The following is a 55,352-nucleotide window of genomic DNA, read 5'->3' on the forward strand; positions in this document are numbered from 1 at the left end:
AAGCTTTTCTTTAACAAAGGGTATTGCCAGTTCAGCGATACCACTATAATCAATTTCATCAACCACAATTTTTATTTCTATCATCTCTATGCTTCTTTCTTTTGTCCCTCGTTTTCAGTTACATATAGGGTAGAACAAACAATCCGAACTCGCCTCAAAGTGTAATCTTTCGGTGCTTTTCACCTAATTTATTCTTGCAAGGCGCAAGCCTTGCTTCGCCTAAATTCGTCAAAAATCCCTCGAAATCTTTTCCCTTTGAGGTCAAAGATTTTAAAAAGAGAGGATTTTTGGTAAGACAAGGCAAAAACGGAGTTAATCCTCAATGGATTAACGAGTATTTTAACGTAGGATGAGCGAAAATCCGCCTTTTAAAACGGGTTCGGATTATTCGTTCTACCCTAAGCACGATACTTCACAGTGGCTTCGCCGCTGCTTCACTTGGGCGTAGCCCAAACTTCACCAAATGTTGCTTGTTGCAGGCACTTGTGATATAATACTGCCGAAAGAAGTGTTTTTTTCAATGATATCCGTTCCTGCCGGAACGGGTGATATATCTTCGATATGATATCGCTCTGTGAGCGATGATATATGCCTTCGGCACATGAAGGAACGGATATTATATCATATTTGCGAAGCAAGTATATCATACGGCAACGCCGTATATCATATCGCATCAGCGATACATCGTTGAAAAAAGTATAGATACGTTGCTTTACAACGCTATGAATTGCAAGCAATTTATAAAAAAAGGCTGTAAAAAACTTTTTTTGTTTTTTTACAGCCTTATTTTTATTGAGATAGGGAAAATTTCATAGAATTTTCAAACTTTACCGAAGGGTTACCCGACGGCGTACAAAGGTACGCCAAGGGTAAAGTTTGGGAATTTTAACATTTCCTAAGATATATCAGCAAGGTCTATATATTTGTATCCGTTCTCGGCTATAAAGTCTTTTCTGCCCTGCAGATTGTCGCCTAAGAGCAGGTCGAAATATTTTGAAGTCTGCTCCGCTTCGTCGGGCATAACCTTTATAAGCCTTCTCGTTTCGGGGTTCATTGTAGTTTTCCACATCATTTCAGGCTCGTTTTCACCAAGTCCCTTTGAACGCTGAAGGGTGTATCTTGTGTCCCCTAATTTAGCAGTAAGCTCTTCCTTTTCCTTGTCGGAATAAGCAAAAAGAGTTTCCTTTTTGGTGGTGATTTCATATAGAGGAGTTTCTGCTATATACACCTTTCCCTCGTCAATAAGAGTGGGGGTAAGTCTATAAAGCATTGTCAGAATAAGCGTTCTTATCTGGAAACCGTCAACATCGGCATCGGTGCAGATTATTATCTTATTCCATCTGAGCATATTTATATCAAAGGTGGATAAATCCTTATTTGCCTTTGCTTTAACCTCTACGCCACAGCCCATAACTTTTAACAGGTCAGTTATAATTTCGCTTTTAAAAATCTTGTCGAAATCAGCCTTTAAGCAGTTGAGTATTTTACCTCTGACGGGCATTATTGCCTGAAACTCGGAATCTCTTCCCAATTTTACAGAGCCTAAAGCCGAATCACCCTCAACTATATAAAGCTCTCTTATGCTTGTATCTTTAGTACGGCAATCCACAAATTTCTGCACACGGTTTGCCATATCTATATTGCCTGTCAGCTTCTTTTTTATGTTTATTCTTGCTTTTTCAGCGTTTTCACGGCTTCTCTTATTTATAAGAAGCTGGTCAGCTATTTTGTCGGCTTCGGTTTTGTTCTCCTTAAAATAAATTTCAAGGTTCTGTCTTAAAAATGAGGTCATAGCCTCTTGAATAAATTTGTTTGTTATAGCCTTCTTAGTCTGATTTTCGTAAGAGGTCTGAGTTGAAAAGGAGTTGCTTACCAGAACAAGACAGTCCTGAACGTCCTGAAATGTTATCTTGCTCTCGTTTTTAGTGTATTTTCCTATTTCCTTTATATATTTGTCAAATTCATATACAAAAGCATTTTTAACAGCCTTTTCGGGAGAGCCGCCGTGCTCAAGAAAGCTTGAGTTGTGATAGTATTCAAGCATCTGAGAGGTATTGGAAAAGCAAAATGCAACCTGCATTTTAACCTTGTAATCCGCCATATCCTCTCTGTCACGGCCCTTGTCCTGAGCTTCCCAGCACTGTATTGCGGAAAGAGCCTTATCCGAAGCCTTTTCCTGCACATAGTCTACAATTCCGTTTTCGTATAAGAAGTTTTCGGTAGAAAAGCTTCCCTTTTCATTTTGCTCTTTAAATACAAATTTTATACCCTTGTTTACTATTGCCTGACGCTTTAAAATATCTCTGATATACTCTCCGCCGATATTTATATCGGTAAATACGTCAAGGTCGGGCTTCCAGTGGGTTTTTGTACCTGTCTGCTTTCTGTCGGCAGGTTCTTTTTTAAGACCGCCGACATTTTCACCCTTTTCAAAATGGAGAGAGTATTTAAAGCCGTCACGGTAAACGGTAACGTCCATATACTCAGAGGAATACTGAGTTGCACAGGCCCCCAGGCCGTTAAGACCTAAGGAATACTCATAGTTCTCTCCGTCGGCATTGTTATATTTACCGCCGGCATAAAGCTCGCAGTAAACAAGCTCCCAGTTATAGCGTCCCTCTTTTTCGTTGAAGTCTACAGGACAGCCTCGTCCGAAGTCCTCAACCTCGACAGACATATCGTTGTAAAGGGTAACATATATTTTATTGCCGTGACCCTCTCTTGCCTCGTCAATGGAGTTGGAGAGAATTTCAAAGGCAGAATGACGGCAGCCGTCAATTCCGTCAGAGCCGAAAATAACGCCCGGTCTTTTTCTTACTCTGTCTGCACCCTTTAATGCAGAAATACTTTCATTTGTATATTTTTTAGTAGCCAAAAAGCTCAATCCTATCTATTAAATATTCAAGGCTGTATAAACAGCATCTCTTATGTCATAATGTATTTTGTCAAAGGCATAGGTACAGTTGTGAATATTCTGGAAATATACTATACCAAGCTCATTTTTAATATCCATAAGGTTAAAGGCACCGCCTGCGCTGTCCCAACCAAATTCGCCGATGGGACTTTTTGATGCTTCCTTATCTACAAGAGTACGCACGCCGAAGCCGTAGCTGTAGCCCTTTTTATTGATAAGGTCAAAATCCTTCTTACAGCTTTCAGAAAGCCAATCCTTACTCATAAATTCAACGCTTTCTTTTTTTAGTATGGGATTTTCGGGGCTTGACATAGCCGTTACAAATTTCAAATAGTCATCAGTAGTGGAATAAAGTCCTGCGCCGCCGCTTTCAAAGCCTTCGCTTAAAATAAAGGCGTTTGTACATTCAATAACAGAGGATTTCTGTTCCTCGGGGATATACCAATACTGTGAGGACATATTGTCAGGCCTCTTTGAATTTGGAGCAAAGCCTGTATTATTCATTCTCAAAGGCTCAAAAATATTCTTTTTGAAATACTCGCCTAAGCTCATTCCCGAAACGACCTCGATTACAGCGCCCATAACGTCAAGACAAAGGCTGTAATTGAATTTTTCAGAGGGCTCAAACAAAAGAGGCTGTTTTGCTAAAGCATCTATCATTTCTCTTGTTGATGCAAGGGGATTTTTCTCCCTTGCCTTTACAATGGCTTCTGCCGTAAGGTCATAGGAAAAGCCTGCAGTCATTGTCAGCAAATCTTTGATTTTAATTTTATTCTTAGCGGGTACGATTTCCTGACCGTTAAAAACAGACATTTTTTCATATGCGGGTAAATATTTGCAAAGCTCATCGTCAATACTGATTTTACCCTTTTCGATAAGCTGCATACTTGCCGCTGCAGTAATAGGCTTTGTGGAGGAATATATCCAGTATTTATCCTTATTACTTACGGGTGTCTTTTTTTCAATATCAGAAAAGCCTGCGCTTTTTCTGAAAACTGTTTTGCCTTTATAGGAAACTGCCAGATCGCAAGCCACTATTCCCTTTGAATAAAGAGAGTCTATATATTTCTCAAGTGCATCAAAATTCATTTTATCCCCTCCAAAGATAAATTTTATCATTTTGCGCTCCTCTTGTCAATTGATTATCATTTTTTCCTTGTTTTTATTAAAAACATAAGTTATAATGGTTATAGTTAGTCGAAACATATGTGTTTCGACACAAAATCTTTGATTTTGGGACAATTTTTCTTTAAAAAATTGCCAATAACCATTGCAATGAATGTCGTGTGCAATTGAATAGTATTAAAATTCAATTGCACAAAGCCGAAAAACGGCTTGTCGAAACGCTGAAAAGCGTTTCGACAAATAACAATCATTATAATTAAAGCATTAACAAACAGGAGATTTTTATGAACTGTATTTTTATAGGCGATGTTGTGGGCAATTCGGGCTGTCTTTGCCTTGAAAAGAAACTGCCCTTACTTAAAAAGAAATATAATGCGGATTTTGTCTGTGTAAACGGTGAAAATTCCTCAAAGCCAAACGGCATAAGCAAGGAGAGCGCACAGCGTATCTTTTCTGCAGGGGCAGACGTTATAACTACGGGAAATCACGTTTGGTTCAAGCACGAAATGACAGAGTATTTAGACGAATGTGAATTTATAATCCGCCCTGCCAACTACCCCGAGGGCACTCCCGGAAAAAGCTACTGTATTTTCGATATGGGTAAATACAGCGTGGCAGTTATAAATCTTTTGGGCTGTGTCTATATGGAAAGCCTTGCCTCCCCCTTTGAAACGGCAGACAAAATCTTAAAAGAAATTGAGGGACAGGCAAAATATATTTTTGTGGATTTTCACGCAGAGGCAACAAGTGAAAAAATAGCCTTGGGCTATTATCTTGACGGCAGAGTTTCTGGTGTTTTCGGTACACATACCCACGTACAGACTGCCGATTTACGCATTTTGGAAAAAGGCACTGCCTACATCACCGATTTGGGAATGACAGGCGTAGAAAATTCCGTTTTGGGAGTTAAAACGGAAATAGTTCTTAAAAAGTTTCTCACCAAACGCCCCGTAACCTTTGTTCAGGAAGAGGGCGAGGGCAAGGTCCACGGCGTCTTTGTAGAAACAGACAATAACGGAAAAGCAATAAAAACAGAATTAATAGAGATGTAAAAAAGTGGAATTTGCGAAATTGCAAATTCCACTTTTAAATTATTTAATCTCTTGCTCTAAATTTTTGAAAATTTCAGCGTCAAAAAATTCCGTTATTGTAATATCAAGCCCATCGCATAGCTTCTTAATAGTGGAAATACCGGGGTTTTGACTTTGATTATATAATATTGATTTTACAGTTGTATACGGTACGCCCGAAAGAGTTGCCAATTTGCAGAAATTCAAATCCTTTTTATAGCATAATTCTTCAAATCTTGCTTTAACAGCTTGCGTAATATTCACGAGTATCACTCCTAACGAAAATATTTTATAATTTTCATTAGGAATTTTTGGACTATATATTGTGCTATCGTATTATATATAGTCCTTTTTCAACAGTTTTGCAACCGTTTCGACAAATTCTTTTGCAGAAAGCTCTAAGCCTGCTAAATTAAGAGCTTTTTGTATTTCTTTTTCTGCTTCTTCTACAGAAATGTTTTCTTTTTTTGCCAACTGCTTTAAAATGTTATCATAATTCATTTTCTCACCGCCTTTTTTATGATTATACTATATATAGTCTATCAAAAAAGGTCGGATTTTGTCGACTTACATTATTTATTTGAAAAATTTTTACAGCCTTTTTTATGAATTGCAATCTTGCGATTGCATGAATTGAAAGTGAATACTTTCATGAATTGCCTACGGCATGAATTGTGCCTTCGGCACATTAAAAAGCAAGAACGTTTTAGTTCTTGTTTTTTTGTTGGCAAAAAAATTTTTTGCACATACTATATAATAGTTAGTAAAAAAGGAGCGAAAGAATGAAAAATCTATCCGCTATTGAAATAAAGTGTCAATCGGTAACCTATGCCATAAAGGCAAAAAATTTTCTCAATAAAAACAGATATAAGGTAAAGGTAAAGCGCATAAACGATGCCGTTAAGGGCTGTAGCTATCTTCTTTATGTCTACACCGACCAGAGCGCAGAATATATACTGAGCCTTTTGCAGCACAACGGAATAAACGCATCGTTGTAATGAATTGCTACGCAATTTGTTACAACAATGTGCCGAAGGCACAATTCATGCCGTAGGCAATTCATGAAAGTATTCACTTTCAATTCATGCAATCGAAAGATTGCATTTCATAAAGGACATAGAAAATTTACATTCTCTGTCCTTTTTTTGGCGATATGTTTGCTTTGCAAACGCGATATATTTTCGCTTACGCTCAAATGCGATATAATCGCCCTTTCAGGTCGATTGCGATATGATATAAATCCTATTTCACGCCCGCAAGGGCATATCGCGCTTTTGAAAAAAGCATATCGCACGCATCAGCGTATATCGCAAATCCCGTAAGGGCTTTATATCGCTGCGTTGCTTTGCAACGCTGTAACAAACGAAAGGAAAATTTTATGATATATTTCGACAACGGGGCAAGCTCTTTTCCTAAGCCTGCTTCGGTTTCTAAGGCTATGAGCAGAGCTGTCAGCGAATACGGGGCAAATCCGGGCAGAAGCGGGCACAAGCTATGCGCAAGGGCTGCTCTTAAAGTATATTCCTGTCGAAGCCTGCTTGCCGAAATGTTTAATGCTGAGGAGCAAAATATAGTTTTTACACTCAATGCCACAATGTCTGTAAATACCGTTATCAAGGGCATTGTGGAAAAGGGCGACGAGGTAATAGTTTCAGATTTAGAGCATAACTCCGTAATACGTCCTTTAAAGGCTATCGGCGCAAGGATAAGTGTTGCAGAGGTCTGCCTTGATGACGATAAAAAAACTGTGGAAAACTTCAAAAATACAATTTCGCCCTATACCAAAATGATTTTTTGCACCCACGCATCAAATGTATTGGGTAAAATTTTACCGATAAGAGAAATAGGCCTTGCGGCAAAAAGCAGAAATATCCCTTTCGGTGTAGATGCTTCCCAATCGGCAGGGGTAGTGGATATAGATGTGATGCGGGACAATATTGATTTTTTATGTCTTGCAGGGCATAAAGGTCTTTATGGGCCACAGGGCATAGGCGTTATAGTTTTAAATTGTCCTATTATGCTCAAAACTCTCGTAGAGGGCGGAACCGGTGTCAATTCAGCTGAGCTGTTTCAGCCCGAAAATGCCCCCGAGCGTTACGAAAGCGGTACTTTGCCTACTCCCTGTATTGCAGGACTTGAAGAGGGCGTGCGCTTTATTAAGCAAAGAGGCCTTGATAATATTTTCAAGCAGGAAAACGAGCTTTTAGCCTTTGCCTATAAAGAGCTTTCAAAAATAAAAAGCGTTATTCTTTATACCCCTTTTCCCGACAACACCTATACAGGAGTTCTCTCCTTTAATATAAAGGGCAAAACTGCCGACGAGGTGGCTGAAATTCTCAACAGTCAAAACATCTTTGTAAGAAGCGGTCTGCATTGCGCCCCCTTTGCCCACAAAAAAATCGGCACTCTGAACGAGGGCGGCACCGTCAGAATAAGCTTCGGCGCATTCAATTCATATACCGAAATAAAGACTTTTTTAGCCATAATTCAAAAACATTGTGTATAATTGAACTTAATTATACTTTTTGTTTTATCAAAAGATACAAAAAAGTATCGCACCAAAAATGCGTAATATTAGTTAGAACATCATTTAATGAATTGCTTTGCAATTCAATTCATGGAGCAAAGCGAGAATTCATGGCATCAGCCAATTCATGATGCAAAGCATCAATTCATTTATTTTATGAATTGCAATCTTGCGATTGCATGAATTGAAAGTAAAGACTTTCATGAATTACCTACGGCATGAATTGTGCCGTTGGCACATTAAAATAGGCTGTAAAAAACGAAAGTTTTTTACAGCCCCTTTTTCTTACCTGAATAAATCAGAATGGCTACCTACACGATAAAGCATTAAAACCAATACATCATCAATCACTTCATACACAAGCAACCAATCGGGTTCTATATGACATTCCCGACAGCCTTTATAGTTACCGCTTAAATCGTGGTCACGATATTTTTCTTCCAATGGCTCACCGTTTGCCAGCTTATCAATAACGGTAAACAGTTTCTCAATATCCTTGCCTTGCTTTTTGGCAAGCTTCAAATCCTTTTTGAATTGGGTAGTAAACCGAATCTCGTACTTCATTCTTCCAACGCCGCCCTTAAATCAGACATAGAGGAAAAGCCTGTCGCGTTTTTGTCATACGCCAAAGCTCTTCCCTCTGCGATAGCGGCGGCAGTGGTTTCGTTGGGGATATTCAGCTTGACCTCAAAAGGAATACCGTTCTCACGGATCGCCTGTCTTAAAAAGATATTAACAGCAGTGGTCATATTAAGTCCCAAAGCATCAAAAATCTTTTCAGCCTGCATTTTCACTTCTTTATCGGTACGGATATTCAAGTTTGTAGACTCCATAATAGCACCTCCACTTTTATTCTATGCACATTATAGCATATTATGTGCATGCCGTCAACACAATGCACGAATTTTATCTTATTAAGCTCTTGTTTTTACACATAAAAAAGTACCGCACCAAAAATGCGATACTTTTTTCTCTGCTTTTATAGGAAAATTTAACATTCCTTAAGGGATAGGGAAAATTTCATAGAATTTTCAAACTTCACCGTAGGGTTACCCGCCGACGTACAGAAAGTTATAACACTTCAAGGGATAGGGAAAATTTTTCAGAATTTTTAAATTTCGGTAAAGCCTTGCCCATTAAGAAACAGGAAATTTTTTCAGAATTTTTAAGTAAGTTTCAAGGGATAGGGAAAATTTCATAGAATTTTCAAACTTCACCGTAGGGTTACCCGCCGACGTACAGTGGTACGTCAAGGGTGAAGTTTGGGAATTATATGGAATTTTAACATCCCTTATTTATACTGGGCTTCTAAGCGGCGGTTTAACTCTTCCGCTGCTTTGTAGCCTAATCTCTTCTGTCTTAGGTTCATAGCCGCAACCTCGATAATAACGGCTAAGTTTCGACCCGGCTTTACGGGGATTTTCAGAGAGGGGAGCTTGATGCCGAGAATATCGGTAAACTGGTCATCAAGACCAAGTCTGTCGTATTGCTTTGTTTCGTCCCAAGGCTCCATTTCTATAACAAGATTGAGCTTTTCTGTTTCCTTTACGGCACCGATACCGAAAAGACGGCGCACGTCTACAATTCCGATACCTCTGAGCTCAATGAAATATTTTATTATTTCGGGGGCAGAGCCTACAAGAGTTTTATTGGAAACTCTGCGGATTTCCACGGCATCGTCAGCAATAAGTCTGTGGCCTCTTTTTAAAAGCTCTATTGCGGTTTCGCTTTTTCCGACGCCGCTGTCACCTGTGAGGAAAATACCCTCACCGTAAACCTCTACGAGAACGCCGTGTCTTGTAATACAAGGCGCCAAGGCTGTACTTAAGTAGTAAATCAAAGAGGACATAAGTCCCGATGTAGTGTCATTGCTTCTCAAAAGAGCAACTCCGTGGTTTTTAACAGCTTCAATAAGCTCGGGGGGGATTTCCATACTTCTTGCAACTATTATAGCAGGAATTTTAGTCTGGCAAAGCTTTTCGAAAATGACAGGTCTTTGCGCCTTATCCATTTCTTCGATATAGGCAAGCTCAGCCTTTCCCAAAACCTGAATTCTGTTATTGTCAAAGTGTTCAAAATATCCTACAAGCTGTAAGGCAGGACGGTTTATGTCGTTGGCGTAAATATGAATGTTTTCCGGCTCTTTTGCTGTAAAAATAATTTCAAGAAAATTATCGTCAATTATTTTTTTTAGAGTTACGAACTTTTTATCCATAATAAAACCTCCCTAATTTATAATCCCTATCGGAATGTCTACAGCGCTTAAAGCCTTAAGAAGAATAATTGTAAGCTCTACGCCTACTGCAAAGCCCAAAAATAAAATAGTGCCGAAAAGAACCTTTTCCTTTACGGTGTACTTTCTTGTATTTCTGGAAATTAACACTCTGCGCTTTTTTCTCACCTTAACTCTGACTCTTCTTCGATTCATCGGCGCATTAGTGCCTTTTTTGCTTTTATATTCTTTATAGCTTATGCTGTCGGGATGCTCTTTTTGTTCTTCTATTTTTCTATCAATATCCATATTGCCCTCCGCCTAAAAAACATACAACTCTATTATACATACTTTTTTTATTTTTTCAACTCTCAAAATTCGACAATTTTCCCGTAACAAATTCCGTTTTCGAGCTTTTCTATTTTTGTCAAAGCAATAATGTTTGTAAGCTCTTTTTCACATTTAACATAAACAGGAACGTAGTTTTCTGCATAGCCTTCAAAAAACTCACCTTTTCTTTGCTCAAAAAGCACTTTATGCTCTTTTCCAATCTGAGTTTTTAAAAAGTCCTCTCTGCTTTTGTTGGTTATCTCGCTTAAAGCCTTGACTCTTTTTGCTTTTTCACTTTCGGGCACTTGATTTTCAAGCTTTGCCGCAACAGTACCCTCTCTTATGGAATAAGGGAATATATGCGCCTGTGCAAAGCCTACTTTTTTTATAAACTCTGCACCCTCCTTGAAATCCTCCTCGCTCTCGTTGGGAAAGCCTGTAAGTATATCCGTAGTGATTGCAGGATTGTCAAAATATTTTCTCAAAAGAATAACGCTCTCATAAAATCTCTCTGAGGTATACTTTCTGTTCATTTCTTTTAAGGTTTTGTCGCAGCCGCTTTGCATGGACAAATGAAAATGGGGACAAAGCTCCTTTATTTTCGAAAGCCTTTTCGCCGTTTCTTCTGTTATATAGGTCGGCTCAAGAGAGCCTAAGCGTATTCTTTCAACCCCGTCTGTTTTTGCAATCTGCTCAATTAAAGAGGTAAGCTCGTATTTTCCGCTTTCCTTTCCGTAGGAAGCAAGATGTATTCCTGTTATGACAAATTCGCAGTAGCCTTTTTTTACAAGACCCTCTATTTCATTTATAACAGCTAAAGGCTCTTTTGAACGCACACGGCCTCTGACGTAAGGGATAATACAGTAGGAGCAAAAATTGTTACAGCCGTCCTCAACCTTTACAGTCGCCCTTGTTCTTTCTCCGCCTTTAACTGTCAACGGTTCAATTTCGGGATATTGCGTTACTTTTTTATCAAAAATATAGCCTTGTCTGTTTTTTATAAATTGGCATAGCTTTTCGGGGATTTTACCCTTGTCAGCACTGCCGAAAACAATATCGGCACCGCAGGACAGCGCCGCCTTTCCCCCGTCCTTTTCTGAAAAACAGCCGCATACTGCAACTGAAGCCACGGGGTTTTTCTTTTTGGCTCTGCGTATCATATTTCTTGACTTTTTTTCACCCTCTGCCGTAACACAGCAGGTATTTATAATATAAACGTCTGCATACTCTTCAAAGCTGACACTTTCAAAGCCTAAGGCTTCCATCTCGTTTTGTATGCACACTGTTTCATATTGATTGACTTTACAGCCTAAAGTGGCATAAGCAGCCTTCATATGCAGACCCCCTTTATTTTTTAATTAACTCATATTCCTGACTTTTTAACAGCTCTATTAAATCAGTGTTGTCTTTTATAAGCTTTTCCGTAACAATTCCGCCTATGGCGATATCCTCAGGCTGATGGAAATCAGAGCCTGATACAGTTTTTAAGGAAAATTTCTTTGCCCACTCCTTTGCAATTTCGTTTCTGGAATCGTGGCGGGGATTTCCGTTGTAGCTCTCTATTCCGTCAAGCAGCTGCGGAGGTGTAATTTTCATATGGTTTCTGAATGGATGCGCCTGATATATGAGAGTGTTTTCGGGCTTGTATTTCAAAAACTCAGAAAAGCTGACATTTAACTTATCTGCTATAAATTCTATAAAATCACAATCCAATCCGTATAAAAGATAGTCGTTATTACTATCTGTAAACGAAAGCTCGCATCCAAGCAGAACTTTTAGCCCGATTTTGTCCCCCTCTTCTTTTGCGTTCTCATAAGCGCAAATAAAGTTCTCAGCCGTTTTGTGAGGGCTGTTTTCATAAAAAGGGAACTGATAAATATTGTAATGGTTTGTAAGAACTATGCCGTCATAGCCGGCATCTTTATACATCTGTACTGTTTCTTTTGCATCTACACAAGCGCAAAGACTTGCTTGTGAGGTGTGAACGTGCATATCTATTTTCATTAAAAATCACCTTAATTGAGAAAAATATTTGCGGTCAAGGCTACGGTAAACTATAGCCTCCGATACGTGAGAGGCGTTTATGCTTTCTTCCCCTTCCAAATCGGCTATTGTTCGGGAAACCTTTAAAATTCTGTCATAAGCTCTTGCAGAAAGGGACAGCTTATTAAATACAAGCTTTAAAAAGGTTTCTGTATCCTTATCTATTTTGCAAAACTCTTTCATAAGTGCAGAGGGAAGCTGTGCGTTGTTGTGAAGCTTATACTCTTTATATCTCTTTCGCTGAATTTCTCTCGCTTTTTCTACTCTTTCACGTATTTGTGCCGAGGTTTCGGCTTTTTCGTCCTTTTTGTTGAGCTCTTCAAACTCAACGGGCGGAACTTCTATATGTAAATCTATTCTGTCCAAAAGAGGTCCCGATATTTTAGAAAGATATTGGGTCACCGAGCTTTGAGAGCAACGACATTCCTTTGTAGGATGACCGTAATATCCGCAACGGCAAGGGTTCATAGCGCAGACGAGCATTATGGAGCAGGGAAAGGTAAGAGTTGAATTTATTCTTGAAATAGTTACCTTGTTGTCCTCTAAGGGCTGACGCATAACCTCCATAATACTTTTGGGGAATTCGGGAAGCTCGTCCAAAAACAAAACGCCGTTATGGGCAAGGGAGATTTCTCCCGGCTTGGGTGTTTTGCCGCCGCCCGAAAGACCGACCTTAGAAGCGGTATGATGCGGCGCTCTGAAGGGTCTGTCCAACAAAAGAGAGGTTTCCTTTGGCATAAGACCCGCCACAGAATAGATTTTTGTAGTTTCAATGGCTTCCTCTATTGACATCGGAGGTAAAATAGAGGGCAATCTTTTTGCCAGCATACTTTTACCTGCGCCGGGGCTTCCTATAAGCAAAATATTATGAGCGCCTGCGGCAGCTATTTCCAAGGCTCTTTTTGCCTGCTCCTGTCCGCATACGTCGGCAAAATCCAAAAGCTCAGAGCTATGCTCTTTTTGTATATTCTCCAAGGAACAGGGCGCAGAAGAAATAAGCTCTCTGCCTGAGAGATGCTCAAGAAGCTGTACCACATCAAAAACGGGATAAATATCCACATTTTCCACAACCGCCGCTTCCTGTACATTGGAAACGGGCACGAAAATCTTTTTAAAGCCTGCCTCTTTAGCGGCAAGAACAGTTGGCAAAATACCTGTTGTAGCTCTTATTTTACCGTCAAGAGAAAGCTCGCCTGCAAAAATACAGCCGCTTAAATCAACGTTTATACAGCCTGCCGCCTTAAGCACACAAAGTAAAATAGGAAGGTCAAAAACAGAGCCTTCCTTTTTAGTGTCAGCAGGGGCAAGGTTAACGGTTATTCTGTCATTAGGAAGCTCGAAGCCGCAGTTTTTAGCGGCAGCACGCACTCTTTCCTTTGCCTCTTTTACCGCATTGTCGGGCAAGCCTACAATATCAAATACGGGAAGTCCGGTAGAAACGTCTGCCTCTACCTCAACAACAAAGCCGTCTATTCCCGAAAGTCCGATACTGCTTACTTTAGAAACCACCGTAACACTTCCTTATTTATTGATTGTAATGTGCTTATTTAGCTCTTTTGCGTTACGCAGTAACGCATTACAAATGTGCTTTAGCACAATTCATGCCATTGGCAATTCATGAAAGTATTTACTTTCAATTCATGCAATCGCAAGATTGCAATTCATAAAAATAAATGAATTGATGCTTTGCATCATGAATTGGTTTTCACCATGAATTCTCGCTTCGCTCCGTGAATTGAATTACGCAGTAATTCATTAAAAACGCTGATTTACAGCTTTTCAAATCTTTCAACGTTGAGCACAAAAACAGTTGCGCCGCCTACACTTACCTCAGTAGGCATTCCTACAGAGCCGTATTCGGTAGGCACAGAAACGGGAGCGTTTCTCTTTTTTGAAAAACGGGAAAAAATACTCATAACTCTTTCAACGTCAATATCGTCCACACCTACTATATAGGTGGTATTACCGCTGGAAAGAAAGCCGCCTGTTGTAGCAAGCTTTGTTGCGGCAAAGCCCGATTTTGTAAGCTCCTTTTGCACCATTGAGCTGTCGTCATTATTAACTATTGCCATTATAAGTTTCATTGTCACAATTCTCCTCTATAATGCTTATTGTAGTAATATCGGTATTTTCAGTAATAAAATCAATAATTTCCTTTGTTATAAGCTCTCCTGCTGCCACTATGGGTATACAGGGCGGGCATATATTTATATGGCTTGCGCAGATTTTTCCCTCTGCCTCCTTAAGCTCTGTTTCCCGTGTCTGAGCAAAAAGAGTCTGATATGGCTCCATAAGTGCCTGTGCGCAAGGTATTTGCCTTAAAAGAGGCTTTGGTTTTCCAATTTTTTCCTTTTTAAGCTGACACAAAGCATTAAACAGCTTTTCTAAATCCTCGTCGCTGTCAAAGGGGGACATAATCAAAACAAGGTTATCTCTGTCAGCCATTTCACAGGCTATATTGTAACGCTCTAAAAGCTGCCTGTTAATCTCTCTTGCATCAAGCTGATTTTGGCAAAGCTTAAGAGTTATTCTCATAGGCTCGCTCTCTAAAATGAAAAAGCCTTCATTTTTCAGCCTTATTTTAAAATCAGCTACCCTTTTTGCCGCTAAGTCAAATAAATTCTCGTTTTGTCGGCACATTTCAAGGGCACAGTCAATAGAGTTTAAAACAAGATACGAGGGGCTTGTGGAAGCAAAAAGAGAAATTGCCCTTTTTATCTGCGCTCTTGTAAAATCTGCGTTAGAGTGTAAAATTGCGCCCCCTGTCAAAACAGGTAAGGTTTTGTGGACAGAGTCTATAACCAAATCAGCACCCAAGGCAAGCGGATGATTTTTTCCGCCGTCAATAAATCTCAAATGAGCGCCGTGGGAATTATCTACAATTAAAATAACTCCGTATTTTTTGCAAGCTTTTGCTATTCCCTCTATATCCGCTGTTACTCCGTAATAGTTGGGGCTTGTTATAAAGAGAGCTTCAAATTTCTTTTTTTCAAGCTTTTTTTCTATCTCATAAGGGGTCGGAGGCATTGAAACTCCGCCGTTTAGCTCGGGGTAAAGGTACTCAACTTTACAGCGGCACAAGGCGGCGCCGTCAAAGAAGCTCATATGGGAGCCTCTCATAGCTAAAACATTTTTATTTTTACAGGCAAGATAAAGACTTGCTTTTACAAGAGGAGTTGCACCGCAAGCGCTGTAAGCGCTTATTTTGCTTTTAAAAAGCTCCGCCGCCTTCTCCTCTGATAGCTTAATTATACCTTCGGGAGCAAAGAGATTATCCGTAGGCTCTATTTCAGTAAAATCGTATTTATTTACGCTGTCAAAAATGCTTCCTGTATTTTTACCTTTATGTCCGGGCATACAAAACCGAATTAAATCCGACTCCCCTAAGCTTTTTAACTGCTTATACATTATTTTATGCAGTCAACGCCCATATAGGGAACTAAAACCTCAGGAATTGTAACAGTTCCGTCTTGGTTCTGGAAGTTTTCCAGAATTGCCGCAACAGTTCTGCCTATTGCAACACCTGAGCCGTTAAGAGTATGAACAAGCTTTGCCTTGTCCTTAATATCGTTTTTAAAGCGGATTCCTGCTCTTCTTGCCTGGAAATCTTCAAAGTTAGAACAGCTTGAAATCTCTACATATCTGTTATAGGAAGGCATCCAAACCTCAATATCATAGGTCTTTGCAGAGGAGAAGCCCATATCCCCTGAGCATAAAAGCACTACTCTGTAGGGAAGTCCCAGCTGCTGTAAAACATATTCTGCATCATTTGTCAGCTTTTCAAGCTCATCGTAGGAGTTTTCGGGGTCTGCAAACTTAACAAGCTCAACCTTATTGAACTGATGCTGACGGATAAGTCCTCTTGTATCTCTGCCTGCGCTTCCTGCCTCTGCTCTGAAGCAAGCGGAATAAGCGCAATATTTATAGGGAAGCTGTGAGCCCTCTAAAATTTCCTGAGCGTGCATATTGGTAACAGGCACTTCCGCTGTGGGAATTAAGAAATAGTCTGTATTAGCTACTTTGAAAGCATCTTCCTCGAATTTGGGAAGCTGTCCTGTACCTGTCATAGATGTTCTGTTTACCATAAAGGGCGGAAAAATCTCGGTATAGCCTCTCTTGGTGTGAGTGTCAAGATAAAAGCTTATAACTGCTCTCTCAAGTCTTGCGCCTAAGCCCTTGTAGATATGGAAACGAGCGCCTGTAATCTTTCCTGCTCTTTCGGGGTCAAGTATTCCCAAGTTTTTGCCGATATCCCAATGAGCCTTAGGCTCAAAATCAAATTTTCTGGGTTCTCCGAAACGGCGCTGTTCTACGTTGTCGCTGTCGTCCTTTCCGAAAGGTACGCTTGCGTGAGGCACGTTGGGAAGTGTTAAAAGCTCTGCGTTTAAATTATCTGTAATTTCTTTTAGTTGTGCATCTATTTCCTTGATTTCATCGGAAAGCTGCTTCATTTTTGCAAAAACTTCGCTTGTATCCTTTCCCTCCTTCTTTAGCATAGGAATTTCCTTTGTAGCCTTGTTTTGCTCAGCCTTTTTTGTTTCTGTAAGGCTGATAAGCTCTCTTCTTTTATCATCAAGAGCTATAAGAGCGTCTATATCCACATCTTTGTTTCGGCTCTCCATTCCTTTCTTTACAAGCTCTGCATTTTCTCTTATAAATTTGATGTCCAACATTTTTAAAAAGTCCCTTCAAAATAAATTTTTATCTTAATCTTTTTTTAACGGTCTGATATAATTCAACTAAATCCTCTAAAACCTCTTCCTCGGGAAGCTCCTTAAGCTTTTGCTTGCCGTCCCAGTATTTTCCCGAATAGTAAAGGTTCTGAGCCTCTATAATCAATGACATTTGCTCTATTTTTTTCTCTAAAACACTTATATCGTATTGAGCAGAAGCAATATCACCCTTAGCCTCGGCAAGCTGTTCATTGAGCTGAGCCACTTGGCTTGAAAGCTCCTTGTTAAGCTGTTGTACCGTCTGCAAGGCTGAAACCTTGTTTTGTCCCTCTTGCTCCTCAATCTGTAATGATGACTGTACCTGCTTTAACTCCTGAGTCTGCAAATACTGTCCAATCATCATAAGCGCCAAAGCAAAGGAAAACAAAATAAGTGCATAGAGCCAAAAATGTCTCACCGTTCCGCCGGGTGGCGCATCCTGTGATTTCTTAAAAAAATTAAATTTCATAATGCCTCTAATCCTTTAATATATTTCCCCTGCAAGCTTTGAAATAAGGGAATTTAAGTCCTCACTGCCGTAAAATTCAATTTCTACCTTACCCTTATTTGCGCCTATATTTATTTTAACCTTTCTTCCCAGGGCTTCCTCTATCTGTTTTTTCAAAATGAGTAAATCTCCCTTTGAAATAAGCTCGTTTTTCTCCTCTTGCTTTTGTGAGGGCTTTGCCTTAGCTAAATTCTCTACCTGTCTTACAGTAAGCTCTTCCTTCACAATACGGCGTGCCACGTTTTCAGCTTCCTCCGCATTTTCAAAGGACAACAACGCTCTTGCGTGTCCCGCTGTAATCTCGTCGCTTTCAAGCATTCCCAAAATAGCGCCGGGAAGATTTAAAAGTCTCAGCGCATTGGCAATAACAGGTCTGCTCTTTCCCACCTTTGCGGCAATTTGCTCCTGTGTAAGCTTGTAGCTGTCCATCAAAGACTTATATCCGTTTGCCTCTTCTACTGGATTTAAGTCCTCTCTTTGCAGATTTTCTATAAGCGCAACCTCTCTGACCTTTTGCTCGTCATAATCACGCACAATTACAGGCACTTCCTCAAGCCCTGCAAGCCTTGCGGCTCTCCAACGGCGCTCACCTGCAATTATACAAAGTCTGCCGTTTTCAAGGCGGTGCACTATTATCGGCTGAATTATGCCGTGCTCTTTTATAGATTCTGCAAGCTCGTTGAGCTTTTCCTCATCGAAATTTTTTCTTGGCTGATTTTTGTCCGGCTCTACCTGTGTAATTCTGACAAATTCTGTCATTTCTCGGCTTTGCGCTAACGATAAATCAAGCTCGTTATCGTCAAAAAGTGAGCCAAGTCCACGTCCTAAACCTTTTTTCATTTGTCAAACCGTTCCTTTTTATTTTTTTTGATTATTTCCTTGGCAAGCTCTGTATAAGCAATAGCTCCTTTAGACCTTTTATCGTAATCGGTTATGGGCTGTCCGTAGCTGGGAGCCTCGGAAAGCCTTACGTTACGGGGGATTGCTGTCTTAAAGACTTTGTTTGGGAAGAACTTTTTAACCTCGTTTGCCGCCTGTATAGTAAGGTTAAGTCTTCCGTCATACATAGTCAGAAGCACGCCTTCGATGTCAATATAAGGGTTATATCGCATTTTAACCTGCTTAACAGTATTGGTAAGCTGAGAAAGTCCCTCCAAAGCATAGTATTCGCATTGAATGGGCATAAGCACGCTGTCTGCCGCACAAAGAGCGTTTAAGGTTAAAAGACCCAAGGAGGGAGGACAATCAATGAATATAAAATCGTAATTTCCACGCACCTCCGAAAGTGCCGCCCTTAGCCGTCCTTCACGGTTGGAAAGCTCTACAAGCTCTATCTCCGCCCCTGCCAAAGTCATCTGAGCAGGCAGAATATCAAGGTTTTTACTTGCTGTCTTAACAATGCAATCCTGTGCATAAGCCTCTCCGATAAGACATTCATAGGAGGATTTTTTAATTTCTTTTTTACGCAAACCGCAACCGCTTGTAGCGTTTGCCTGAGGGTCGATGTCCACCAACAAGGCTTTTTTTCCGCAAGCGCCGATAGCCGCCGCAAGATTTACCGCCGTTGTAGTTTTACCCACACCGCCTTTTTGATTTGCTACTGCAATTATTTTCCCCATAATCCACCCCTATATAATGAAATAATTGTAGTTTTTGAAACGCTTAAAAGCCTTTCAAAAAACAGTATGTTTTATGTTATCTGCCTTTTTCTATTCCCTTTGAAGATAAATTTTTACCCGATTATTATATCACAATCAACTCTCTAAGTAAAGCAAAATTTAGTGTTTCACGTGAAACATTTTACCGCTTTTGTTTCACGTGAAACAAAATTCATATTCTTGTAGGCTTTTGCATATACTGATACGAACATTATCCCGTAAGAAAGGACTTGATTTCTTGGATTATACAAATAAAAGCTCTATGGAAAAATATATAAAAGAACTAATGGAAATGCAAAAAAGAAGCACTCTGCCTCAAGAAACCCCTCAGCCCCCTGTCAATGAAGCTCCCCCATCATATAAAACTCCCGCTGTGCCTGACGCTCCTTGCTGTGAAGATGCCGTTGAAGAAAAAGCCATTCCTGTTTTCGAAGCACAGCAAGGCTTGTCCTTTGAACAAATGGACCCCGTAACCGACCAAAGCCTTTACGGAGAACCCCAACAATCTGCTACTCCTCAACAGCCCTTGCAGCAGCAAGACTCTCTCTCCTTTGAGGAAATGGACCCCGTAACCGACCAAAGCCTTTATCAAAGCTCCTGTCCCTTCCCAAGACAGCACGACAACGAACAAATTCTTAAAAGCATAGACGATTACTTAGAAGAACAGCACCAAAAGATGAAAGAAGCTTCCCGTCTTAAAGGAAAAGACTACGAAAAAGCAACTACCGATATTTTCCTGTCTGCGCTTAATTGGGATAAGACTTCCCCCGTTTTTGAAAACCGTCCTTATAGAACAAAACCACAAGATATTGTTAGTGATACAAGGTCAAAACAACAAGATGTTGCTATTCCCCCTATTCCAAATCCTCAAGTGCCATACCCTTCTCCTGCTCCTATGCCAAATCCTGTTTCCCCGACTCCGACACCTTCTCCTATTCCAAATCCCAATTTGAGCAACCCTGCCGAGCTTACTCCCGAGCAAGAGGGTACAGAGCCTCTCTATCCTCTCACTCCCGAAGACGAACAGTCGCAGTTTGCTCCGCAGACAACTGCGCCCCTTGACGATATGGGATATATATATTTCTTTGTAACCTCGGGAAATCAGACTTCTCCTGTAAAAGATGCAGTTGTAACAGTAAGCCGCAGAGAAAACGGAGCGGAGGTTTTCAACAAGGTTGTAACTACCGACATTTCGGGTGTTACCCCGAAAATTCCACTGCCTGCTCCCAACAGAAAGCTAACTGCCTTGCCGAGCGACATTATTCCCTACGAGGTTTATAATGCAAGAATAAGCAAGTCGGGGTACTACGATATTGTAAATATCGGTATGCAGGTATACGGCGGACAGACAGCCTATGTGCCTGTAAATATGATTCCTCTGCCCATAGGGAACAACGGAAAAACAGATTTAGAGTTTATAACTCCCGAAAATCCCCTTACAAACAGCTGAAAGGATTGATTGCAAATGCCACAAGGCTTTCCCTATATTCCCGAAACAATAACGGTGCATTTAGGTCCTCCCGATTCGGATGCGCCAAACGTTACCGTACCCTTTGATGAGTACATTAAAAATGTTGCTTCAAGTGAAATTTATCCCACCTGGCCCGAAAATGCCATCAGAGCCAACATTTTAGCGCAGATTTCCTTTGCACTCAACCGTGTTTATACAGAATATTACCGTTCCCGAGGATATAATTTTGATATAACCAATTCTACCGCCACAGACCAATCCTTTGTAAACGGCAGAGATATATTTGAAAATGTAAGCCGAATAGTCGACGACATTTTCGACAACTTTATAAGACGAGGTAATAATATCGAGCCTCTTTTTGCCCAGTACTGCAACGGCACAACCTCTACCTGTGAGGGACTTTCCCAATGGGGCTCTGTATCTCTTGCAAATGACGGGCTTCTGCCCTATCAGATTTTGCAAAACTATTACGGCAACGATATCGTAATAGAAACAGATGCGCCTGTACGAGCCTCGACGGAAAGCTATCCGGGCAGGCCCTTGCGCTTAGGCGCAATCGGAAACGATGTGCGCACAATTCAGGTACAGCTTAACAGAATATCCGAAAACTACCCTGCAATCCCCAAAATAAGCTCTACAGACGGTGTTTTTGATGAAAGCACAAGCGCTGCCGTTCTTAAATTTCAAGAGATTTTCAATCTTGCCCCCGACGGAATAGTAGGCAAAAACACCTGGTATAAAATCTCCAGTATCTATTCGGGTGTTAAAAGACTTAACGAGCTTGATTCTGAGGGGCTTCAGGTTTCCGACGTTTCAAGCGATTTCCCCGGTGTGCTGAGAGAGGGCGACAGCGGAGACGAAATAAAGCTTATTCAGTATTATCTTGATACTTTATCCTTTTTTTATCCCGATTTACAGCCTGTGCAGATAACAGGCAGCTTTGATGCCTCTACCACAAGCGCAGTCAAAGCTTTTCAGCAGTTTTTTGGTCTTGCTCCCGACGGAATAGTGGGCAGACTTACCTGGAATCAGCTATATGACGCTTTTACGGCAATTCAGCCGCAGATTAAAGAAAATGCCGACACTCCTCCCCTTTTGTTGCCCCCAGGTACATTTTTAGTGCGTGGCAGCAGCGGCGAATATGTACGTCAGCTACAGGAATGGCTTGCAGGAATAGCAAACGTTTATACTGAAATCCCCGCCCCGCCGATAAACAGCTTTTACGGAGTGGAAACGGAAAACTCAGTCATAGCCTTTGAAACGCTGTTTGGACTTAATGCCGACGGAATAGTAGGTCCTATTACCTGGGACCTGATTTACTCAGTCTACTCCGACACCCAAACAGGATAACAGAAAAAAGCAAGAACGAAAACCGTTCTTGCTTTTTGTCTGTTAGGCGATATATTTGCTTTGCAAATGCGATATATTTTCGCTTATGCTCAAATGCGATATAATCGCCCTTTCAGGTCGATTGCGATATGATATAAATCCTATTTCACGCCCGAAGGGCATATCGCGCTTTTGAAAAAAGCATATCGAGTTGCTCTGCAACATATCGCAAATCCCGTAAGGGATTTATATCGCTGCGTTGCAAAGCAACGCTGTGAATTCTCGCTTCGCTCCATGAATTGAATTGCTCTGCAATTCATTACAACAATGTGCCGAAGTCACAATTCATGCCGCTGGCAATTCATGAAAGCTTTTGCTTTCAATTCATGCAATCTCAAGATTGCAATTCATATAGTGCCGAAAAGAAAGCCGTGAAAAATCACGGCTTTCTTTATCTTTGTTCTTTTGTCAAACGGCGGATATGACCGATAATAAGCATCATATCATCATCGTTAAGCTTTCTCAATTCATCAATTGCGCTTTGAAGCAAAGCAGGGTTTTCAATGGAAGAATCAAAAAACTGACTGGGAGTAATTTCAAAATAGTTACATATTTCAAGAAACTCTGCCATAGGAGGCAAGCATTTACCTGAAGATATGTTGTAGATATAACCTCTGCTATGACCGAGGTCATAACTCATTTGATATTCAGATACACCCTTTTTAAGACGCAACTGTGTGATTCTGTTTCTGATAAAATTTCTGTCCATATCGTTTACACCTCTCTATGTTATATTTTAGTGTATTGATAGGGTAAACTATTCCAGAAATATATGTTTATTTTAGTTGTTTAATAATATATAATATGTTATAATCAAATATTATATGTTTTATAAATCAAATTATTTGTAAAACAGCAATAAATATACCTTTAAAACACAAATGCTTGGAGAGTGAGGTTTAATGTTTAATTTTTTTACAGTTGCGTTTTTTGGACACAGGCACATAAACAATCTGATTAAAGTGGAAAATTTACTTGAAGAGAAAATAGGAAAGCTTATTAAAGAAAAGGAATATATCTAATTTCTTGTGGGAAGAAACGGGGATTTTGACCAGTTTGCCTCTTCGTCTGTGCTGCGAGCGCAAAAAAGATACGGGGACATCAACAGCTCACTTGTGTTAGTTCTTCCGTATCTGACGGCGGAATATAGCAATAATAAAGAAGCTTTTCATAGATATTATACTGATGTGGAAATAGCTTGCGCAAGGGTACATCCGAAAGCGGCAATACAAGCACGTAATCGGGAAATGGTTGACAGGGCAGATTTGATTATCTGTTACATTGAGAAAAAAGGCGGCGGAGCCTCAAAAACAATAGAATACGCCAAAAAGCAAGGGAAAGAAATAATAAATTTAGCAAAAGATTGATTTGCAATTCATTATATTAAGTATCCTTCTCATACTTTTTCAAAAGCTTTAGTTTTTCTTCAAGCAAAAGCTTTTTATCCATACTCACATATATACATTCCTTACACATTCCCGAAATATCTATGCTTATTTTTTCAAGACTATACTTCCCATTGTTCTGATACACGCAAAAAACGATTTTCACATTCCATAACATCACCTCAAAATATATTTTTTATTGTAATTATTCGCTGATAAATTAACGCAAACGTCAAATAATATTATATATTCGCTGACTAATAAAATCAAGTGCTGATATAAAAACACTGAAAGAAAAGCTATTAAAAAGTATAATATTTATAATAATTATAATTATAAAAAATACTTGTGGAAAAGAGGATAGGTTTCATGGGAAAGGATGTTGATTATAAAAACCGAGACCGTTTTATCCAGCTCGGTATTGCCATATCAACGCTTCGCAGAATCAGAGGCTTATCACAGGAGAAGCTTGCAGAAAAGGCAAATATAAGCCGTTCGTTGCTGAGTAATATAGAGGCCCCGAATATGGCATACGGCTTTTCACTGAATGTGTTATATAATATTGCCGATGCTTTAGATATTGCACCGGAAAAATTGATTACCGCATCGGTTTTTTCTGATGAAATTCTTAATAAGTAAAGAAGAAGCTGTAAAAAACAAAAGTTTTTTACAGCCTATTTTTAGGGGATAGGAAAAAAGGTGCAGAATCTGTCAATTTCGCGCCGACAAAGCCTTGTCGGCGGTTACCCGACGGCGTACAGAGGTACGTCAAGGGCGAATTTGGCAGATAACATAAAACGTATATTTCTTAAAAGAATTAGCAAAAAGATGTTTTTGTTAAATTTTGCTCTTTCTTTCAAGAGATGATAGTATATAATCCTTTTATTTACTTGTTTTATGCGCTCTGCGCTTTTTTTACATCCCCTTCTTGTCGATATGCAGACTAACGTCTGCTCGATATTTTTACTACCGTAAAATCGATATGTTTTTCGCTACGCTCAAAACTCGATATGATATAAATCCTATTTCACGCCCGAAGGGCATATCGCGCTTTTGAAAAAAAGCATATCGCACGCATCAGCGTATATCGCAAATCCCGTAAGGGATTTATATCGCTGCGTTGCAAAGCAACGCTATGAATTGCCACCTCAACTCACAAAATATGCATTTTCTTCTACGAATAGTAGAATGTTAGAATAATAGTTTATTCCGCAACAGCTTTTAAAAACTTATACTATTTATATAAGTATACTGCTATTTGTGAAGGAGATACAAAGATGGATAAGGCGGCAATCGGTTCCCGTTTGCGTAAAGCAAGAAACAAAGCTAAGCTTACTCAAGAGCAATTAGCTGAGAAAGTGGATATCAGCACAACGTATATTTCTGATATTGAACGTGGGGCAAAATTTCCAAGTCTGAGTTTGTTTATCAAGCTTGTTAATGCTTTGGATGCTTCTGCAGACTTTATTCTCAGCGGGGAAATTGAAGCCGGCAAAAATTGTGTTTATGACGATATTACAAAAAAGCTTGATACTCTGACCCCAAAACAGAGGTTAGGTATTGTAGACTTGATTGATGCGTACATTAAAAATTTAAATTAAAATTAAGAAGCCAACTAAATGATAGTCGGCTTCTTTTTTGCTCTGTGTCGAAAGCTGTCGATAATTTTTCTGAAATAGTACCATAAATCGACAAATTTCTTTCTTTTATAAGATATAATATAAACATATAGCAGAAATATCCTGCTATTAGTCGAATATAAAGGAGTAATCATTATGACACAAATCGGCATATTAAGAAAAGTAGACGCCTTAGGAAGAGTAACTCTTCCCAAGGAGTTCAGGCGGGTATTCAGATTAAACAAGGATGATGAGATAGAAATACTTGCCACCGAAGAAGGAATACTTCTACGTATACCGAATATTGAGGTGCGACAAATCAATACCGACAAAGGAGAGCTTCCCTCACTGCGTGGGCATACAGTCCTTTCTCTTTAGAAAGCTAAAAAATCAGTCGATATGCAGACTAAAGTCTGCTCGATATTTTTACTACCGTAAAATCGATATGTTTCTCGCTTCACTCAAAACTCGATATGATATAAATCCTATTTCACGCCCGAAGGGCATATCGCGCTTTTGAAAAAAGCATATCGCACGCATCAGCGTATATCGCAAATCCCGTAAGGGATTTATATCGCTGCGTTGCTTTGCAATTCATGCAATCTCAAGATTGCAATTCATATAGAACAAAAAACAGGCGCAGTACTCTTCAGAACACTGCGTCTGTTTAAATATTAATCTAAAATCAAGTCTTTAATGATACACAAATCAAAAATATCTATTACTCTGTTGTTGTCTATATCGAAGCTTATAACGACACTGTCTGATGTCCAAAGCGCATTCAACAAATAATTTCTCAGCTGTACGGCATCAAGCACGTTTAGCTCTCCGTCATCATTTGCATCTCCGAAAAGGTGCGTTAGCAGACCGTTTTGGCTCAATATAGCCACTTCTTCATTATTTGCCGCAAAGCTATAAACTCGAATTTCGTCCAAGGCGCCGTCAAAGCGATAGCTGGACGCGGGACCTCTGGGGTCAATCATAGCTCCAAAAGAAGCGGGGTACTTTTGACTGTCTGCAAGTAATTTTTGCAAATTACGGTTTTCATGCACCGCAATACCGTCAAAATACAGCTTAATGGAATTAGCTTTTTTATTTACTACAAGAGCAACGTGATGCCAGCTTTGGTCTGTCTCTCCCGAAACGGCGGGGATAAGCTTAACACACTGCAAAAAGTTTTGAGTACTTCCTACAGAATTTATATAGCTGTAATCAAGCCAAAGCTCTGCTTCTTCTGTTACAGTGCCTTTCTTTACAGAAACACGAATACCCTCATCATTCAGATATTTATTGTTAAACAATATTCCGCCTGCACACTCTTTTGTGTTTTGGAAAAACATAGATAAGGTATATTCGTCAAGATTATCAATAAAATCCATTTGGTCATAGGCGGCGCCTAAGGGCATAAGAGCTGATTGAGCATTGAATTTTGCCGCCTTACCAAGCTTTAAGTCTGTATTATCTGTGCTAATCTGAACAGGCTTGCTTTTAGTCGAAACAAGAGAATTGTTGTTGCCCGATATATCCATACCCATTTGAGAGCCTATTTCAAAATTATAGTAGGCCTTGAGGTCTTGGTCTTTAAAGCGGATTTCCTCTTGTGTTTCTCTTACTGTCTGTGTACCGTAGGAATAGGTTGTAAGAACCGTTATACTCTGCGGACGTAGGCAAATTTCATTGTTTTTGGCAGGCTCGTAATTTACACCGGGGTAAATTCTGTCTGTTTTGCCGTCCTGTACGTAATGCTGATAAAAGGTTTTTTCGGGCAAGCCCTGCAATTTTACCGCTGCAGGAGTTGAAGCATCATTTACAAGAAGCACTGTTATATCGTTGTCCTTTTTAACACTTACACAGTGAACCCTTTGTCCGTCTGAGTCACTTAAACCGCTTACGCTTGTTTCTACAACGTCTGAGCCGCTTTTAATGTACTTTGTGTAAAGAGATGTGGGATAATAGTTTGTATCGTCGGGGGTAAATTCTCTGTACTGGTTTTTTCCCACCTCTAACATAGCATAATACTTGTGATATACAAGATTATATACCCAGTTTCCAAAGCCCTTAACTCCGTTGTTAAGTCCCATAATTATTGCCTCTGCATTGTGAAGCTGAAGCTTATAGTTCTTCTGTGTGGTTTCATCTTTTCCGCCAAAGGCAAAGGTACCAAGCTCTCCCATAACGACAATTCTCTCCTTGCCGTCTGAGGTTGCCTGTGTAACGGCAGGCTTAATGAGTCTTGGCAGCTGAAATTCCGAAAGAGTTCCGTGAGTTACGCCATCAGGTGTATTTTTAAGAGAATCCATTCTTGAAAAATAATCGTGAATAGCGATAATATCCATATTATCTCCGCACTTTGAAATCATACGGCTTACCTGATCATCTACCCAGCCCTTTTCATTGTTCCAGAAGGTTGAGCCGTCATAGGCTTGAATAAGCACCTTATCTCTTATTCCCAAACGGCGAAAATGTCCGCCGAGAGAATTGTATACACTTGTAAGCACGTTTTCGTAGTCAATAAGATGCTCAGGCTCATTCCAGAAGGATATTCCCTTTACACAGTTATAGCCCTTTTCCACTTTTAAGTGATACATAATTGCCGCTATTGACTCTGTATATTCTTCTAAATCGGTAACATACAGCCTGTCACGGTCTGACATACTGTAATCAGAGCCGTCAGGCTTTTTCTGAGCAAGCCAGTTTTTGCCGTCGGGACAGAAAGCTCCGCCGCCGCGGTCCCAGTTTGCAAGCACTACGTATTTGCCCGTTTTCTCAAAATGGTCTAAGATTTTATACATAGCTTCCATATAGAGAAAATTGTTCTTTCTTACCTCGGGGTGATTTTCTTCATAGCCGTCAGAAAAAACAAAGCCGTTTTCAAAATCTGTATTCTGAGAGTCGTTGTTGTCATTTACAGGCTCCCACATACTGATAGAAACACTCATTCTGACATATTTGAAATCCATAAAGTCAACAAGCTGAAAATAGTTGTCCCACTCTTTTTTTGCTTCACTTTCAGACAAATGGGTTGTATAGGGAATGTGCTGACTGTGTATTCCTATCCATTCTTCGCCTGTTTCAAGATTGATGGGAATAGTCGAGCAAAAATCAAAATTGACACCGGGGCCTATTATATTTGAATTTATAACTTGATTTAAATCAATTTCAATACTTCCTGTCAAAGAGGTGTCGGGATTATATTCAACGGGAGTTACATCACCGTAATCAACGGTATTTTCAGCTAAAACGCCTTCATCAGAAAGTGTCGCACTTACTCCTCCCATAAACATAAAAAATAAAAGTCCTATAGCTGTTATTTTTATAAAAGCTTTATTTTTCATATAACAACACCTAAATTATCTTACTGTCTGTGTGCCGTAGGAATAAGTTGTCAAAACCGTTATACTTTGCGGGCGTAGAAAAATTTCATTATTTTTAGCAGGCTCGTAATTTATACCGGGGTAAATTCTGTCTGTCTTGCCGTTATATACATAATGATGATAAAAGGTTTTTGAAGGCAAGCCCTGCAATTTCACCGATGCCGCCCTGGAGGCATCGTTTACAAGAAGCACTGTTACATCGTCGCCCTTTTTAACAGTTACACAGTGAACTCTCTGTCCGTTTGAATCCTTCAAGCCGCTTACGCTTGTTTTTACAACATCTGAGCCGCTTTTAATGTACTTTGTGTAAAGAGAGGTGGGGTAATAGTTTATATCGTCGGGAGAAAATTCTCTTTCATTAAAACGATTTTTTCCCACATCTAACATAGCATAATACTTGTGATATACAAGATTATATATCCAGTTTCCGAAAGCTTTAACTCCATTGTTAAGTCCCGAAATTATTGCCTCTGCATTGTGAAGCTGAAGCTTATAGTTTTTATCTCTTGTCTCTACGTTTCCGCCGAAAGCAAAGGTACCCAGCTCTCCCATAACGACAATTCTGTCCTTGCCGTCTGCTTTTGCCTGTGTAACGGCAGGATTAATGAGTCTTGGCAGCTGAAAATCCGAAAGAGTTCCGTGTGTTATTCCGTCGGGCGTATTTTTGAGATAATCCATTCGGGAAAAATAGTCGTGAAGCGAGATAATATCCATATTATCTCCGCATTTTGAAATCAGACGGCTTACCTGGTCATCTACCCAGCCCTTTTCATTGTTCCAGAAGGTTGCGCCGTCGAAAGCTTGAATAAGCACCTTATCTCTTATTCCCAAACGGCGAAGCTGTGCGCCGAGAGAATTGTATACGCTTGCCAATACGTTTTCATAATCAATAAGTCCCTCAGGCTCATTCCAGAAGGATATTCCCTTTACACAGTTATATCCCTTTTCTACTTTTAAGTGATACATAATTGCCGCCATTGACTCTGTATACTCTTCCAAATCGGTAACATACAGCCTGTCGCGGTCCGAAAGGCCGTAATCTGAGCCGTCAGGCTTTTTAAGAGAAAGCCAGTTTTGACCGTCGGGACAGTATTCTCCGCCGCCTCGGTCCCAGTTTGCAAGAACTACGTATTTGCCTGTTTTCTCAAAATGGTCTAAAATCTTATACATAGCTTCCATATAGAGAAAATTGTTCTTGCTTACCTCGGGATGCTTTTTTTCATAACCGGGAGAAAAAACAAAGCCGTTTTTAAAATCTGTATTATGGGGATCATTATTGTCATTCACAGGCTCCCATTGGCTTATGGAAACACTCATTCTGACATATTTGAAATCCATAAAGTCAATAAGCTTGAAATAGTTATCCCATTCTTTTTTAGCTTCTTTTTCGGTTAATTTGAAAGTATAAGGAATGTGCTGACTTCTTACATTTTCCCACTCTGCGCCTGTTTCAAGATTGACAGGCACCATACAGGAAAAGTCAAAGTTTACACCGGGGCCTATTATATTTGAATTTATAATTTGATTCAAATTAATTTGTATACTTCCCGTCAATGATGTTGAGGGGTTATATGCAACAGGCTTTACATCACCGTAATCAACACTTGGCTGAGTTGGGGCAGTGCTTGAAGCTGCGCCTGAAGAGGTATCCGACACTTTATTATCCGAGGCGCTGTCCTGAGATGCATCAGAAGAGCTTTGCTGTCCCGATGCAGCCGAAGAAATAACCTCGCTGTTTTCTGCGCTGTTATCCAATATATTTATATCAGATGATGAATTGTTCATATTTTTTCCTCCCGTACAACCTGTTAAAGTTATTAGTATCATTATAATTGCAAAAACCTTGATTCTCATAGAACACCTCATAATACTTGTTTCAAAATAAATATATCATATTAACCTATACATTTCAATACAATCGCAAAAAAGCTGAAAAAAAGACAAATAAATATGTATTTTAGTAGAAAAGAGGGGGATGTAAAAAAAGCGCAGAGCGCATAAAACAAGTAAATAAAAGGATTATATACTATCATCTTCTGAAAGAAAGAGCAAAATTTAACAAAAAACATCTTTTTGCTAATTTTTTTAAGAAATATACGTTTTATGCTATCTGCCAATTTCGCCCTCGATGTACCTCTGTACGCCGTCGGGTAACCAACAACAAATACTTGTTGTCGCGAAATTGACAGATTCTGCACCTTTTTTCCTATCCTCTAAAAAGAGAGCTGTAAAAAACGAAAGTTTTTTTACAGCTCCCCCAAAATATCTTATATCATTTTAACCTTAACAGGCTTTTCTAATTTCTTTGCATACTCTATCATTGACTTTGTGCCCTTGCTCTTTCCGTCCCAAAAACAAATGACATAATCACAGCACTCCGCCATTTCCTTGTTTCTTATAGGGCCTGCTGCTCTGCCGTACTCTTTCCAGTTGGCAGGATGCAATTCTATTTCATAGCCGTTTTCCTTGGCATACCTCTCCCCCAATAAATCAGCGCCCTTACAGCCGCCCGAAACAAAAACAATAGTATTCTCTTTTTTTATCTCACTGATGCAAAAATCTATATACTCCTTAGCCAGCTCGTAATCACTAAAATCTCTGCACCCTGCAACAACAATTTTTTTAATCATAATTTTCACCTTTGTCTTTCGATATGTCAACTTATATTAACTCAATATTTAAAATTCTGTTTGGGAATTATTTTTTATTATAATTCTAAATCAGAATTATGTCAAGAGAAATTATTAATATAATTCTTGTAAAGAATATATTAAGGGTGATTTTCTTGAAAATTCGAAAATCAGAATACGGAAACAGCAATCTTGTAGGCAAAAACATCGAGCGTTTGCGAAAGGAAAAAGGTATAAAGCAGAAAGACTTTATCTCTAAAATGCAAATTTTGGGCTGTGATATAAACCCTACAAGCTATTCCAAGCTTGAAGGACAGGTGCGTATTGCCACCGACAAGGAAATTTATATTATTTCTAAAATTCTAAACGTATCTGTTGACTCCCTGTTTGAAGAAAAATAAAGCTAAAACAGAAAAAGTTTGTCCAAGCTGTCTTTATGACAACTTGGACATTTTTGTTTGTTGAAACGAAAATAAGAATATTTTTTTAATCCCTGCACCATATTAGAAAATTTTTTAATACTTATTTGCACCTTTCTGGCATTTATTTTAACACTTATTTGCACCTCAAGACTAATATTCTTACAGTTTATAAATAAATATTTACTAAATTGTCGCAAAAAATCAATTATTGTTAGAAAATATTATAAGTATACTTGCAATTATTGTTGACAAAAAATTATTTTTTAAGCAAACTAATTCTATTTTCGTTAGTTATTCGTTGTTAGTCTGTGTATTCCTTTAAGTATACTAATGCTGTTAACATACCATATTAAAGTTATAGGAGCTGTAAAATATGTAAATCGGCAAATGTCTTCAGAAAATAAATAAACTAAAAACGGGATTGCAGTTTTGCAATCCCGTTTTTCTTACTCTTCTGTTGTTTCTTCCTCGATTATTTCTTCGATTTCTTCATCGGGGGCTTGGGCTAATTCTTCGGGGGATAAATCATTCGCTGTCTGCTCGGGTGCTTCTATCTGAGCATCCTCTTCGTGCTCTGTCTTTGCAACAGTTACAACAGAGATACCGTCTGCAAGACGCATAAGCTTAACGCCCGAGGTGCTTCTTCCGATACAGGAGATGCTTTCAACGGTCATTCTGATAATTATACCGTCTGAAGATATCATCATAATATCTTCACTGCCGTCAACCATAAGTATTCCCGCAACCTTACCGGTCTTATCGTTAATCTTATAGTTGGTGATACCCATACCGCCTCTTGTCTGAATTCTGTATTCCTCTATGTCGGTGCGCTTTCCGCTTCCGTTTTCGGTTACGCTGAGAAGTGTTCCGCCGGGAATTTCAACGCACATACCTACAACATAGTCGCCCTGACGAAGTCTTATTCCGCGTACACCTCTTGACATTCTTCCCATAGAACGAACATCCTGCTCGTTAAATCTGATAGCGTAGCCGTTGTGTGTACCTAAGATAATGTTGCTTTCACCGTCAGTAAGAGCAACTCTTATAAGCTCGTCGTCCTCGTCAAGCACAATAGCGTTTAAGCCGCCTTTTCTTGCGGTGTTGTACTGAATAAGAGGAGTTTTCTTAACTGTTCCGTTTTTGGTGGAGAAGAGAAGATAACTGCTTTCGTCAAAGATTTTAACGGGAATAACAGCGGAAATCTTTTCCTCTGATGTAATGGGCAACAGATTTACTATGTTTGTACCCTTTGCATTTCTGCCTGTTTCGGGAATTTCGTAGCCCTTAAGTCTGTAAACTCTTCCCTTGTTGGTAAAGAAAAGGATGTAATCGTGAGTTGAGCCGACAAATAATTCCTCAACAAAGTCTTCCTCACGGGTGGTCATAGCGGAAATACCTCTGCCGCCTCTGTGCTGTGTCTTATAAACATCGGCAGCCTGACGTTTAACGTAGCCGTAATGGGTAAGAGTATAAACACAGGTTTCCTCTTCTATAAGGTCCTCAATGTCAATCTCGTTCATTACCATAGAGATATCGGTACGTCTTTCGTCCTTGAATTTATCTCTGATTGCGCCTAATTCTTCCTTGAAGATAGCAATAATTCTTGTCTCGTTTGCAAGAATATCCTGCAAATCCTTAATTTTAAGAAGAAGCCCCGCAAGCTCGTCCTCAATTTTATCTCTTTCAAGACCTGTCAATTTACCCAAACGCATATCAACTATTGCCTGAGCCTGAATATCGGTAAAGCCGAAGCGAGCCATAAGGGAGGTCTTTGCCTCGTCTATGCTCTTTGAAGCTCTGATAATGTTGATAACCTCGTCAATATTGTCAATGGCAATTTTGAGACCCTCTAAAATGTGAGCTCTGTCCTGCGCTTTCTTAAGGTCAAAGCGTACTCTTCTTGTAATAACTTCCTTCTGGAAGAAGATGTAATTGTCAAGCATCTCACGCAAGGTCAAAATCTTAGGCTGATTGTCCACAAGAGCAAGCATAATAGCAGAGAAGGTTTCCTGCATCTGTGTATAACGGTAAAGCTGATTTAAAACTACCTGCGCATTGGCATCTCTCTTAAGCTCGATAACGATAGACATACCGTCTCTGTCGGACTCGTCACGTAAATCGGCAATACCCTCTATTCTCTTATCCTTAACCAAATCAGCAATATTTTCAATAAGGCGTGCCTTATTTACCATATAGGGAAGCTCGGTAACGATAATTCTGAATCTGTCGTTCTTGCCCTCTACAATTTCAGCCTTTGCACGTACAATAAGCTTGCCTCTGCCTGTTGCATAGGCAGCACGGATACCGCTGTAGCCCATAATTGTACCGCCTGTGGGGAAATCGGGGCCCTTGATATGCTCCATAAGGTCTGCAAGAGTACATTCGGGATTATCTAAAATCTCAAAAATAGCGTCTACAACCTCGCTCAAATTGTGAGGAGGGATAGATGTAGCCATACCTACGGCAATACCCGATGAACCGTTTACCAAAAGAGAGGGGAAACGGGAGGGAAGCACTGTAGGCTCTTTTCTTTTCTCGTCATAGTTAAGGGTAAAATCAATAGTGTCCTTATCAATATCGGTAAGCATCTCTAAGGAAAGCTTTGTCATTCTTGCCTCAGTATAACGGTAAGCAGCAGGGGGGTCTCCGTCAACCGAACCGAAGTTACCCTGACCGTCAACCATAGGATATCTCAGTGAGAAATCCTGCGCCATTCTTACTAAAGCATCATAAACGGAAGCGTCACCGTGGGGATGATAACGACCAAGCACGTCACCGACTGTTGTCGCTGACTTTCTGTAAGGTCTGTCGGGATAAAGGCTGTCCTCATACATAGTATAAAGAATTCTTCTGTGTACGGGCTTTAAACCGTCTCTTACATCGGGCAAAGCTCTTCCTACGATAACAGACATAGAGTAGTCAATATAGCTCTTTTTCATTTCCTTTTCAATATCTACATTGACAATGTGCTGATTTTCGTAGCTTATAGAGCTTCTGTCCTTTTCATTTATCTCTTTTGCCATTTTAAGCTTTCCTTTCTATTTCAAGCACTTTTTTTGTGTCTTTCTTATTTTTAAGTTCACTCTTTAAAAGCTTAATGCTTCCCCGACTGTCAATCTTATAAGCCTTCAGCTGACGGGCAAGCTTTTTCATACACCTTAAATAGTCCTTTTTGTTGGTCTTTTCAAGTCCCGTTTCAATTAACAGAATATCGTAAAAAAGATTGTAAACATTGTCGTCCTCTATAACATTCTCTCTTTTTTTGGATAACAGCTCAAAACGGGCTATTTTTATTTCGCTTTCACTTTTCCAAATGCTTTCAGCATTTCTTTTTGCATAGTAATCCCATATGCTTTTACAGGTAGCTTCCTCGCTTGTGTCCTTACTCATTGTGGCATAATAACGAAGAATTTCTGCCGAATAAACGTCCTCGGGAATAAATTTTTTCTCTGCTGTCAGTGCCATATCAAAAATCCTTTTTGAAAAATTTAATTTTAAAAGGCTTCTTTCCGATTTCTTTTATGTGCTTTAAGCATACTACCAATCCAATCAAAAACGCCCCTAAAACATACTCCCAAGGCTCTTTTATGATAACTAACAGTATAATAAACGAAGTATATACTGTTAGTATTCGAACTGCATAGGGTTTTACAACGATAACGAGGCTGAAAAAGATAAGAAGCAGTAAAAGCAAAAATACACAAAAGCTGTCAGGTACAAGACCGAGTAAGGCGCCGTAGGAAACTGCAATAGCCTTTCCGCCCTTAAAGCGCATAAAGGGTGAAAAAGCGTGTCCCAAAACACAGGCGACCATAATAAAAGAGAAAAAGACACTTTTGGGATTTACAAGCTTTGAAGCAACAAAAACAGGGATTGCGCCCTTTAAAATTTCGAGAATAAAAACGGGAATACCGATTTTTTTACCGAAACGGCGCATAGCGTTTGCGCTTCCCGGGTTTTTGTCTATGGTGTTTTCTCTTACGTCTTTTTTCAAAAAAAGCTTAGGCAAAAGATAGCCGTACATCACGCTTCCCGAGAAAAAAGAAACAATAATCCAAAAAATATATTTTTTTATAAGCATTTTTAAATGTCAAGGTTATTAACGTATTTTGCGTTTTTCTCAATAAATTCTCGCCTTGGCTCAACCTTGTCTCCCATAAGGATAGTAAAGATTTCGTCAGCCTTTACAGCATCCTCAAGCTCAACCTTGAGCATAGTTCTGTTTTCGGGGTTCATAGTGGTTTCCCAAAGCTGATCGGGATTCATCTCACCAAGACCCTTATATCTCTGAACGCCGACATTTTCGCCGCCGAATTCAGCAATAATTTCGTCTCTGTGCTCTTCTGTATATGCGTATCTTACGTTTTTTCCCTTTGCCACCTTGAACAGCGGAGGCTGAGCAAGATAAATATGACCGTTTTCAACAAGAGGACGCATAAACCTGAAGAAGAAGGTTAAAAGCAAGGTTCTGATGTGAGAGCCGTCAACGTCGGCATCGGCCATAATTATAACCTTGCCGTATCTGAGCTTGGAAATATCAAACTCTTCACCGATACCTGTACCCAAAGCGGTTACAACAGGCATAAGCTTTTCGTTACCGTAAACCTTGTCAAGTCTTGCCTTTTCAACGTTGAGCATTTTTCCCCAAAGAGGAAGAATAGCCTGGAAGCGTCTGTCCCTTCCCTGCTTAGCACTACCGCCCGCAGAATCTCCCTCTACGATGTAAATTTCTGTGTAATGAGGGTCTCTTTCCTGACAGTCAGCCAATTTTCCGGGGAGAGATGCACTTTCAAGAGCAGATTTTCTTCTTGTTAAATCTCTTGCTCGTCTTGCAGCCTCTCTTGCTCTTGAAGCTGTCAGGGCTTTTTCAATTATAATTCTTGCAACGGCAGGATTTTCGTCAAGGAAATCTGTAAGCTTCTTGGAAACTATTTCTTCAACTAAGGTTCTTATTTCAGAGTTACCCAATTTACCCTTTGTCTGTCCCTCAAACTGAGCTTCGGTAAGCTTAACGCTGATAATAGCTGTCAAGCCCTCTCTGAAATCATCACCCGAAAGGTTTTTGTCAGCTTCCTTAAGGAAAGCATTCTTTCTTGCATAATCGTTTAAAACCTTAGTAAGTGCGGCTTTAAAGCCTGTTTCGTGAGTACCGCCGTCAACGGTGTGAATGTTATTTGCAAAGGATAGGATAATTTCATTGTAGCTGTCATTGTACTGTAAAGCGATTTCCGCATCGTTATTTACACCGCTTCCTGCAATATAGATAACGTCGTGCAATACTGTAACACCCTTATTTTTGTTGATATGCTCAACGAAGCTCTTAATACCGCCCTCGTAGCAAAGCTCGCTTACAACGGGCTCTTCCCCTCTTAAATCGGTAAATACGATATTTATACCGCCGTTGAGGAAGGCTTGCTCTCTCAGTCTTGTAAGTAAGGTTTCGTATTCGTATTCAACAGTTTCAAAAATCTGACGGTCTGCCATAAAGGTAACCTTAGTACCCTTTTTATCAGTATCTCCGATAACTGTAAGAGGACCGGTGGAAACTCCTCTCTCATAGCGCTGCTTGTGAATATGCTCACCGTCGCAGATTTCAACCTCTAACCATTCGGAAAGAGCATTAACAACGGAAGCACCAACACCGTGCAAGCCGCCTGAAACCTTATATCCGCCGCCGCCGAATTTACCGCCGGCGTGAAGCACTGTAAATACGACCTCAACCGCAGGAATACCCATTTTGGGGTGTATTCCCGTAGGAATACCACGTCCGTCATCTTCAACGGTAACAGTATTATCGGGGTTAATAGTTACGTGAATATTCCGGCAATAGCCTGCCAACGCCTCGTCAATAGAGTTGTCAACAATCTCGTAAACAAGATGATGCAAGCCTCTTACAGAGGTTGAGCCGATATACATACCGGGACGCTTTCTTACGGCTTCAAGTCCCTCAAGAACCTGAATTTGCTCAGCCTCATATTCCTGAGTAACTGCGCTTTCCATAAGCTCGTCAGAAACTGACATTTCCTCATTTTTTATTATTTCGTCCATTAAAACCACCATATCCTTTTCTTTAACAGTTATATAGGGACGCCTATAAGGCGATTGTTTTTATTTTAATTAAAAGCTATGAAGCGAAGCGGAATAATTTAGCTTTAAACAAAGTTTAAAATTTAGCTAAATTCGCTTACGCGAGTTAAATGTGCTAACGCACGCTAAATTACCTTTGGTAGCTAAATTGACCTGTGGTCAGCTTAAGGCGAATTTTATTTAGCTACTCCTAAGGAGTTATTTAGCTATGATGCGTAAGCATCAAATTTTCCCTTGAGATATTACAGAACGTTGTCCGTCCATCTTTTCTTTAGCGTTGCTGTTGCCAAGGGGGAGAGATATACCAATGTTTTGCCGTTCTTCTGGCAAACGATGTAGGATTTCGGAATATCGTCAGAAACTGTTCTTATGCGGTTTTCCTTTTGCGCCGCATTTAGAAAAACCTCGGCAGCGTGTAAGTCTGTACCGATATCCATATCAAATATCCCGATTATGCTTTTTCTTGATAAAACAACGTCATTTCCAATATGCAGATACATAAAATCAACCTTTTAAACACATTTTCCGCCGACAATATGAATTAAATTTGCATTTTTATATTTGTTAACGCTTTCGTAATCGCAACAGGTAATAATAACCTGTGAGGACTCAATTTTATCTAAAATATAGCTTTGGCGCATACTGTCAAGCTCACTTAAAACATCGTCAAGCAAAAGCACGGGAGCTTCCCCGTATTCCTCTTTAAGCAGTTCTGCCTCTGCAGTTTTAAGAGAAAGCACACAGGAGCGCTGTTGACCCTGAGAGCCGAAGCTTTTTGCGCTATAGCCGTTTATTTTAATGTCAATATCGTCTCTGTGAGGGCCGACACAGGTACAGCCTCTTATTAAATCAATTTTTCGATTTTGTTTAATAAGAGACAAAAGCTCCTCGGCAATAGAAGCAGAGCTTTTGAAATCGGTAACACAGGTACTAAAATCAAGAGTAAGCTTTTCCTGCTTTCCCGAAATATCAAAATGATTAGCTGATGCTTTATATTCCAAAAGCTTAAGATAACGAAGTCTTAAAGTAATAATTTTAGCGCCGCTTATGCTAAGCATTTCATCCCAGGTGTCAAGCTGGAGCTCAGAGCCTTTTTTCTCTGCAATATTTTTTAAAAGCCTGTTTCTTTGCTCTAATGTCTTATTAAACTTGTTTAAAATATCAGCGTAATTGGGATAAATACGGCAAATAGCACTGTCTAAAAATTTTCTTCTTTCGCTGCTTGCATCTTTAACAAGATTTAAGTGCTCAGGAGAAAATAAAACGCTGTTAAACTCTCCCAATATTTCAGAACGTTTATTTTTTTTTACACCGTTTAAGGTAACTTCTTTTCTGCCTTGATTTTTTATAATAAATTCAAATATCTGCTCTCGTTTTTCAGAATAAAATTCTAATGCAATATGAGCTCTTTGCTTTTCAAAGCTGATAAGCTCTTTGTCATTGGAAGCGCGAAAGCTTTTTCCTAAGGAGCAAATCCATAAAGCCTCTAAAATATTCGTTTTCCCCTGAGCATTTTCACCCCATATAACGTTTACGCCCGAAGAAAAGTCAATTTTTTGCTTTTCAATGTTTCTGAAATTTTCAAGAAAAAGAGAATTTGCTTCCATAAAGCAGAAAAACCCTTTCTAACTTATTATGAATTCTTCTTTTTGTTCAAGGGTAACTGTAACAGTATCACCGACAAAAAGCTTTTTTCCCTTTTGCAAGCAGATTTCACCGTTAACCTGTACCAATCCGTCAAGAATTATATCCTTGGCTGCTCCCCCGGTCCCTGTTATTCCGGCAAATTTTATAAATTGAGAAAGCTTTATAAATTCGGTGGAAATTTTAATACTGGTCATTTGCTTTTAACTTAACGGGCAAAATAAGGAAGGTAAAATTATTATCCTTCTCGTCTGCCGGCTTAATAATAATGGGAGCTAAGGGTGATGATAACTGAATTTTAATTTTTTCACATTCTGCAGCTCTTAAAGCTTCAAGCATAAAACGGTTATTAAAGCCGATTTCTACTTTTCCGCCTTCAACAGAAGCTATAACCTCGTCGTAGGAATAGCCTGTAGCTGTCTTAGAATACATTTTTATAATTTCTTCATCAAAATTACAGCAAATAGGAGCCTTGAGCTTTTCATTTATAACTATTGAAACACGTTCAATGCTTTCAGAAAAAGCTTTTGTATCAACTATAGCTTCAATTGTATGGCTTGCAGGAAATGCTCTTGTATATTCAAAAAAGTCATTACTTAAAAGTCTTGAAACAACAACTAAATTGCCAACCTCAAACATAACGTGCTTTTCGCCTGCTTTAATATAAAGCATTTCGTCATTGTCATCAAGAAGCTTTAAAAGCTCATTCAAGGTCTTTGCAGGCACAACAAAATTATTGTCCTGTAATTCATTTTCAAGAGTTTCCTCTCTCAAAGCAATTCTTATTCCGTCAAGAGAAACAGCTCTTAGCTTGTTTGCTCTTACCTCAAATTTTGAGCCAACTAAATTCGGCTTTGCTTCGCCTGTTGCAGCCGCATACAAGGTCTGCCTTATCATACTTTTGAAGGCAGCCTGCTTTATTTCAATTACCTGAGTGCTGTCTTCAACATAGAAAAGCTGAGGAAATTCGTCCCCGTGAATACCCAAAACATCAATTTTTGTAGGTCCGCAGGTAACAGTAACAGTATTTCTGTCATCAGACTCAAAGCAAACAGTATCATTAGGTAAGCATTTGATAATTTCAGAAAGCATATTAGCTTTAACAACAATGCTTCCGTTCTCAATAACGTCAGCCTCGAAAATACTTTCAATTCCTATATTAAGGTCAAAGCCTGTAAGCTTGATTGAATTTGTATCAGTGCTTATAAGAATACCGTCAAGAGCAGCTAAAGAGGATTTTTGAGCAACTGCTTTAATAGCATCGTTAATTGCGCTGTTGAATAAATTTTTATCACAGGTAAACTTCATAAAGCAAATCCTTTCGAGTTATTAAAATAATAGAATAGGTTAAATTATATATAGTAGTAATAGTAGTATGTGTTGAAACTGTGTAAAACAGGCTCTAAGCATTGAAATTAAAAGAAAAGTTATTCTTTAAAGACTGTTTAAAAGTTTTTAAATACGTTTGAAAACTTTTTTAAAATTAAAAGTGCAAAGTTTTCAAAGGCAAATCCACAGCACTTATCAACATCTGTTAATGTTTTTTTGGAAAAAGGTGTGGAATATTTTTTGAAAACAAGGTTTTTAACATTTTTCAAGTGCATAACCCTGTGTAAAATATGGAAAAGTAAAAATAAAGCTTGAAGCTATGCGGAAATTTTAATTTTTTTGCCTGTGGAAACTATCTTTCCCTTACATTTTTGATAAGGTCATTTACAATAGCTTTAAAGCCTGTGTTTCTTGCCATATCGTCTTCAACCTTGTTTATAGCGTGGTGAACTGTTGAATGGTCTCTGCCGGAAAACTCTTCGCCGATAGCAGGGAGAGAAAGCTGAGTAATCTCTCTTATCATATACATAGCAACCTGACGGGCAAGAGTAATATCAGCTGTTCTCTTTTTACCCTTGATATCCTCAGGTGAAATGTGATAGAAATGAGAAACCTCGGTAATAATTTTATCAATGGTAATGGGCAAGGGCTCATTTTCATTCAAAATATCCTTGATTGCACTCTGGGCAACTGCAATACTGGGTTGAACGCCTGTAAGCAGGTAATAAGCCATTGTCTTTTTAACTGCGCCCTCAAGCTGACGGATATTATTTTTAAGACGGGTAGCAATAAACTGAACAACGTCATCGGGAAGCTTGAACTTAAGAAGCTCTGCCTTTCTTGAAATAATAGCCATTCTCAATTCATAATCGGGAGAATTGATGTCAGCAGTAAGACCGCTTACAAAACGGGAGCAAAGTCTTTCGTCAAGAAGCTGAATTTCTCTGGGAGGACGGTCGGAAACGAGAACAATCTGCTTATTAGCCTCATAAAGAGTGTTGAAGGTGTGGAAAAATTCTTCCTGAGTTGAACGGGTATTTCCGATAAACTGAATATCGTCAATAAGAAGAAAATCTACCTTGCGGTACTTTTCACGGAATTCGTGAGTAGTGGCATTTTTAATTGCAGAAATAAGCTCGTTTGCAAATTCCTCACAGGTTATGTACATAATATTGAAGTCTTTGAAATTTTTCTTGACTTCATTTCTTATAGCGTGCAAAAGATGGGTTTTACCAAGTCCGCTTGCACCGTGAATAAATAAAGGATTGTACGCATTGGCAGGATTTTTTGCAACTGCAACAGATGCTGCGTGAGCAAATCTGTTTGAAGCGCCGACAACGAAATTATCAAAGGAATATTCAAAATCCTTTTCAACATTGTCAAGCACGCCTGTCTCAGCAACGTCAGGTGCATCGGCATCTTCAATATTCAAATTTTCAGGCTTATCGTCAGCAGTGTAGATTTTAAGCTCTACGTCAAAGCCCATAAGCTCTGAAAGAGTTGTTTTGATAAGGTCGCCGTAACGGGTGTAAACAACATCTCTCTGGAAAGAAGCCGAAACGTAAAAAACAGCGTAGTTTTCTTGAAGCTCAACGGGAACAAGCTCTTTTATCCATAAATTCATAGAAACAGGATTTATCTGACTGTCTTCATTGAAAATTTCTAAGCATTTTTTCCATACGTTTTTAAAGGTATTCATTTTTATTTTTCCTCCTGTATAAGATTTAATATCATATAAAAAAACATATACTGCAAAAAAGTGCAATCTTTTTCACAGACGTATAATACAGCTAAAACCATTTTATCACATTTTTTTTATTTTGTATATGTTAAAAGTATACATATTATAGATATAGATATATATATATAATATAAATAAGACGCAGAAAAAAATAAAAAATATAAAATTTACTTGACAATCGTGGATATAATGATATTATCTTAATATAAAAGGAATAAAATTCTTTTAAGGAGGAACTTATATGGTATTTGAAAAAATAAGAGAGTTTATTGTTGAGCAGTTTGGCGTTGAAGAAAATGAGGTTACTATGGAAACTGCATTTATTGACGATTTGAATGCTGATTCTCTCGATGTTGTAGAGCTTATAATGGCTATTGAAGAGGAATTTAATATTGAGGTTGATGACAGTCAGGTTGAAGAAATTCAGACTGTTGGAGATGTTGTAAATTATCTTTCTGAAAAAATTTAAGAGTTGTTGAAAAAAGGGATAATTTAGATTAAAATCCCTTTTTTTGTTTTTTAAAAAAGGAGGCTTTCAGATGCAGGGGCTCGAAGAAAAAATTAAATACAGCTTTAAAAATAAAGAGCTTATTTTTAATGCTATGACTCATTCGAGCTATGCTAATGAGCATAAAAAGCAGAGTAATGAAAGGCTTGAGTTTTTGGGCGACAGCGTATTGGGCTTTTTATGCGCCGAATATCTTTATAAAAGATACAGGGACAGTGCAGAGGGCGATTTGTCGAAGATAAGAGCAGCGTTAGTCTGTGAACAGGCTCTTGATATGTATGCTTCCGAAATAGAGCTTTCAAAATATATTTTATTAGGCAAGGGCGAGGAGCAGACAGGCGGGCGGACAAGACCTTCAATTCTTGCCGATGCCTATGAAGCGCTTATAGGTGCTATGTTTTTGGACGGCGGTCTTGAACAGGTAAAGCAGTTTATTCTGCCCATTTTGAAAAAACATTCCGACGGCGCTTTTAAGGGAACAACCTTTAAGGATTATAAGACAATTCTTCAAGAGGTAGTTCAGAAAAATCCCGGTGAGCTTCTTGATTACGTTATGACTGACCAGACAGGGCCTGAGCACAATAAAAGCTTTACGTGTGAGGTACATATAAACAGTAACGTTATTTCAAAGGGCAAGGGAAAAAGTAAAAAAGAAGCAGAGCAGGATGCCGCAAGGCAAGCGCTTCTGCTTATGGGAATAAGGTAAGGTAATAAGGTTACACTTTAAAAAAGAAAAGAGGAAATCAAATGATATTAGCTCCGTCAATTCTTTCAGCAGATTTTGCAAATCTGCAAAAGGACGTACAGGCAGTAGAAAACGCAGGCTGTGAGTATTTGCATATAGATATAATGGACGGCCATTTTGTACCCAATATTTCCTTTGGTGCGCCTATAGTAAAGGCAATAAGAAAGCATTCAAAGGCTGTTTTTGACGTGCATTTAATGATAAGCGACCCCAACAAATATCTTGACGATTTTGTTAAGGCAGGCGCAGATATTATAACCTTCCATCTGGAAGCTGTTGAGGATGCAGAGGCACTCATTAAAAGAATAAAGGAGAAGGGCATAAAGGCTTGTGTTTCAGTTAAACCGGGCACTCCTATCGAAGAGGTTTATCCCTATCTTGATATGCTTGATATGGTGCTTATTATGACTGTTGAGCCGGGCTTTGGCGGTCAGAAATTCATAACTGAAATGTTTGATAAAATGTATAAATTAAAGGCTGAAATAGATAGAAGAGGCCTTAAGGTTGACATTGAGGCAGACGGCGGAATCGGTGCTGACAATGTTGCTTCGGTTGTAGAGGCAGGAGTAAATATTATTGTTGCAGGAAGCGCAATTTTCAATACTCCCGACATTTCTGAAACAGTTAAAATTTTCAGAGAAAAGGTAAAATAATCTACTTTCAGAACAGCGTAATTTTACGCTGTTCTGACATATTAAGGTGAAAAAAATGGCAAAAAAATTGCTTTTGATTTTTAATGCCTATTCAGGTAAAGGAAGCATAAAAACGCATCTTTGGGAAGTAATAGACATTCTGACTAAGGACGGCTACGAGGTGCATGCTTATTCCACTCAGCAAAAGGGTGATGCAACACGAATAGTAGAAAGAATAGGCAGAAGATATCACGTAATTACGGCTTGCGGCGGAGACGGCACCTTAAACGAGGTAGTCTGCGGCGCTATGACCCTTACAAAGCGCCCCTTTATAGCCTATATTCCCACAGGAACCACCAATGATTTTGCCACCTGTATCGGTCTGCCCAAAAATATAAAAAAAGCAGCTCAGAGCATTACAAGAGCTGTACCCTTAAGCTGTGATATCGGTAGCTTTAACGGCAATTATTATACCTATGTTTCGGCATTTGGCGCTTTTACAGAGGTATCCTATAAAACCCCGAGACAGTCGAAAAATACAATAGGTCATCTTGCCTATGTTTTTGAGGGAATGAAAAGCCTAAGCAACATCAAGCCCTATGATGTTACGGTAGAAACCGAGAGCGAAAAAATAGAGGGCAAATTCATTTTGGGAATGATTACAAACTCAAATTATATAGGCGGCTATGAAAATGTACTGCTTAAGGATTTTTCAATAAATGACGGTCTTTTTGAGGTTATTTTAATAAGAAATCCCAACAATCCCTTGGATTTACAGATGATATTAAACTCTATAATAAGCAGAAAGCCCGACCCTCGTCACGTAAAAATATTTAAAGCAAGCAAGATAAAAATCTCGTCGGAAGAGGAAATCCCCTGGACGCTTGACGGCGAGTTCGGCGGCAGCCATAAAGAAGCAAATATAGAGATAATACCAAATGCAATAACGCTGTTAAAAAGCTATGAATAGAAAAAGCAAGAACGAAAACCGTTCTTGCTTATTTTAATGTGCCGAAGGCACAATTTGTGCCTAAAGCTAAATTATTCCGCTTTGCTTCATAGCTAAATAACTCCTTAGGAGTAGCTAAATAAAATTCGCCTTAAGCTGACCGCAGGTCAATTTAGCTACGAAGTAATTTAGCTGAGTTTACTCAATTTAGCTCGCGTAAGTGAATTTAGCTAAATTTTAAACTTTGTTTAAAGCTACATTTTCTCGTTACGCTCCATGAATTGAATTGCTGCGCAATTCATTATATCAACCCTCTTCTTCATATTTTTTCAAAAGCTTTAGTTTTTCTTCAAGCAAAATCTTTTTATCCATACTAACATATATACATTCCTTGCACATTCCCGAAATATCTATACTTATTTTTTCAAGTTCGCACTTCCCCTTGTTTTGATAAATACAAAAACAGTTTTCACAATTCATAACATCACCTTAAAATAAATATTTTTTCATTTATTATAAACTATTATTAACTAAAAGTAAACAATAATGCAATTGTATATTATAATAATTATTTCGTTTTTTCGGTAAAATATAATTAGAAGGAAGGCGAAATAATGAAAACAGAATTTTCAGATAAATATATTACTCTCGGACTAAAGATTGCATATTATCGAAAAAAGGCAGGCTATACACAGGAATATTTTGCTGAGCTTATTGAAAAAAGTGTCAGCTTCGTGGGACAGGTGGAAGGCACCGGAACAGTTCGAGGGGTCTCCCTTGAAACTCTATTCAAAATGGCAAAAGTCTTAAATGTTTCTCCCGCTAAGCTGTTAGAAGATGATTAAAGAAAAAAGCAGTTCTATAATATTTTATATCATAGAACTTTTAGGGGGATAACAATGTTTGATTTCGGACTCCGTATTCAGCAGTTGCGAATAAGTCATAATTTGACACAGGAAGAATTAGGCAAGAAAATAGGCAGAAGTAAATCCGTAGTGTGCGGATATGAAAACAATACAGCAATTCCGCCGTTAGAGGTGTTGACACAATTAGCGGTTATCTTCAATGTTTCTCTCGACTACCTTGTGGGTATTGATAAAAATGAAATGGTATCTCTTTCGGGACTTAATCAAAAACAAAGGGAATTAATAAATATTTTAATCAGTGAATTGAAAAGCCCGACAGTCAACTATCAAGGCTTGACAGAAAAAGAACAGGATATACTCAACCGCATAATGATTGAATTTCATAAAAAGCATAAATAATAGAAAAAAGCAAGAACGAAATTTTTCGTTCTTGCTTTTTAATGAATTGCGAAGCAATTTAATTCATGGAGTGAAGCGAGAATTCATGGCGCAAGCCAATTCATGATGCAAAGCATCAATTCATTTTTTAATGAATTGCAATCTACGATTGCATGAATTGAAAGTAAATACTTTCATGAATTACCTACGGCATGAACTGTGCCCAAGAGCACATTATTACAAATATAGTATATCGCAAAATTCCGACTGTTTCAATAGGTCATTTTCACATTTTTCCGACACTTTTTGATATATAACACCACATTTTTCTTGTGTTGCTGCGCAATTCATACTATCACCTTAAAATAAATATTTTTTAAATTATAACATTTTATTATTTATTACGCAAGTGCGTATACGCAACAGTGTAAAATTACATACAATATTTTTGAGGTGAAAATAATGAACGTCAAAGATGTTGTTGCTGAAAGATTTAAAACCTTATGTGAGGAAAGAAACATTAAAATAAACGAGCTTGCAAATATTTCGGGAGTTACTCCCTCAACGGCATACAGTATGATGGATAAGGAAAGACGGGATATATCAATTACCACAATTAAAAAGTTTTGCGACGGATTGGAAATAACCTTAGGTGAGTTCTTCTCTACCCCTGAATTCGACAGTTTAGAGCAAGAGATCAAGTAAAAATCTAACACGCTAACGGCAAATCAAAATAGCAGATATTTGAGGCTTCGCCTCTTTCAACTATTATCTAAAAAAGCAAGAACGGTTTCCGCTCTTGCTTTTTTAATGAGTTGTATAAAGGTAAATTATTCTTCGCTTACATCTGTGTTTTCCTCTGCCCTCCATACAAGAGCACCGGGGATTTTTTCTACACTGACCTCTGTAATTCCGTTATAATCAAACAGTCCAAACTGATGCGAGGAAAAGGTATCTAAAAATCTGAAAATTTTATCCATTATCCTTCCTTTTGTGTTTTCATCGGTGTAGTAAGAAAATCTGATAATTACATCGCTTACGGTGAAATTTTCATTTATTGTTTTGCGCAGTAAATATATGCGTTTTATTTCCCCCTCATCTATTGAGGAAATAAAGCTTAATATTTCATCAAGCATACCCTCGGGAAGCTTCTCCGGAGACAGCTTGTCATTTTTTTGAATAACATTTATACAACTGTAAATATCTTTATTTTTCTGTGCTAAGTCAACAGCTCTTTCGCGGTATAAGTCAAGCTCTTTTTGATTTCCCGTAAGACAGCAAAAGTGGCCTATTACACCTAATCCTCCGTCTATATAATTATGGTTGTCATATATTGCCTTATACACATATTCCAAGCCTTGTTCGTCGAATTTATGTAGCAAAATAAAGCCCTTTATAAAATAAGCGTAAGCAGCGGTATGTATCGGGGTTTCTGATATTACTCTGTCACACAGCTCCTCAATTTCGCTGCGACGTCCCAGTATGTTTAAAGCTTCAATTACAGAGGAATATTGCTCGGCAATAATTGGCTTGCCTTCTTGCTCCCAATTTTCAACTAAATTTTTTTGCTTGATATAATATTCCTCGCGTAGCTCCGAATAATTTTCCGAAACTTGCTTTTTAATTAAGATATCTATAAAATCTATTGCCTTTTCCGCTTCCTCTTTTAAAGCAGGGGATTTTTCATTTCCCAAAAGTGAATATTTTTCAATTCCCAGCATCTTAAAGCGTTGGCTTAAAATCGGATGAGATGAGGAACGGGATTGAATTTCCTTTTTTGCGAGCTCAATCCAAAGCTCCTTACGCTCAGCCTGTAATTCTTTAAAGGAATTTAAAGAGGTTCGCAGGGTGTAATTTTCACAGCTTTCCGGTTCATATAAACAGGGAAAATCCATAGCGTCTCTTTCCCATTCGTATTTATTGTAAAAATCAATTTTCAACAAAGCTGAGGCGGCACACTCAGGCTTGCCTGATTTGAGCATAGCTTTGTCGGAATCTGACTCAAAGCATAGAGAAGCGGCGTATTGATAAAGATTGAATCTGAAATTATAAAGGCCGTCGGGAAAGCTAAACAAAACATTCGTAAGCCAAGATAAATAAGTGTTATTACAGCCGGAAGAAATCCAAGTATTATAACTGTAGCATTTGTTTATTTTCTTATTTTTTAAAGTGACGTGCTCGAATTCGTGTAAAAATATACACACAAGCTCTTCCTCTGACAATATATCAAGCAAGATTACGCCGATTTGTACTGAATAGGTATCGCCGACCTCCATAATTCCCGCATTACAGTCGCCTGTTAAAGCTATTTTTATATTCTTTTTACAGTTGCTTATATCAGCAGCACGGCGGGCAAGTCTGTAAAGCTCGGGATAATCCTCTTGTGAAACATAACTTTCGTGCTTGAAAAGTTCCTTGTCTTGTGTAAATTTTATACGGGAGAGAACGGCAGTAAATATAAGTGTAGGAAATATCAAATATATAATACCATCATTAACCGGAGATATTCCGGCGGACAAGGAAAATAATATTCCCGCCAACCCTAAAAGAGCAGTATAAATATTTGAAAAAAGCTTTGAAATTTTTAAATTTAAAAATAGCTTCCTTTTTTTCTTTTCTATATTTTCACGGTGAGCTACAAAGTAGTTTTGCCAATAGTCCACCTTTTTATTTTTAAAAAAATGTAATATAATTTTTTCAGTTAACATATTAAAGGGAAACATAAAAACTACAAAAATAAGGGAAAAAGAAAAAACATATTCGGCTATTGCTTTCGTTTGGTTTGAGGCATATATTCCAATTAAAATACCTAAAGTAATTAGCACAATTGTCAGTATGGCAGAGCATATTATTATTTTACTGTTCAGAGGGGAAAGTTCTCTTTGTTCTTCCGGCTCCATTGTGCTGTTAGAACCATTTCTTAAATTTTTTGTATATTTTGAAATATAATATATAAGCATTCCCAGTGTAATTATTTCGGATATTATAAAAATAACAAATATAAATTTGTCCATAACAGTAAAATCGTATGTTTCACGCCCACCGGTTAAAACAAATGTTACAAATATCATTGCGAACATAACCATACCGCATACAATGCTGTTTAAAAGATTTTTATTCATTTTTATATATACCTCCGTAATTATTTTTACTCTTTACACTGACTGTTTTTCGTTCTTGCTTTTTTAATGAATTATATAAAGCTAAATTATTCCGCTTTGCTTCATAGCTAAATAACTCCTTCGGAGTAGCTAAATAAAATTCGCCTTATAGCTGACCGCAGGTCAATTTAGCTACAAAGTAATTTAGCGTGCGTTAGCACATTTAGCTCGCGTAAGCGAATTTAGCTAAATTTTAAACTTTGTTTAAAGCTGCATTTTCTTGCTTTGCTCCATGAATTGAATTGCTGTGCAATTCATTACTTTGTAGGTTCTTTAGGAGTTACAAAAAGTGTTTTATTATTTGTATATATAACCATTCCGGCTTTTGCGCCTGAGGGCTTTTTGACGTGCTTTACAAGGGCAAAGTCTACAGGCACGTTTGTTCCCTTGCTTGCTTTAGAGTAAAATGCTGCAAGCTGTGCAGCCTCGAAAATTGCCTGCTCGCTTACTTTGTCCTCTTTTGCTTTTACTATAACGTGGCTTCCTGCAAAATCCTTGACGTGAAGCCATATATCCGTTTTGGAAGCCCATTTGAGAGTAAGCCAATCGTTTTGGAAATTGTTTTTGCCGACGAAAATCTCAAAGCCGTCAGAGCTTGTAAAGTGCATCGGGCTCATAACCTCTTTTTCCTTGCGCTTGTTTATGGTCGATGCTCTTTTTATATAGCCGCTCTGATAAAGCTCCTGACGTATCTGACCTATCTCCTTTTCAGTTTCTACCTTGGTGAGAGAATCAAGTACGCTGTCTAAATATTTTAGCTCCTCTATGCCCTTTTCTATCTCACTTTTTAAATACTCTGCGGAATTTAATCTCTTTTTATACTCTTTGTAATACTTTTGAGCGTTCTGAGCAGGTGAAAAAGAGGGGTTTAGCTCAATAGAAATCAGCTCACCGTCGCCGAAAATATTTTCAAGCTTTACTGAGTGCGCCTTTTGGAGCCTATATAAATTTGCGCTTAGCAAATCGCCGTAGAGCTTGAATTTTTCACATTCTGCGCTCTGTTCAAGCTCGAGCTTCTGGCGCTGAGTTTTTTTGATAATTCTGTCCTGAGCATTTGATAAAATCTTTAAAATATCACTTGTTTTCTGATGAATACGGCTTATTTTTTCACGGGTTTCGTAAAAGCTGTCAAGCAGTGCAGAAAAGCTTTCTGCGCTATCGGAAAGCATAGAAGCGCCGTATTGATGAATATTGGTAAAGGAAAATTCAAAGGGCTTTTTATCGGGCAAGGAATGAAGAATTACAGGGGTATAGCTTTTGTTTTTCACTTTTTCGCTAAGACGGCTGAGGAAAAAGGCAAGCTTATCCCTTTGCGCCTCCGTCAAATCGGAAACAAGGGTATCTGTAGCACCACAGCAAAGGAAAGACAGCTCTCTTGCAATAAGGGGCGAAAAGCCCTGAAAGCTTTCGAGCAAAGCCTTATCTGTTCTCATATCGGGAAGAGAGTCAACAATCCCTTTAAAATCTTCATTTTGAGCGATATCAAGCTTATTTTGTGCAGGGGGAAGAGAATAAAGCATACCGGGTAAAACTTGCCTTTGGGCAGAAACAGTCAAATCTACACGCTTGATGCTGTCAATAATTTTATTGTTGGCATCTGTAAAAATAATATTGCTGTGCCTTCCCATAATCTCAATATGAAGCTTTTTAAGAGTTCTTTCCCCGAAATCGTCAAAGCCTTCAAAAACAAGTACGGCAATACGCTCGAAGCCCTGTTGCTGAATGTCGCAAAGACGTGCGCCTGCAAGATGCTTTCTCAGAAGCATACAAAACATAGGGGGAGAAGCGGGATTTTCAAAGGAAAGGTCAGTAAAATGAAGTCTTGGCGCATTTGCGCTTGCCGATAAAAGAAGCCTCTTGCTCTCGCCGCCCGAGCGTAAAAGCAAAACAAGACAATCGCTTTGGGGTTGATACACCTTATCAACCTTTGCGCCGATAGAAATTGATTTAATTTCATTTAATAAGGCGTTTAAAAAAATGCCGTCAAAAGCCACTGTAAACACTCCCCTTTCCAAAAACTCGGCGAAGCCGAATAAAACTGCCAAAGGCAATAAAACTCGGCGAAGCCGAATAAAACTGCGAGACTTTCGTATAAAAAGTCTCGCAAATAAGTTTTTGTCTATTAAGTGATATTTCTGCCGTTGGCACAAGTGATATTCTATTTGCCAAGGCAAATAGAGTTGCAGAAATGTTCGCTAAGAACATTTCTACTTTGCGTAATCTATTGCACGGCTCTCTCTGATAATATGAACTTTAATCTGTCCGGGATATTCAAGCTCATTTTCAATCTTGGAAACGATTTCTCTCGCCATTAAGGGCAGAGTATCGTCCTGAACATTTTCGGGGCTGACCATAATACGAATTTCACGTCCTGCCTGAATAGCAAAGGACTTGTCAACACCTGAGAATGAGTTTGCAATTTCTTCAAGCTTTTCAAGACGCTTAATGTAATTTTCAAGATTTTCACGTCTTGCGCCGGGACGGGCTGCAGAAACAGCGTCAGCAGCCTGAACAAGAGCTGCAATAACTGTTTTACATTCAACATCGCCGTGATGCGCCTGTATAGCGTGGATAACTTCGTTGTTTTCTTTGTATTTTCTCGCTACATCTACGCCGATTTCAACGTGTGAGCCGTCGATTTCGTGGTCAAGAGCCTTGCCCAAGTCGTGTAAAAGACCTGCCCGTTTTGCAAGGTTAACGTCAACACCAAGCTCGGAAGCCATAATTCCGGAGATATAGGCAACCTCAACTGCGTGATTAAGCACGTTCTGACCGTAGCTGGTACGGTAACGCAAACGTCCGAGAATTTTGATAAGCTCGGGATGTAAACCGTGAACGCCTGTTTCAAAAGCGGCACGCTCACCCTCTGCCTTGATATATGCCTCAACTTCTTTGCGGCACTTTTCAACTGTTTCTTCAATGCGGGTGGGATGAATTCTTCCGTCGGAAATAAGCTTTTCAAGAGTCTGTCTTGCTATTTCACGCCTTACAGGGTCAAAGCAAGACAGAGTAATTGCCTCGGGAGTATCGTCAATAATAAGGTCAACTCCTGTGAGTGTTTCAATCGCTCTGATATTTCTTCCTTCACGGCCGATAATTCTGCCCTTCATTTCGTCATTGGGTAATGAAACAACCGAAACGGTTGCCTCTGAAACAAAATCAGATGCGCAACGCTGAATAGCAAGAGATATAACCTCTCTCGCCTTTGCCTCTGATGTATCTTTAATTTCCTGTTCTATTTCTTTTATCTTAACAGCAGCTTCGTGACGAACCTGCGCCTCAAGAGTTTTGAGTAAAAAGTCTTTTGCCTGTTCTGCAGTAAGACCTGAAATTTTTTCCAGCATACTCAGCTGGCTCTTTTTAATATCATTTACCTCAGCCTGAGTATTTTCAACCTCTTTTATTTTGTTTAAAAGGTTATTTTCCTTAGTTTCAATAGAGTCATTTCTCTTATCTAACTGCTCTTCCTTTTGCTGAAGCCATCTTTCCTGACGGGAAACCTCGTTTCTGCGCTCCTTGATTTCCTTCTCGGCTTCTGCTCTATTTTTATGGATTTCTTCTTTTGCTTCGATTAAAGCTTCTTTTTTCTTTGTTTCTGCTGTTTTAATCGCATTATTTACTATTCTCTTTGCCTCTTCTTCAGCACTTCCGATTTTGCCTTCTGCAATCTTTTTTCTATAGAAAGTGCCAAGGGCAAAGCCTAAAATTAAAGCAACAATGCCTATAGCAATCATAATAATTATATCCATTAAATTATATTTTTACACCTCCAATAAAAATTTATCAAACTGTCAATATTTTTAAGAAACAGAAAAGTAAACGGCAATAATAAAAAGACGGGTACTTCTTAAAATTCCGCAAAATACACTTATTATATTTTAACTGTTATGCAATAGGTTTGTCAAGTATTTTTTTGTTAAATGTTTTTTAACGCAATTATTTAAAAACAGGACAAAAATATCCGCTTATGTTATTGCAAAGACCTTTTTATTGGACAGATAGTGTGATATAATGCGTTTAAGAGGTGAAGAAAATGTTTTGTGAAATATCGGAGCAAGAGTTTTTAGCAAGAAAAAATACACCGATTGAATATATCGGAATATGCGAGCTTGCTTGGCTGATAGATGATAACCTACTGGATTGTGAAGGAATCATTGTAGCTTTTACTGACAAGCAGTATCTTATTAAAAGCAAAGCAATCGGTGAAGATGATTATGAGTTTTTTTACTATGAATTTTCTCAACCGTACGATTGCAGAAAAATTCTCTCTTCAAACGACGAACCGATTTATTTTACCAGAAAAGATGAGGAAGAGAATTCTTTTCGTATGTTGCGTTTCCAAATTGGAAAACGCCCCCTTGTCGCAACGGCAAATGATGACGGATTTCTTTCAATAGGTATCTCTCATTGGGACCTTAATGACGAGTGGGTAGACTTTGAAAACGATAATCTGCTGAATGACGAATAATTTCCGCTTTTGCAAAGCATAGGCGGATATATGACAATTCCTCTTTTGCAAAGGTTCAAGAGCTCTGCAAGGTAATTTATGAAGATTTGGTGGTGACAGTATGAAAATTTTATTTTCAAAGCAAGGTAAATCCTGTTATGTTGCAGATAAAGAAAGAGTTATTTTTTGTATTGATAATGCTTATTTTGATATCAACGGCAACGAAGTGCCTGACGAAGAAGCGTTTCATAAAAATAAAGACAATGACGGCTGGTATCGTTATTGGATGGACTATGAAGGGTTACCCGAGCCGTTAGAGGCTGAAACGACTATTGAGCCGGAATGGGAGATTGACGATGTCTTTGGCAAATTCGGTTTTAAAAATCAAGCAGGCAAATTTATAATTGAGCCGCAATATGCATGTGCTCACGATTTTACCTGCGGTCTTGCTTCGGTAAACCTAAACAGAACCTGGTATAAAACTCCCGATGGTCATAGATGTTACGAGAATCATTATGGATATATCGACTCAACCGGGAAAACCGTGATTGGCTTTCAATATGATGAAGCCCGTCCGTTTAACAAATACGGTGTTGCCGTGGTTACTAAAAATACCGATAATTTCTACCATTTAATCGACCTTGAAGGAAACGAAATTCCCGATACGAGATTCCCGGATATTTCTTATTACGATTACAACGACAGATATCTGGAGTTTTCCCGTGATGATGACGAGGAAGCCCTAATCGGTCTTTACGATACGAAAGAGCGAAAGGTTTTAATTGAACCAAGGTTTAGAGAAGTTTCTGTAACCGACGATAACCATATTCTTGTATGGGAACGGGACGGAGAATACGGGGAAAGCGATTTCAGACAATATTACATCAATGGAAACGGCGAGCTAATATATCCGTGGCTTTCCAAACAAAGATTTGCCATTGTTGAAATACCCGATATAAACGATGTTGCTGCAGTTGCGATTTCTCAATATATCGAACTTGCCAAAAAGCACTCCGGCAGTTACTTCCCACACAACGATAAAAAATATGAAAGAAAATTTGTCTATGGCTTGTATTCTTCAAAAGAAGAGTTTTTACTCCCATTAGAATATGAAAAAATAGAAAAATTAACTGATGATATTTGGGGCTGTTGTAAAGAAGGAGTTATTACCATTGTAAAAACCGAACCAACTGACTAATCTGAATAAAAGATAACGCTCCGTCAGGACTTCCCCTGACGGAGCGTTTGTTGTAGAAATTGAATTGCGGAAGAAAATATTCTTTTAATCACGTTATGTATCGTAATACAAAGCTTTTCTTCAAGAGTCAATGTGTTATATGATTCTGCGGATTTCTTTGGGGATAACTATCCTTCCCAAATCGTCTCCACGTGTCAAGTATTCACCAAGAGTTTTAAAAATCCTTTATTTTACAGGGTTTTTGGGGCTTTTTGACTTTTTCGAAAAAGGTATAGAAT

50 protein-coding genes and 1 pseudogene are annotated in these 55,352 nt (G+C 38.8%); 19 read left to right on the plus strand and 32 right to left on the minus strand.

The features are described from left to right. Window positions 1-895: 895 nt before the first annotated feature. Both E7480_03320 and E7480_03325 read right to left on the minus strand, forming a co-directional pair. Window positions 896-2,875 carry a DNA topoisomerase gene (locus E7480_03320; protein ID MBE6903618.1) on the minus strand — a complete coding sequence of 660 codons (1,980 nt, stop codon included), beginning with the start codon at window positions 2,873-2,875 and terminating at the stop codon, window positions 896-898. An 18-nt stretch (window positions 2,876-2,893) separates the two neighbouring features. Continuing rightward, window positions 2,894-4,003, minus strand: a complete 1,110-nt coding sequence (locus E7480_03325; GenBank protein MBE6903619.1) for a beta-lactamase family protein — start codon at window positions 4,001-4,003, stop codon at window positions 2,894-2,896. Between the two features lie 320 nt (window positions 4,004-4,323). On the opposite strand from E7480_03325, the gene E7480_03330 reads away from it, so the two are divergent. Further along, on the plus strand, window positions 4,324-5,091 hold the full coding sequence (locus E7480_03330; GenBank protein MBE6903620.1) for a TIGR00282 family metallophosphoesterase: 768 nt from the start codon (window positions 4,324-4,326) through the stop codon (window positions 5,089-5,091). 39 nt (window positions 5,092-5,130) lie between these two features. Here the strand turns inward: E7480_03330 and E7480_03335 are convergent, their stop codons facing one another. Then, the gene (locus E7480_03335; protein MBE6903621.1) at window positions 5,131-5,373 is read right to left on the minus strand and encodes a helix-turn-helix transcriptional regulator; all 243 of its coding nucleotides are present in this window, start codon (window positions 5,371-5,373) and stop codon (window positions 5,131-5,133) included. A gap of 518 nt (window positions 5,374-5,891) precedes the next feature. On the opposite strand from E7480_03335, the gene E7480_03340 reads away from it, so the two are divergent. Together E7480_03340 and E7480_03345 are read left to right on the plus strand one after the other, a co-directional pair. Continuing rightward, a complete protein-coding gene (locus E7480_03340; protein ID MBE6903622.1) occupies window positions 5,892-6,107 on the plus strand; it encodes a hypothetical protein in 216 nt (71 codons plus the stop codon). A gap of 380 nt (window positions 6,108-6,487) precedes the next feature. Further along, window positions 6,488-7,615, plus strand: a complete 1,128-nt coding sequence (locus E7480_03345) for an aminotransferase class V-fold PLP-dependent enzyme (protein ID MBE6903623.1) — start codon at window positions 6,488-6,490, stop codon at window positions 7,613-7,615. A gap of 306 nt (window positions 7,616-7,921) precedes the next feature. Here the strand turns inward: E7480_03345 and E7480_03350 are convergent, their stop codons facing one another. From E7480_03350 to E7480_03410, 13 genes are all read right to left on the minus strand, one after another. Next, window positions 7,922-8,200 (minus strand): type II toxin-antitoxin system YafQ family toxin, encoded by a 279-nt coding sequence (locus E7480_03350; protein MBE6903624.1) that lies wholly within the window; start codon window positions 8,198-8,200, stop codon window positions 7,922-7,924. Beyond that, window positions 8,197-8,469, minus strand: coding sequence for a type II toxin-antitoxin system RelB/DinJ family antitoxin (locus E7480_03355; protein ID MBE6903625.1), 273 nt, complete (start codon window positions 8,467-8,469; stop codon window positions 8,197-8,199). The genes E7480_03350 and E7480_03355 overlap by 4 nt, the downstream gene beginning before the upstream one ends. Before the next feature lie 458 nt (window positions 8,470-8,927). Beyond that, the gene (gene hprK / locus E7480_03360) at window positions 8,928-9,851 is read right to left on the minus strand and encodes an HPr(Ser) kinase/phosphatase (protein MBE6903626.1); all 924 of its coding nucleotides are present in this window, start codon (window positions 9,849-9,851) and stop codon (window positions 8,928-8,930) included. Window positions 9,852-9,863: 12 nt separating this feature from the next. After that, window positions 9,864-10,157, minus strand: a complete 294-nt coding sequence (locus E7480_03365) for a hypothetical protein (GenBank protein ID MBE6903627.1) — start codon at window positions 10,155-10,157, stop codon at window positions 9,864-9,866. A 62-nt stretch (window positions 10,158-10,219) separates the two neighbouring features. Next, window positions 10,220-11,512: a tRNA (N(6)-L-threonylcarbamoyladenosine(37)-C(2))-methylthiotransferase MtaB gene (gene mtaB / locus E7480_03370; protein MBE6903628.1), complete on the minus strand. Its 1,293-nt coding sequence runs from the start codon at window positions 11,510-11,512 to the stop codon at window positions 10,220-10,222. A gap of 13 nt (window positions 11,513-11,525) precedes the next feature. After that, window positions 11,526-12,182 (minus strand): PHP domain-containing protein, encoded by a 657-nt coding sequence (locus tag E7480_03375; protein ID MBE6903629.1) that lies wholly within the window; start codon window positions 12,180-12,182, stop codon window positions 11,526-11,528. Window positions 12,183-12,188: 6 nt separating this feature from the next. Beyond that, a complete protein-coding gene (locus E7480_03380; protein MBE6903630.1) occupies window positions 12,189-13,730 on the minus strand; it encodes an ATP-binding protein in 1,542 nt (513 codons plus the stop codon). A gap of 260 nt (window positions 13,731-13,990) precedes the next feature. Further along, entirely contained in the window at window positions 13,991-14,305 is a 315-nt protein-coding gene (locus E7480_03385; protein MBE6903631.1) for a transcriptional regulator, read from the minus strand. Further along, complete coding sequence (locus E7480_03390) at window positions 14,280-15,629, minus strand: aminotransferase class I/II-fold pyridoxal phosphate-dependent enzyme (GenBank protein MBE6903632.1); 1,350 nt, start codon at window positions 15,627-15,629, stop codon at window positions 14,280-14,282. Before E7480_03390 ends, E7480_03385 begins: the two co-directional genes overlap by 26 nt. Then, entirely contained in the window at window positions 15,629-16,894 is a 1,266-nt protein-coding gene (gene serS, locus E7480_03395; protein ID MBE6903633.1) for a serine--tRNA ligase, read from the minus strand. Before serS ends, E7480_03390 begins: the two co-directional genes overlap by 1 nt. A 28-nt stretch (window positions 16,895-16,922) precedes the next feature. Next, window positions 16,923-17,402: a hypothetical protein gene (locus E7480_03400; protein MBE6903634.1), complete on the minus strand. Its 480-nt coding sequence runs from the start codon at window positions 17,400-17,402 to the stop codon at window positions 16,923-16,925. A gap of 15 nt (window positions 17,403-17,417) precedes the next feature. After that, a complete protein-coding gene (locus E7480_03405; protein ID MBE6903635.1) occupies window positions 17,418-18,281 on the minus strand; it encodes a ParB/RepB/Spo0J family partition protein in 864 nt (287 codons plus the stop codon). After that, a complete protein-coding gene (locus E7480_03410; protein MBE6903636.1) occupies window positions 18,278-19,060 on the minus strand; it encodes a ParA family protein in 783 nt (260 codons plus the stop codon). The genes E7480_03405 and E7480_03410 overlap by 4 nt, the downstream gene beginning before the upstream one ends. 277 nt (window positions 19,061-19,337) lie before the next feature. Here E7480_03410 and E7480_03415 point away from each other — a divergent pair, with 277 nt between their 5' ends. Further along, window positions 19,338-20,549: a hypothetical protein gene (locus tag E7480_03415; GenBank protein MBE6903637.1), complete on the plus strand. Its 1,212-nt coding sequence runs from the start codon at window positions 19,338-19,340 to the stop codon at window positions 20,547-20,549. Between the two features lie 15 nt (window positions 20,550-20,564). Then, window positions 20,565-21,920, plus strand: a complete 1,356-nt coding sequence (locus tag E7480_03420) for a spore cortex-lytic protein (GenBank protein ID MBE6903638.1) — start codon at window positions 20,565-20,567, stop codon at window positions 21,918-21,920. A gap of 430 nt (window positions 21,921-22,350) precedes the next feature. Here E7480_03420 and E7480_03425 read toward each other — a convergent pair whose 3' ends face one another. Further along, on the minus strand, window positions 22,351-22,668 hold the full coding sequence (locus E7480_03425; GenBank protein MBE6903639.1) for a helix-turn-helix transcriptional regulator: 318 nt from the start codon (window positions 22,666-22,668) through the stop codon (window positions 22,351-22,353). A 193-nt stretch (window positions 22,669-22,861) separates the two neighbouring features. Between E7480_03425 and E7480_03430 the strand changes: the two are divergent. From E7480_03430 to E7480_03445, 4 genes and pseudogenes are all read left to right on the plus strand, one after another. Then, window positions 22,862-23,326, plus strand: a pseudogene (locus E7480_03430) (hypothetical protein). A gap of 387 nt (window positions 23,327-23,713) precedes the next feature. After that, window positions 23,714-23,983 carry a helix-turn-helix transcriptional regulator gene (locus E7480_03435; GenBank protein MBE6903640.1) on the plus strand — a complete coding sequence of 90 codons (270 nt, stop codon included), beginning with the start codon at window positions 23,714-23,716 and terminating at the stop codon, window positions 23,981-23,983. 638 nt (window positions 23,984-24,621) lie between these two features. Next, complete coding sequence (locus E7480_03440; GenBank protein MBE6903641.1) at window positions 24,622-24,945, plus strand: helix-turn-helix transcriptional regulator; 324 nt, start codon at window positions 24,622-24,624, stop codon at window positions 24,943-24,945. Window positions 24,946-25,119: 174 nt separating this feature from the next. Beyond that, window positions 25,120-25,341: an AbrB/MazE/SpoVT family DNA-binding domain-containing protein gene (locus tag E7480_03445; protein MBE6903642.1), complete on the plus strand. Its 222-nt coding sequence runs from the start codon at window positions 25,120-25,122 to the stop codon at window positions 25,339-25,341. A gap of 296 nt (window positions 25,342-25,637) precedes the next feature. On the opposite strand, the gene E7480_03450 is transcribed toward E7480_03445, so the two are convergent. From E7480_03450 to E7480_03460, 3 genes are all read right to left on the minus strand, one after another. Beyond that, window positions 25,638-28,298 (minus strand): hypothetical protein, encoded by a 2,661-nt coding sequence (locus E7480_03450; protein MBE6903643.1) that lies wholly within the window; start codon window positions 28,296-28,298, stop codon window positions 25,638-25,640. 15 nt (window positions 28,299-28,313) lie between these two features. Next, window positions 28,314-30,122 (minus strand): hypothetical protein, encoded by a 1,809-nt coding sequence (locus tag E7480_03455; GenBank protein MBE6903644.1) that lies wholly within the window; start codon window positions 30,120-30,122, stop codon window positions 28,314-28,316. A gap of 482 nt (window positions 30,123-30,604) precedes the next feature. After that, window positions 30,605-30,967, minus strand: a complete 363-nt coding sequence (locus E7480_03460) for a DUF2493 domain-containing protein (GenBank protein MBE6903645.1) — start codon at window positions 30,965-30,967, stop codon at window positions 30,605-30,607. 155 nt (window positions 30,968-31,122) lie between these two features. Here E7480_03460 and E7480_03465 point away from each other — a divergent pair, with 155 nt between their 5' ends. Beyond that, complete coding sequence (locus tag E7480_03465) at window positions 31,123-31,368, plus strand: helix-turn-helix transcriptional regulator (GenBank protein ID MBE6903646.1); 246 nt, start codon at window positions 31,123-31,125, stop codon at window positions 31,366-31,368. A 467-nt stretch (window positions 31,369-31,835) separates the two neighbouring features. Here the strand turns inward: E7480_03465 and gyrA are convergent, their stop codons facing one another. The 9 genes from gyrA to dnaA form a co-directional block, all read right to left on the minus strand. After that, complete coding sequence (gene gyrA / locus E7480_03470) at window positions 31,836-34,412, minus strand: DNA gyrase subunit A (GenBank protein MBE6903647.1); 2,577 nt, start codon at window positions 34,410-34,412, stop codon at window positions 31,836-31,838. A gap of 1 nt (window position 34,413) precedes the next feature. Then, window positions 34,414-34,854, minus strand: a complete 441-nt coding sequence (locus tag E7480_03475; protein ID MBE6903648.1) for a hypothetical protein — start codon at window positions 34,852-34,854, stop codon at window positions 34,414-34,416. Window position 34,855: 1 nt separating this feature from the next. Beyond that, window positions 34,856-35,470, minus strand: a complete 615-nt coding sequence (locus tag E7480_03480; GenBank protein MBE6903649.1) for a glycerol-3-phosphate acyltransferase — start codon at window positions 35,468-35,470, stop codon at window positions 34,856-34,858. A gap of 2 nt (window positions 35,471-35,472) precedes the next feature. Beyond that, on the minus strand, window positions 35,473-37,389 hold the full coding sequence (gyrB, locus tag E7480_03485) for a DNA topoisomerase (ATP-hydrolyzing) subunit B (GenBank protein MBE6903650.1): 1,917 nt from the start codon (window positions 37,387-37,389) through the stop codon (window positions 35,473-35,475). A 329-nt stretch (window positions 37,390-37,718) separates the two neighbouring features. Then, a complete protein-coding gene (locus E7480_03490; GenBank protein MBE6903651.1) occupies window positions 37,719-37,976 on the minus strand; it encodes a DUF370 domain-containing protein in 258 nt (85 codons plus the stop codon). Window positions 37,977-37,988: 12 nt separating this feature from the next. Next, on the minus strand, window positions 37,989-39,083 hold the full coding sequence (recF, locus tag E7480_03495; GenBank protein MBE6903652.1) for a DNA replication/repair protein RecF: 1,095 nt from the start codon (window positions 39,081-39,083) through the stop codon (window positions 37,989-37,991). Between the two features lie 18 nt (window positions 39,084-39,101). Continuing rightward, complete coding sequence (locus tag E7480_03500) at window positions 39,102-39,317, minus strand: RNA-binding S4 domain-containing protein (GenBank protein MBE6903653.1); 216 nt, start codon at window positions 39,315-39,317, stop codon at window positions 39,102-39,104. Next, window positions 39,304-40,428, minus strand: coding sequence for a DNA polymerase III subunit beta (dnaN, locus tag E7480_03505; GenBank protein MBE6903654.1), 1,125 nt, complete (start codon window positions 40,426-40,428; stop codon window positions 39,304-39,306). The genes E7480_03500 and dnaN overlap by 14 nt, the downstream gene beginning before the upstream one ends. A 373-nt stretch (window positions 40,429-40,801) precedes the next feature. Then, window positions 40,802-42,148, minus strand: a complete 1,347-nt coding sequence (gene dnaA / locus E7480_03510; protein MBE6903655.1) for a chromosomal replication initiator protein DnaA — start codon at window positions 42,146-42,148, stop codon at window positions 40,802-40,804. 283 nt (window positions 42,149-42,431) lie between these two features. Between dnaA and acpP the strand changes: the two genes are divergently transcribed. The 7 genes from acpP (at window position 42,432) to E7480_03545 (ending at window position 46,973) form a co-directional block, all read left to right on the plus strand. Continuing rightward, on the plus strand, window positions 42,432-42,659 hold the full coding sequence (gene acpP, locus E7480_03515) for an acyl carrier protein (protein MBE6903656.1): 228 nt from the start codon (window positions 42,432-42,434) through the stop codon (window positions 42,657-42,659). A gap of 70 nt (window positions 42,660-42,729) precedes the next feature. Next, on the plus strand, window positions 42,730-43,404 hold the full coding sequence (locus E7480_03520) for a ribonuclease III (GenBank protein MBE6903657.1): 675 nt from the start codon (window positions 42,730-42,732) through the stop codon (window positions 43,402-43,404). Between the two features lie 41 nt (window positions 43,405-43,445). Beyond that, window positions 43,446-44,096: a ribulose-phosphate 3-epimerase gene (gene rpe / locus E7480_03525; GenBank protein ID MBE6903658.1), complete on the plus strand. Its 651-nt coding sequence runs from the start codon at window positions 43,446-43,448 to the stop codon at window positions 44,094-44,096. A 55-nt stretch (window positions 44,097-44,151) separates the two neighbouring features. Next, window positions 44,152-45,045 (plus strand): YegS/Rv2252/BmrU family lipid kinase, encoded by an 894-nt coding sequence (locus E7480_03530; protein MBE6903659.1) that lies wholly within the window; start codon window positions 44,152-44,154, stop codon window positions 45,043-45,045. Window positions 45,046-45,638: 593 nt separating this feature from the next. Then, complete coding sequence (locus E7480_03535; GenBank protein ID MBE6903660.1) at window positions 45,639-45,869, plus strand: helix-turn-helix transcriptional regulator; 231 nt, start codon at window positions 45,639-45,641, stop codon at window positions 45,867-45,869. A gap of 54 nt (window positions 45,870-45,923) precedes the next feature. Further along, window positions 45,924-46,289 carry a helix-turn-helix transcriptional regulator gene (locus E7480_03540; GenBank protein ID MBE6903661.1) on the plus strand — a complete coding sequence of 122 codons (366 nt, stop codon included), beginning with the start codon at window positions 45,924-45,926 and terminating at the stop codon, window positions 46,287-46,289. Window positions 46,290-46,730: 441 nt separating this feature from the next. After that, entirely contained in the window at window positions 46,731-46,973 is a 243-nt protein-coding gene (locus tag E7480_03545) for a helix-turn-helix transcriptional regulator (protein ID MBE6903662.1), read from the plus strand. A 125-nt stretch (window positions 46,974-47,098) separates the two neighbouring features. Here the strand turns inward: E7480_03545 and E7480_03550 are convergent, their stop codons facing one another. The 3 genes from E7480_03550 to rny form a co-directional block, all read right to left on the minus strand. Then, entirely contained in the window at window positions 47,099-49,390 is a 2,292-nt protein-coding gene (locus E7480_03550) for a hypothetical protein (protein MBE6903663.1), read from the minus strand. Between the two features lie 296 nt (window positions 49,391-49,686). After that, window positions 49,687-51,423 carry a fibronectin/fibrinogen-binding protein gene (locus E7480_03555; GenBank protein MBE6903664.1) on the minus strand — a complete coding sequence of 579 codons (1,737 nt, stop codon included), beginning with the start codon at window positions 51,421-51,423 and terminating at the stop codon, window positions 49,687-49,689. A 213-nt stretch (window positions 51,424-51,636) separates the two neighbouring features. Next, window positions 51,637-53,178: a ribonuclease Y gene (gene rny, locus E7480_03560; protein ID MBE6903665.1), complete on the minus strand. Its 1,542-nt coding sequence runs from the start codon at window positions 53,176-53,178 to the stop codon at window positions 51,637-51,639. Between the two features lie 284 nt (window positions 53,179-53,462). On the opposite strand from rny, the gene E7480_03565 reads away from it, so the two are divergent. Further along, a complete protein-coding gene (locus E7480_03565) occupies window positions 53,463-53,897 on the plus strand; it encodes a hypothetical protein (GenBank protein MBE6903666.1) in 435 nt (144 codons plus the stop codon). 100 nt (window positions 53,898-53,997) lie between these two features. Beyond that, a complete protein-coding gene (locus E7480_03570; protein ID MBE6903667.1) occupies window positions 53,998-55,074 on the plus strand; it encodes a WG repeat-containing protein in 1,077 nt (358 codons plus the stop codon). The last annotated feature ends 278 nt before the right edge of the window (window positions 55,075-55,352 follow it).

The sequence above is a fragment of the Oscillospiraceae bacterium genome (genome assembly GCA_015067255.1).
In the GTDB taxonomy this organism is placed as follows: domain Bacteria; phylum Bacillota; class Clostridia; order Oscillospirales; family SIG519; genus SIG519.

What these genes read in the sequence shown, in the direction of transcription:
- E7480_03535 (MBE6903660.1), top strand. Translation starts at nt 45,639, where the DNA reads ATGAAAACAGAATTTTCAGATAAATATATTACTCTCGGACTAAAGATT.
- E7480_03375 (MBE6903629.1), bottom strand. Translation starts at nt 12,182, where the DNA reads ATGAAAATAGATATGCACGTTCACACCTCACAAGCAAGTCTTTGCGCT.
- E7480_03480 (MBE6903649.1), bottom strand. Translation starts at nt 35,470, where the DNA reads ATGCTTATAAAAAAATATATTTTTTGGATTATTGTTTCTTTTTTCTCG.
- E7480_03475 (MBE6903648.1), bottom strand. Translation starts at nt 34,854, where the DNA reads ATGGCACTGACAGCAGAGAAAAAATTTATTCCCGAGGACGTTTATTCG.
- rpe (MBE6903658.1), top strand. Translation starts at nt 43,446, where the DNA reads ATGATATTAGCTCCGTCAATTCTTTCAGCAGATTTTGCAAATCTGCAA.
- acpP (MBE6903656.1), top strand. Translation starts at nt 42,432, where the DNA reads ATGGTATTTGAAAAAATAAGAGAGTTTATTGTTGAGCAGTTTGGCGTT.
- E7480_03400 (MBE6903634.1), bottom strand. Translation starts at nt 17,402, where the DNA reads ATGAAATTTAATTTTTTTAAGAAATCACAGGATGCGCCACCCGGCGGA.
- E7480_03385 (MBE6903631.1), bottom strand. Translation starts at nt 14,305, where the DNA reads ATGAAACTTATAATGGCAATAGTTAATAATGACGACAGCTCAATGGTG.
- E7480_03565 (MBE6903666.1), top strand. Translation starts at nt 53,463, where the DNA reads ATGTTTTGTGAAATATCGGAGCAAGAGTTTTTAGCAAGAAAAAATACA.
- E7480_03530 (MBE6903659.1), top strand. Translation starts at nt 44,152, where the DNA reads ATGGCAAAAAAATTGCTTTTGATTTTTAATGCCTATTCAGGTAAAGGA.
- E7480_03425 (MBE6903639.1), bottom strand. Translation starts at nt 22,668, where the DNA reads ATGGACAGAAATTTTATCAGAAACAGAATCACACAGTTGCGTCTTAAA.
- serS (MBE6903633.1), bottom strand. Translation starts at nt 16,894, where the DNA reads ATGTTGGACATCAAATTTATAAGAGAAAATGCAGAGCTTGTAAAGAAA.
- E7480_03410 (MBE6903636.1), bottom strand. Translation starts at nt 19,060, where the DNA reads ATGGGGAAAATAATTGCAGTAGCAAATCAAAAAGGCGGTGTGGGTAAA.
- E7480_03440 (MBE6903641.1), top strand. Translation starts at nt 24,622, where the DNA reads ATGGATAAGGCGGCAATCGGTTCCCGTTTGCGTAAAGCAAGAAACAAA.
- E7480_03545 (MBE6903662.1), top strand. Translation starts at nt 46,731, where the DNA reads ATGAACGTCAAAGATGTTGTTGCTGAAAGATTTAAAACCTTATGTGAG.
- recF (MBE6903652.1), bottom strand. Translation starts at nt 39,083, where the DNA reads ATGGAAGCAAATTCTCTTTTTCTTGAAAATTTCAGAAACATTGAAAAG.
- E7480_03350 (MBE6903624.1), bottom strand. Translation starts at nt 8,200, where the DNA reads ATGAAGTACGAGATTCGGTTTACTACCCAATTCAAAAAGGATTTGAAG.
- E7480_03520 (MBE6903657.1), top strand. Translation starts at nt 42,730, where the DNA reads ATGCAGGGGCTCGAAGAAAAAATTAAATACAGCTTTAAAAATAAAGAG.
- E7480_03455 (MBE6903644.1), bottom strand. Translation starts at nt 30,122, where the DNA reads ATGAACAATTCATCATCTGATATAAATATATTGGATAACAGCGCAGAA.
- hprK (MBE6903626.1), bottom strand. Translation starts at nt 9,851, where the DNA reads ATGGATAAAAAGTTCGTAACTCTAAAAAAAATAATTGACGATAATTTT.
- mtaB (MBE6903628.1), bottom strand. Translation starts at nt 11,512, where the DNA reads ATGAAGGCTGCTTATGCCACTTTAGGCTGTAAAGTCAATCAATATGAA.
- E7480_03365 (MBE6903627.1), bottom strand. Translation starts at nt 10,157, where the DNA reads ATGGATATTGATAGAAAAATAGAAGAACAAAAAGAGCATCCCGACAGC.
- dnaA (MBE6903655.1), bottom strand. Translation starts at nt 42,148, where the DNA reads ATGAATACCTTTAAAAACGTATGGAAAAAATGCTTAGAAATTTTCAAT.
- rny (MBE6903665.1), bottom strand. Translation starts at nt 53,178, where the DNA reads ATGGATATAATTATTATGATTGCTATAGGCATTGTTGCTTTAATTTTA.
- E7480_03390 (MBE6903632.1), bottom strand. Translation starts at nt 15,629, where the DNA reads ATGTATAAGCAGTTAAAAAGCTTAGGGGAGTCGGATTTAATTCGGTTT.
- E7480_03490 (MBE6903651.1), bottom strand. Translation starts at nt 37,976, where the DNA reads ATGTATCTGCATATTGGAAATGACGTTGTTTTATCAAGAAAAAGCATA.
- E7480_03500 (MBE6903653.1), bottom strand. Translation starts at nt 39,317, where the DNA reads ATGACCAGTATTAAAATTTCCACCGAATTTATAAAGCTTTCTCAATTT.
- E7480_03345 (MBE6903623.1), top strand. Translation starts at nt 6,488, where the DNA reads ATGATATATTTCGACAACGGGGCAAGCTCTTTTCCTAAGCCTGCTTCG.
- E7480_03450 (MBE6903643.1), bottom strand. Translation starts at nt 28,298, where the DNA reads ATGAAAAATAAAGCTTTTATAAAAATAACAGCTATAGGACTTTTATTT.
- gyrA (MBE6903647.1), bottom strand. Translation starts at nt 34,412, where the DNA reads ATGGCAAAAGAGATAAATGAAAAGGACAGAAGCTCTATAAGCTACGAA.
- E7480_03355 (MBE6903625.1), bottom strand. Translation starts at nt 8,469, where the DNA reads ATGGAGTCTACAAACTTGAATATCCGTACCGATAAAGAAGTGAAAATG.
- E7480_03445 (MBE6903642.1), top strand. Translation starts at nt 25,120, where the DNA reads ATGACACAAATCGGCATATTAAGAAAAGTAGACGCCTTAGGAAGAGTA.
- E7480_03540 (MBE6903661.1), top strand. Translation starts at nt 45,924, where the DNA reads ATGTTTGATTTCGGACTCCGTATTCAGCAGTTGCGAATAAGTCATAAT.
- E7480_03330 (MBE6903620.1), top strand. Translation starts at nt 4,324, where the DNA reads ATGAACTGTATTTTTATAGGCGATGTTGTGGGCAATTCGGGCTGTCTT.
- E7480_03460 (MBE6903645.1), bottom strand. Translation starts at nt 30,967, where the DNA reads ATGATTAAAAAAATTGTTGTTGCAGGGTGCAGAGATTTTAGTGATTAC.
- E7480_03405 (MBE6903635.1), bottom strand. Translation starts at nt 18,281, where the DNA reads ATGAAAAAAGGTTTAGGACGTGGACTTGGCTCACTTTTTGACGATAAC.
- E7480_03340 (MBE6903622.1), top strand. Translation starts at nt 5,892, where the DNA reads ATGAAAAATCTATCCGCTATTGAAATAAAGTGTCAATCGGTAACCTAT.
- E7480_03420 (MBE6903638.1), top strand. Translation starts at nt 20,565, where the DNA reads ATGCCACAAGGCTTTCCCTATATTCCCGAAACAATAACGGTGCATTTA.
- E7480_03550 (MBE6903663.1), bottom strand. Translation starts at nt 49,390, where the DNA reads ATGAATAAAAATCTTTTAAACAGCATTGTATGCGGTATGGTTATGTTC.
- E7480_03570 (MBE6903667.1), top strand. Translation starts at nt 53,998, where the DNA reads ATGAAAATTTTATTTTCAAAGCAAGGTAAATCCTGTTATGTTGCAGAT.
- gyrB (MBE6903650.1), bottom strand. Translation starts at nt 37,389, where the DNA reads ATGGAAAGCGCAGTTACTCAGGAATATGAGGCTGAGCAAATTCAGGTT.
- E7480_03325 (MBE6903619.1), bottom strand. Translation starts at nt 4,003, where the DNA reads ATGAATTTTGATGCACTTGAGAAATATATAGACTCTCTTTATTCAAAG.
- dnaN (MBE6903654.1), bottom strand. Translation starts at nt 40,428, where the DNA reads ATGAAGTTTACCTGTGATAAAAATTTATTCAACAGCGCAATTAACGAT.
- E7480_03435 (MBE6903640.1), top strand. Translation starts at nt 23,714, where the DNA reads ATGGGAAAGGATGTTGATTATAAAAACCGAGACCGTTTTATCCAGCTC.